Origin of the sequence: Shewanella algicola (genome assembly GCF_014648035.1) — a bacterium.
GTDB lineage: Bacteria > Pseudomonadota > Gammaproteobacteria > Enterobacterales > Shewanellaceae > Shewanella > Shewanella algicola.
In genome coordinates, this window is record NZ_BMQI01000027.1 from 1 (window position 1) to 57,671 (window position 57,671).

The following is a 57,671-nucleotide window of genomic DNA, read 5'->3' on the forward strand; positions in this document are numbered from 1 at the left end:
CGAAGACAGAATTGTGAAGTATATTAACTAAATTGCAGTTACACAGAATCTGTTACACCCTCCAGGAATAGCAATTAGCCCTGCCCAATCTAAGCAAAACTCAACCCACTCTTTTCTAGCTTTTTTATCTAGTTCTATTAACTCTTCATCTGCGTCAGGCTCAGTCAAATTTCGATCAATCGAGGTATCACAATAACCATGGTGCCCAGCTACAGCTTTCATCGCCTCGTTATGACCATAAGACCTGATGAAATGAAGATAACCATATGAACCATGATCATATTTTTCAGATTCAACTTCAAACTCATCCCCTTGTAGTTGAACTCTGATTGCTTTTACAAAGTTTTGAAACCTAGCGTCAAATTTACCTAAGTCATGTAATAACACATAAAACAAAACAATAGCTTTTGCCTCTGACTCTGAACAATTAATCTGCAACGCTATTTGCTTTAGTAGGGTGCGAGATTCAGTAAGCCAAACGTCGACCACAGCCGCTACATCTAAACAGTGATAAGGTAATAGATGATAATCGACGCTAGTTTGTTCAAGCGTTTTTTTCGCCTTACCCCAATATTTAAAATATTCTGCAATGTCCATGCTCACCTCTTTGTGCCAAGTCCTTGCACTGTATACCGTTTAATATTTGCTCATCTATACTGTTGTTTTACACAGGTAAAGTGAGTTTACACTTAGCGTTGTGACTGCTGTGATTTTGCTGCGTCTGTTGGCCTTGGCATTAAAATAACCACTGTTTAATGTCATCTTGGTTTACAAGCACCCATTGTTGCGCCTCGGGTGTACCGTCTAACATTTTGATATTGATTTGCATTTCGCGCAGTACATAGTTAGCTAGCGCTGCCCTGGTGTTAATAATCAATTTGCCATCTGTAAGGCAAAAGTCATTACCAAGTACCCATTTTTGCTCGTCTGTTAAACGATAATCTGGCTGTAATATGATTGGAATAATAGTTTGCCATGCATCGTCTTGAGTCACTGGGTACGTTGAGCTGTCTAGTAACTCTGGCTCACCTTTAAAACGACTAATCACTAGGTCTCTGTAGGCTTGTGACTTTTCACAATAACCTCTTACATGCCAACGTAAGCCTGTATTGACAAAAGTGTGGGGATGAAAGATACGACCATCGTTTTCAGGGTGAGATAGCGACACATATTGAACATCAATGCGTTTTTGTTGCTCCATAGCGGCAACGAGTAAACGTATTATTTGTACAGATACGATGCGATCAGGTATCGATAGGTGTGCCACTTGAGGCGATTGATAGCTGTTATCGAGAATTGTGTGGGTTTCATACCAGTGTAAATACTGGCCGAGCTCACCAGAAATGTAGTGAGGGGTAAACGTTTGTGCAGGGCAATACCCTTGGTCTGTTTTTAGCAGATTAAGCGGGTGTTGAAGTAAGTATTGTTTAAAGTCGTTGTATGCCTGTTGGCGACTTATACCAAACTGCTGCATAAGTTGTTTGTTGCTTATACAGCCTTGCCACCAGGCTAGCATTTCTATAAATAGAAAGCGTTTGTAAGACAAATCCTTTGCCATTCACGTCACTGTGTTTGTTGTTTCCTTAATCATGTTATAAATCGCTTTCAAGATTCGGTCAATACTATTTATCAGCAAATGCAAGTAGATGCATTTGCTGATTCAATACAAAAGTTAAGTATCTAAGGTAAAGCCCACCTTTATAGTGACTTGCCAATGAGCAACCAACCCCTCTTCTAAGTGACCACGGGTTTCTACTACTTCAAACCAACGTAAGTGCTTTAGCGATTTATTGGCCTGGGCAATGGCGTTTTTTACTGCATCGTCGCTGCTGATTGGCGATGAACCGACAAGTTCAATAACCTTATATGTATGACTCATGCTTAACTCCTTATTTTCAGATCATTAAAGCGCTATTAATAAATAATTAATTCTTTATCAGTATAGCCTTAAGCTTATCAGTTCGCTTTTTTCTATCGTTCGAGGCGTTATGGTTTCAATCATATTACGTAGTCAGCAACGACGTTTCTCACTCGTATGGTGTGTTGGTTAATCGTTTAACTTGCTCTGTAATTCTCAGTTATCGAATATTGTATACAGAAACACCGCTTTATTAACTAAAATTAATAGTTAAATATGTAAAATAACTAATACAGGCGTCTGGACGTCTAGAAGTTTATTGTGTTAATCTGCAGTCAAGCAATCGAATTGATTTCATCAGCTAGTTGAGCAAGTTTCATGTGGAGAGAAAATGATAGAGCTTAGACACCTTCGCACCTTGATGGCGTTAAAAGAAAGTGGCAGTTTGGCAGGTGCAGCTAAAAAGCGGTTTGTAACCCAGTCGGCGCTTTCTCATCAAATAAAAGAGTTAGAGACTCGTATTAACTCAGCGATTTTTGTTCGAAAAAGTAAACCGTTAACTTTCACTCATGAAGGTGCGCGACTGCTGAATTTAGCAGAAGAAATCTTACCTAAGGTGATTGCAACAGAGTCAGATCTTAAACGTGGTCTTGAGGGTGAAAGTCAGCAACTTAAATTAGGCATTGAATGCCATAGCTGTTTTCGTTGGTTGATGCCAGTCAATGAGCAATTTAAACAACATGCGCCTGATGCGCAGGTTGATATTTCAAGCCGCCATTTGTTTGATTCACTCAATGCACTGCAAACCGGTGGGTTAGACATTGTACTGACCTCAGATCCTGTGCCTGGACACAGTGTTGCGTATCAGCACTTGTTTGATTTTGAGGTTAAATTAGTGACCTCGAGCGAACATCCATTGGCGAAAAAAGCGTATGTGACCCCTACTGATTTAACGAAAGAAACCTTAATTAGTTACCCAGTACCGTTAGCACGCTTGGACATTTACAAACACTTTTTAGAGCCTGCTGGGGTTGAACCTGGTGAGCAAAAGCAATGCGATTTAACCTCAATGCTATTGCAACGAGTGGCATGTAATGATGGCGTCGCGACGCTACCTACATGGTCAATTCGCGAGAGCCAAGGCTTGAGTTTAGCTGCGGTAAAACTAGGGGCAGAAGGACTAAAACGCCCGTTGTTTGGCGCTTATCGCCGTGACGCCACTAATGCAAATTTGATTCAAAAGTGGCTTGAGCTTGTTGCAAGTGAAGGCTTGAAATTACAACGGGTTAATCAATAGTTTCCGTTTAGATAACACGCGCCGAAGCACAAGTCCTGCTGAGTCAGGGTTTTGTGTTTGGCGTAAGTTATGTGCTATTAAAAATTCATCGCGTAAGTCGTCATCCAACCCTAATGATTCAAATGCCTCTAGAGACAGTTTTTGTTGTTGCTGATCTATCAATGATTTAAGCACCTTTAACGACACAGGCCTTGGTAATTCTGCATTCAAATACGCAAATGCAGTTAGCGCAATCACTTGGCCAAACACACTGAACAAGGCTAAAGTTTGCACTTCATCAGCATCGACTTTTATTGCCGAACCCGCTTCGCTTTCTACACGTAATAATTCGATACAATCATGAGCTATGGCTTCATTTAATGCCCAGTAACCTTGTACTAATTTTTTGTACGGTTCGGCAAGCTCATCAAGCCGCTCTTTTAAGTAAAACGAAAACGCATAACGGTAAATATTCACCTGCCCTAAACGGATTAAGGCATCTTTCACACTGCGGCTTTTTGTTGACACTACACCGGCATTTTGTGCGGTATTACTACGTTGTAATAAATGGGCTGCGAGCGCGGGATCGGCTGAAACGGTATCGATAATAACCCGAATATCGGCTTCGTTAATTAAGGCCTTTTTTAAAGGGATCAAAATACCACGGCGACCAATGACCTGTTCTTCGTTGCCAATAATAGCTTGAACTTGAGTCAGTACTTGTTGTTCAAGATTTGTCATATGCATCAGTTACCTTTGGTGAATAAATCTGGGTATAAATTAATTTAACGATATATTAAAACGAAAGCCAGTAATAGTTACTGGCTTTGGTATTCATATCGCTTAGTTTTACCCTTTAAAAGCGGTAACCAGCAGTAATTCTAAATGAACGGCCCGTACCTGAGTAATAACCATTACCATAAGACGAATAATAGCCTGTGCCTACATAGTCTTCATCTAATAAGTTATCGATACGCACACTGGCTGTCCATGCATTACGGCGATAATTTAATGCAAGGTTAGTCAGCACATAACTGTCGAGTTTGTCGTCGGCATTGCTGTTATCACCTTCCATGTAACGCTCGCCTGTGTATATGCCTTCAACAAACGTTTGCCAATTATCTGCAAAATCGTAGCTCATAAACACTTTACCAGAATGCTCAGCCACCCAGGATAGCGCTTTGCCATCGTTATCACCTTGGGTAAATTCGGCATCGATATAGTCATACGATGCGCCCATTAGCCAATCTTTAGATAACTGCACCTCGTAGCTTGAACTCACACCAAAACGGCGCGACTCATCAGCGTTAACGTTAGCGCCACCGCCATAAGGTCCATCGGTACGGCTGCCGTCGTAAACGATTTCATCTTCTAACTCGAGTTGATACGCATTGATTTTTAACGTTTGGGTAGCCGTAATGTAATCCCAACCCGCTTCGTATGAGCGCCCTGTTTGTGGGTCTAACCCTTGCACATCTAATGGCGTGTAAGCTTGCTCATCGACTTTAGCAAAACGGAAGTTATCATTGGCGCGAACATAAAAACGATGCTCGGCACTTGGGCGGTAATTAAGCCCTAGCTCAAATGCGTGTGCATCATTGTCGAGCTCAACACCTTCAGGATAAAGTAGTTGATCAGACAAATCATCGGTCACTTCAGAATAGCGACCACCGACAACATATGACAATGTTGAGCTTAGCGGCACAGTGGCTTGCACATAGGCGCTTTGCATCGTTTGCTCGTTATTACGTTGAATATACAAAGTATCAAAGTCAGCTTCGCCGCGGCTCACATCAACCCCTGTCACTAATATTAATTCACCGTGTTCTAGTTGATAGTGCGCTGTAGCTTTTGGAGAAAAACTCAATAAATCACGTTCAATTCGCCCTGCACTGCCATATAACAAGCTGGTTGTGAGAGAGTCAGAATAGGTTAAATCTGCACCGAGTGCCCACACGTCAGTCAATTGATATTGATAACCAGTGCGCAGTGCGGTGGTCATTTCATGTGAATATTCACCCTCAGAAAATGACGCAACCTGGCGAGGGTTATCTTGGTATTGTGCAAGGGTTAATGCACCTGGGGCCTGGCGATCATTATCGAAGTAATTCACTTCTACATAAAAATCTTCAACATCAGTTTGGTACTGAATACGACCTAGAATAGAGCCGGTTTCATTGTCGTTATTGTCACGATAGTTATCGCTTTGGTTATAACTGCCCGCTAAAAAGTAACGCCAGGTGTCATTAATTGCACCAGAGATATCGCCTTTAACTTCATAGGTGTCAAAGCTGCCGCCACTAACTTGCAGGCCACCAGCGGTTTGGGTTGGGGCTTTGGTAATAATGTTAATCACGCCACCCACAGCCTGATCGCCATAAAGCACACCCGCACTGCCAGATAAAATCTCAACGCGCTCGATTAAATTAAGCGGAATGGATTCAACGCTTGGGGCAGAAATATCAATGTTATTTAACCGACGACCGTCGACTAAAATAAGCGTATTGTTAACGGCTTGCGAAGCAGAAAAACCGCGCATCGAAAATACCGCACCAGAGTTGTTATCTGATACCTGTATGCCTGATTGGCCGCGCAGTAAGTCAGTAAGGTTGGTGGCACCACTCATTTCAATATCGGCAGCATCAATAACATCGACATTGGCAGCAATATTTAACGGATTAGCTTGATTACGACCAATGACCACAATCGTCTCATCCATTGTCACATCTGACTCGGTTGACACACTTGGTATTGATTCTGTAGAGGTTGGTGCTGCAACAGCATTAACACTGGTTGCGCAAAGCATTGCACTGATTAATAGTGCGAGTGTAGTTGGTTTAGTACCCATTTACCTTTAACTCCTGAAAGGAAAAATGGGGCAAAAGCGCCGCAACATTGACCACCACTTTTTGGCTTACTCATCTGAGTAAACCAAAAACGGCATAACATCACATCTCGAGATCTGCCCACCGAAATCATCGAAATCATCTTTATGGCCGGTCTCCGGACTGAGGTTACGGTACTCAAATTGTACGCACGAGCTGAGATACCATGGCATCAAAGGCTCTCACCAATCACCGTTGCGGGGGCAGTACCAGACTTTCACTGGTTTCCCGATTCTCCAATGGGTCGAAATGACTCAACATTGGCACCGTAAAGATTGACTAAATTATTAAACATTTTGCTTACCTGCCTAAGCTTTTGCCTAGATTTATGCAGTGTAAACAGCAGCAGGATTATAGCGGAAGCTCAGCTTAGCGGATAGTAACAAAGCAAAAAACAACTCGCGGATTATTCACGTTAATATTTGAGTAAGTTACTCAGCCATAAAGTCGCGATAATTTTGTTGATTGATAGGTGCTGATTCGGCGGTAAACACTGCGGTACGAATAGACTTATGCACGAGGTAGATATCATCGTCATCGCTGATAACAGTAAAGTACCCCATCTCACCACGAGGACTGGTAATGTAAGATGCTGAAACGGTAATCGAGGCATTATGAATATTGGGCATGCTAGTGCAGCCTAATAAGCCGTGTACAGCCTCAAGCCCTTCAACTTTTAAACTGCCTAATTGCTGATAAACCACTTCGCCCTGGCAGTGTTCCTTGTAAGTGTCAGCCATTGAGTCTAAAAATTCAGCAGGATCGACATCTTCAGCTAGGCCTTCAAAACCTTGCATACAGACTAAGTTAGACCAATCGTTGAGGGTTTCGTTGGCAGGTATAAATTCAGCCATGGTCATGTCGCCGCGCTTTTCATTAAAGGCAAGTTTCCACGCTAAAGGAGGTAAAAAACCAAAGGTTTTGGAGACAGTGATAAGCTTTTGTACGTCGCTCGACATGACAAGCACGCCGGATGAGTCACTTTGGGAGTCCAATGTAACCAATGCTGGTAAAGTAGCATACGCGGCATGAGGCAATAGACAGGCTATTCCAGCGCACCCCGCGTAGCAGATAAATGCAGCGAACTTGTTCATCCCAAAGACATCCTTGCAAGGAATTAGTTAGTTTAAAAATCATTCTAATTAAGTATATCCTATCCTGAACATACCGAAATTAAAACTTATCTATAACATTTACCTATTTTGAGCAGTACTTAGTTGAAGTCATCTTCGTCTAAGATTTCGTCTTCATCAATGGCAGATTCAGCCGCGATAGCCGCCGCTAAACTTTTTGCTTTTAGGTGTTTTTCAGTTTTACGCTTGTTACGATCAGCTTGCTTAGACAGGAAGCCCTGTAATGACTGTTCGCCCCATGCAATGGCTTCTGCTTCTGTGGCAAAACCATCTTGGCTTTTTGATACTACGGTTTTAGTCGCTGTCATACGACGAGTGATTTCGGTTTTCCACGTGTTTTCAACTTGTGTAACACGTAAACCATACTTTTTGCTATCGCTCATAATCTTTTCTATCCTACTTAGGGCATCGCAATGCAAAACCCATGAAATTTCAGCCGCGCAGTGTACTCGATACTCACGAGTTTGGGCAGCTATTATTGGTTATTTTTAACGCTTTTTTGTGATCGCGTTATTGCTGCTTCACTAACTGGTTTGAGCCCACGATCATCATTTCACATTTATGGCAGTCAAACACCAGCTTTAACTTGTCTTTACCGACGTCTAAAAACATCGGGTCGGCTTTGATGCCCTCAACTTCTTTAGGGCATAAATTAAAGCTGTAGCGTAAACAATGTTTGGTGACCATTAATGGGGCATCATGCAACACGGTGTTTTTTTCGTAGGTGTCTTCAATTTGAATCACCCCATGTTGTTCATAAAACGATTTGGCTTTTTCGTTGGCAACGTTAGACAAAAAGCTTAATGCCTTTTGTGGGAAACGCGCTTCTTTATTATGCACCCAACGCTCAGGGCGCTGATACGCAGCAACTCGTGCCGCCATTAACTCGCTCACAGCATCACGGCGCAGCTCATTGACCATCGACGCTGGTAAAAACCACATTTGCGCAGTTTGTAAGTTGACTTTGTTTAACACAAAATCGCTACTGCCTAATTTACCCAACTGCTTTTTAAGGTTATCAGCGGTTTTTGCTTGATCGTTTGCCGGTGTTTTGTCGCATGTTAGCGTGGCTGTAGCACTAATATTATGCGCATCGGTAATGGTTAAGCCGACACCGTCATCGGTATCAAAAAACTGCATATCAACGCTAATTTTACGGGTTGCCGAATCTTTGTTTAATGTTAATTCAAACTTATGGTCAAAGTTACGGAACATCATCACGCCGGTTTTTAAGTCTTTTGGCACCTCGGTTAAATACAAGGTATTGCCGTCGGCGCGGTTAACTCGTACACCCGATAACTTGTCATCAGACAGACGCTGAGTTTCGTAATGCTCTACGAAATAACACAGGCCATCACCATTGTTAAACTGAATATCTTTACCACTTTCGCTGGTATCAATTTTGATAAAGTCTTTTCCGACTTGAGTAATACGGCCAATTTTTTCACCAATAAACTTTGGCGAACTAAAATGCTCAATGGCTTCGGTACGCTCATTAACAAAGTAATCGGTTTTACCACGATTAAAGCTTTTATCAGGGTCAGGGGTAAAGTTAAACTCGCAGCGACCATGGGATATAGATTCAAGATCGTTACGCTTTGCAATAATGGCATCTAATTGCTGACGATAATGAGCGGTCACGTTTTTAAGATAAGTAATGTCTTTTAAGCGGCCTTCAATTTTAAACGAGCTAATGCCAGCATCAATCAAGGCTTCTAAATTATCGGTTTGGTTATTGTCTTTAAGTGACAATAAGTGCTGATTTTCAGCTAATACATCACCGTCACGTGTGGTTAAGTTACACGGTAAGCGACACATTTGAGAGCATTCGCCACGGTTAGCGCTGCGGTTTGAGTACGCATGGCTTAAGTTGCACAAGCCACTGTAACTGACACATAATGCCCCATGAATGAAAAACTCTAGCTTCATTTTGGTGTTGGCGGCAATATCACGAATTTGCGGAATATTTAGCTCGCGCGCCAATACTACCTGTGAAAAACCCACCTGCTCTAAAAACACGGTTTTTTCTGGGCTGCGGTTATCGGTTTGAGTACTGGCGTGTAAGGCTATTGGCGGTAAATCCAGTTGTAAAACGCCCATGTCTTGAATGATTAAGGCATCAACACCAGCTTCGTAGAGTTCCCATATCAGTTTTTGAGCTTTGTCTATCTCGTTATCCATTAAAATGGTATTCAAGGCAACAAACACCTGGGCATGATAACGATGAGCAAACTCCGCTAAACGAGCAATATCTTCAACGCTGTTACCAGCATTATGACGCGCACCAAATGCAGGACCACCAATGTAAACCGCGTCGGCACCATGACGAATAGCTTCAATGCCGTAATCTGCATTTTTAGCCGGTGCTAGCAGTTCAAGTTGGCGCTTTACCGGAGCCTCGGGGGTAAACAATTCTACAGAAACCATAATGTTAACTAAATTTCGCTCAATTCTGATAAAAAAGTGCGCCAACATACTGATATCGTCTTGGTGACATAAGTATGTTGACGCACTCGCATAGTCTTGTATTTTAGCAAACTTTAAACAAAGTTCTAAGTAAAATTGCGACTAACTTGGTTGTTTATAAAAACAGCTCTTGGATGTTTTTAAAATCAGATTTGCCTTCAGCAATTTCTTTTGGATCCAGACCCGAAACTTCGTGCGGGAACACCAACCAATCTTCAGATGAATGAATAAAGTAATCAGGCTTTAGGTCAACTTTGGTATTTTTTGGCTTGTAGTAAGGACACGCAATGCGAATATCGCTTGGTACATTAAGGCGCATAAACTTTTTAAGCTTACCAATTAAGGCGTCAATACTGCGGCCTGAGTCAAATACGTCATCAACAATTAATAACCCGTCACTGGCATTGGCGTTTTCAATAATATAATGCAAGCCATGAACTTTAATGTTTTTGTCTTGCTTGTCGGTGCCGATGCCATAATACGATGACGTGCGTACTGCAATGTGGTCAGTTTCCACTTTTTTGAAGTCATAGTATTCTTGTACTGCAATACCAATCGGTGCACCGCCACGCCAAATACCGACAATAAACTGCGGTCTAAAACCACTGTCATATACCTGCGCAGCCAGTCTAAATGAATCTTCAAGAAGTTGTTGCGCGCTAATATAGTGTTTATCAGTCATTGTTAAGGCCTCTGGTTATTTTAGTGCGGCGAATTTTATACCAAATAAATCTATCTTGCCTGTAAGAATCAGAAATAATTGATCAAAGTCAGCATAAAATTATTCAGTTAAGTCGTAACTTATCATCTAGTGGTTCAAATGGATAAATTAATCTTTGCTTGACGGATGATACCTGTGCCCAAATAGACTGAACAGGTATCATTGCCGATAAAATCTACTTGTCATTCACGATGACTATGGCATAGTGTTTTTGACCAATTCGTTGATATACCCAACTCATTGATATCGCCAATTCAGGATGAATACACCGTTATGCTGCTAGACAAAAATACCCAAAATAATTCAGCAAATGCTCTGTCTCACTCCACTGATGCACGCGTTATGGAAGGAGCTAAAGGTGACAATCCGCTTATTTGGCCATTGCTAACTTTACTCAAATCTTCACGTCAAAGCTGGAAAGTGCATCACTTAGCCAGCGAACTGCAAACCAAAGGCTTAATGCACAACCTCGATCCAATGCCTGAAAAAGATCTCTTCAAACGTAATTTTTTGCTAATGAATGCCTTGTATGAACTGCAAGATATGCTGATGCCAAGGCAATGGTTGCAAGTCAAAGCTATGGAAATTCAAATATTTAGAGTTATCCCAGCCAATGCAGATATTGCACATATTCGAGACGGTGCACTACGTGAATACTATCTTGATTGGAGTAACTACGACGCTAGCGTTAATGTGGTACGTGAAATGCTCGAGTCATTCTGGTCAAGCTACCAACAATTTATTGGCGTTAATGCTCAATTAATGCATAAAGGGCATGCTTTAAAAGTATTCGAGCTAGATGAAACCGCAACCGACAAAGAAATCCGCAAACAATGGCGCAAGCTGGCACTTAAATGGCACCCCGATCGTGACGACGGTGATGCTGAGAGGTTCCGTGAAGTATGCGAAGCCTGGCAAACCCTGCGAGACAGAGCGTTAGGCGGCGCTTATCAGACTAACGCGTAAACAAAATTGCGTAAATCACAGCTTGATCACACACATTTTGCCACTGTGCATGGCTATTTATGCCATCATTAGCGGCATTATTGTCTTTAAATTTATCTCCATTTTGAGGTGTTCATGTTTAAATATTTAGCTTTAGCCGTGACCTTAGCGGTTGCTCCTATTACCAGTTTTGCTGCGCAATTTGTTGAAGGCACCCATTATACCCAAATCTCTAACAACATGGTCCCTAGCGAACCTAAAGTGACTGAGTTCTTTTCATTTTATTGTCATAACTGCTTTAACATGGAAAGCCAGTACCTGCCTGAAATCAAAAAAGGCCTAGACAAAAGGGTGGCATTCGACAGCAAGCACGTCGACTTTATGAATAGCGACTTAGGCACTGAAGTGATGCGTTCACTCGCGGTTATCCACGAGTTAGATAACAAAGAAGCGTTAAAAATTGCCATGTTTGGTGCGATTCAAGGTAAAGACAATACCGCGGGTCATGACCATAGCGCGGCAGGTCATGAACATAAGTCATTGATTAACAGCCGTGACGATATCAAAAAGGTGTTTGCCGAATTAGGCGTTGATGCTAAGCAATACGATGTTCTTGCAGACAGCGAAGTTGCCGATAAAAAACTCAGCTTATGGCGTCAACAACAAGTAATGTACGCAGTACAAAGTGTGCCCGCTTTTATTGTTAACGATAAATACGCGATTAATTTAAATGAAATGCGTACCCTCGATGACATCATCGGTTTGATTAACTACTTAGCGTTACAAAAGTAGTGTGAATTGCTTTAAACAGAAAATGGCTATCCAGTGGATAGCCATTTTTTTGCCTACTTTGTGCTAAGCCTTAAGTCTTAAGCTTTATGCCCTAATCCTTACATTTTATGGTTGATTAGTATAAATGGCGTAGCTTAATCTTGGTAAGGTGACGCTAAAGCCCGTGTCTGTCGCCTCGCCTTTAACCACAGCTTGTTGTTGGCCCCATGAGTGCAATAACCGATAAGGTTGTGCAGTGTTTGCCAGCTCAATGCTGTGTGCTTGCTCGCCACTGTTAAACACCATCAACATTTCAGCGCCGGTTGTCGCATCAACGCGCGCAAAGGCAAATATGGGCTTATCCGCCTGATAAAGGCGGTCTTGGTACTCACCACGGCGCAGCAATATATGCTGCTTACGCAACTCACTTAATTGAGCAATGGCCTGATACAGTGGGTGATTGCTGTCAAAGTTATCGTTTGCGGTAGTAGCCTGGGTGCCTAACAAGGTATTGTCATTATAACTGGCCACTTGTGAGGCAAACATGTCTTCGCGAGCGTGAATATCGTTTCCATCACCGGTAAAGCCTTGTTCATCACCGTAGTAAATCACCGGAATGCCGCGAGATAAAAACATAAACGCATGCGATAAAATGCTGCGCAGCAGTTTATCTTCAGCAGGCATATCTGGATTGGCCTGCTGAATAAAATGACCGGTACGACCCATGTCGTGATTGCCTAAAAAGGTCATGAGCAAATCAGCTTGGCTGTCGCTGTCTTGATAAAGATTATCTTGGGCAAATAATTGCTGCGCTAATTCAGGGCTTTTTTTACGGTAGAAAATATCTGCCGCAACTTGCTGAAATGCAAAGTCGAGTACCGAGGGCAGTTTTCCCTCTGTAGTATAAAGACTGAGTACTTTAGGGTCTGGCGCATAGACTTCGCCAAATACATGAAACTGCGGGATCCCTTGCGCTTTAGCAAAGTTAACAATTTCGGGGCTAAAGGTTTGCCAAAATGATAAATCGACATGTTTAACGGTATCGATCCTAAAACCATCAGGCTTAAACTCTTCAATCAAGTTTTGGTAAATTTCAATCATACCGGTTAACACTGCTGGATCGGCGGTATTAAGGTCATCTAACCCGGTAAAGTCACCATTAAGCGAGCTTTCGCCTTTAAAGGTACTGTCGCCTTGATTGTGATAGTAACGCGGATCGTTCAGCCAACTCGGCACTTTGACCTCAGCCTGGCCCTCGGGAATAAATGGCGTGTAACTGTCACCTTTTGCGATTTGATCTAATGACTTATATTCACAGTGCGTATTAGGAGCAATAAACTCGCCCGACGCTTGGTGACACTCCTGATACTTAATCACGTCAGCCGTATGGTTAGTAATAATGTCGAAAAATACTTTAATACCACGTTGATGTGCTGCGTTAATGAGCTGCTTTAAATCGGCATTACTGCCAAAATGTGGGTCGATTTCAGTAAAGTCGACAATCCAATAGCCGTGATGAGCAATACCGTCAGGTTGAATGGCTTTATTACGCAATAACGGTGTCATCCAAATGGCTGTAATGCCAAGGTTTTGCAAGTAATCGAGTTTTTGCTCAATGCCGTTAATGTCACCACCATGAAAACCACGAGGATGAGTTAAGTCCATACCGCCAGCCGAAACTTCATGGGTTAATGAACCATTATCATTTTTGCTGTTGCCGTTATAAAAACGGTCGGGTAACACAAAGTAAAAAATGTCATCGCGAACATCGCGATGTAAGTAATCTTGATAAATGTCTGACGCACCTTGCGCCTTAACAAGTGTATCGGCAGACTGCACATCGGCCGTTTGCGGGGCTATAACCTGGCTTTTTTCCTTGTCGACCTCTGCTGGCTGACAAGCCGATAACAATATTGCCGCAGTAAGTATTGTGCCTATTTTTGTGTCCATATGGCCTCTTAAATGACTATCTTTATTATTTACATTGATTAGCGCTTAGGTAACTCTCCCATCGATACTGCAATAATTAACCTGAGTTCGGGTTAACTAAGGTAATTCTTGTCCCTTTGCGCTTACATACAGAGCATACCAATGCTCGCGGCTCAGTGATACTTGAGTCGCCTGACTACAGGCATTAATTCGCTGTAAATTTGTGGTACCGATAACCGGCTGAATTTGACTCGGGTGTTGCATTAACCAACTGAGCAAAATAGCTTCGGCCGTGGTGTGATATTGCTCAGCTAAAGCCTGTACTAACTGGCTGGTTTGTTGCACCGCTATAGGTTGGTCGCTGACATCCATGCCACTGTATAATCCCTGACATAAACTGCCCCATGCTTGAATTTGCATACGCTGTTGTTGGCAATATTGCATCATACCTGGGGTAAAGTTGATGTCTTTACCGGCTTGATTACCTGCATAAACGGTTTCATCTAGCCAGTCATGTTTTTGTAAACTCATTTCAACTTGGTTTAGTACCAGCGGTGCATCCAGCTCTTGCTGCAATGCCTGTACCTGGTGTTGCTGCATGTTCGACACCCCTAAAAAGCGCACTTTACCGGCGGTTTTTAACTGGCTAAACACCTGCGCGATTTCAGTTGGCTGCATTAAAGGATCTGGGCGGTGAAGCACCAATACATCAAGGTAATCGGTATGTAACTGCGCTAAGCTTTTATCGACTGAGGATTGGATCCACTGCGCAGATAAGTCATAGCGTTTGGGGCCTAAATCATCGGCAAATCGAATACCGCATTTACTTTGCAGATACATCTCTTGTCGCAGTGCTGGGCGCTCGGCTAATACTTTGCCAAACACTTGCTCAGCTTTGCCAAAGGTATAAATATCGGCTTGATCAAAATAATTAATCTTGTTATCTATCGCGGCATCTATCACCTGATGGGCTTGCTTAATATCGGCATCATTAATTGAATTAGCATTCCAACCACCGCCCAGCCCCATGCAGCCATATACCAGCGAGCTAACGTTTGGTAAAAATTCACGTAAAGGTAAGTGGGTCATTTTAGTGCTCTTCGCATTGCGTTCATTAAGCCTAGTTTATGAAAAACGCGATAAATAAGAAGCGTTAAAAAACAAAATCATTATTTGATATATCTACCAATAACAGATTACAGTTCTTTATAGATGACGATTATAGGTAAGTGTAATGAGCCGAGAACATAAAAAGTTTGAGCGATTATTTTTATTCAGTGAGGTGGCCAAGCAGTTGAGCTTTACCGGTGCGGCAGCCGAATTAGGTATTTCACGCGGTTACTTATCTGAGCAAATTAGACAACTTGAACAAGAACTCGGTAGACCGTTACTCATTCGTACCACTCGCAGCGTTAAGTTGACGATTCAAGGCCAGATGATATTAGCCAGTATGGGGCAAGTGAAAGCCGACCTACTGGACCTTGACCGACAAATTCGTCACGACAATGATGATATTGCAGGCAGAATCCGCATCACCGCCCCGAGCCAATTTACTCAACGATATTTATTAGACATTTGCCATGAGTTTAGCGTGCTACATCCACAAGTGAATTTCAGCGTTGATTGCAGTTATACCTTATTTGATTTGACAAAAAACGATTTTGATTTGGCCATTAGGGCAACCCAAAATCCGCCACAAAATATGGTTGCTAAAAAACTATTTGATTATCAACAAGTGTGCTGCGCCGCGCCTGAGTATCTTAACAAAGCGGGTATACCTAAGAGTATTGATGATTTGCATCTACACCGATGCTTAACATCGGCAGAACAAAGTGATTGGTCATTTGGCAATAAAACCATCGCCATTAACAGCTTTATGAGCATCAACGATAATCACATGCTCAAAACACAAGCCTTACTTGCAAGAGGGATTATTTTAGGTCCGCAATATCTTGTCGATAGAGAGTTACAGCAAGGTCAACTACAAGCCATTTTAACCGATGAAACCATGAACCAATCGGCCACTTATATTGTGCACCCGCAAATGATTAACCAGTCAGCAAGGCTGAGTAGTTTTATTCAATTTACCCTTGAGTGGTTTAAACATAATAAACAGGACTAACCTACACTTTTATCCCGAGCTCAGGTTAGCTAAAAAACTCTCTAATGTGTAACAGCCCTAATATGCAGTGCAAAACAACAAAGCCGATAAAACCATGAACACATACAATATGATAATGACGCCAGGTTAATGCATTAGCAGGTTCAGCCACAAACCATGCAACACCGGTCAACGCTACCAGCAGCAGTAAAATGACTCCAAGCCCTTCAATAACGCTGATTAACCCCTTACCACCAGAATGAGGGAGTTGGCCGCGTAGTAATCCACGCACATCAGTCAGTAGCGGTTTGATATCAAGAACCAACCAGGGGAAAAACAATCGCCATTGTCCGCCCTTGCACACTTTAAGTAAAAATAGCACTGCCACCATTGCGGTCAACAAACCACCATAAACATGAAATAAATCCCAAAAGCCAGCGCGCTCGGTTAACTGCCTACCAATGAGTATCCAGGGACTTGTAAAGATCAACAGCAATGACATGGCTAACACCAATGCATGTAATACTGCCTCAAGACCTTGCCAAACACGCTTTATGCTCATCAATTAGCCTCAATCATTTGCTGAGCAAATTGATCGACTTTACTCCAGTCCGTAAATTCTACTTTGGTGTTGGGGTCCGTTGGGCCTTTGGTTATCCACATAATAAAGCGAATAATGTTACGGTCCATAGTGCCATAACCTTGATAATCTAAATTGCCACCAAATACTTGTAATAGCTTAGGTTGCCATGAACTTTGGCTTAAAAACTGCTGCATATACATGTTTGTCTCTGGGGTGTTTTTAAGCGGTTTACGCGCCACTAAACTCACCGAAAAAAAGCCGCTAGGTTTTGCTTCGAGCTGTTGTTGATGAGATTCGATAAATTGATACAGCGCCGGACGATGCTTACCGTGACGAATACTGGCACCAATAAACACTTTGTCAAACTCGGCCAGATCGGGCACTTCAGACAACGAGGCTATGGTGACTTGTTGCTGCTGAGCTTCTAACTTGCCTTTAAGGTATTCACAAATTTTTTGTGTGTAACCATGGACACTCGAATGGATCAGTAAAATATGGCTCATGCTGACCTCAAATTGAAATCATATAAAGTAATACAGCATCTTAGCTCAGTAGCATAAAAATTTACATGAAACAGATCACGACATGAGTATCGTTATACTCAATCAACCTGAAGATGCATATTAACGAAAAATCCCTTAGCCATGCTCGACTAAGGGATTAAACATATTAATAACGAGTTCAGTTTGCTTATAGCGACATTAAAAATGCCACCAGTTGCGAACGTTCATCTTGGCTTAACGCCATAAAGTCATCGGTTGATTGTTGAGCCTCTCCACCATGCCACAAAATCGCTTCTTCTAAGGTGGCCGCTCGGCCGTCATGTAAAAAACCCGCTTGCGGATTAACCGTTTGAGTCAGCCCTATTCCCCATAAAGGTCGAGTACGCCATTCATTACCGTCGGCTAAAAAGTCAGGTCGACCATCAGCAAGCCCCTCACCCATATCGTGCAGTAACATGTCAGTAAATGGGTAAATAGTTTGGCCTTTCAAGCTGTCACTCATGGCTATTCCGCCAATATCGCCCGATGTTTTGGTGACAAATGATGGTGTATGACAACCACTACAATTGAGTTGTTCAAATAATCGCGCACCTTCACGCACATCGCTATCGTCGACATTGCGTCTCGCGGGTACCGCTAATGTTTCAGCATAAAAAACCACTGCATCACTAAACTCTGCACTGGCTTCAGGTGCACCGTCAACACCTTCACCAGTATCAACAAACCCTGTGCGGGTTAAATATGAGTCATGCAAACTGGTACCAAGGACACTTTCATCGGGAAATAACGGATTAGTAATACCAATATCACCACGTAATGCACCTAATGATTGCACTCGAACACTTGGTGTATTGGCTTTCCAACCAAAGCGCCCTAATGATACTGGTGTTACATCTCCATTTTGTGCCTTTATGGCATCGAATACCCAATTTGCACGACCAGAAATATTGTCATTATTACTGTCATCGGCATCCACATTAGCCAAAATGCTTGCCTCTGGTATGGCTTCTAATAAACCTAAGCCAAACACTGGCATACCATTACGCCAACCCATTAATACATCATCTTGGAGTAAATTAGAGGTTACATTCGCACTTTGCTTGGTTTCGCCTGGCGCATCATAAGGATTTTCGACTTCAAAAACAGGCTTTTTTAAGCTCACTGTTTGACCGTCAGAATAAACGACATCATGCCGCTCGTAAGATAAATACACATCAGCTTGGCCTACAAATGAATTATCTTGCCAATCGGCACGTGCTTTTAATACCCCACGGTGAAATAATTGATCACCAAAATCAGGTACTTTAATTGGCGCACAGTAATTATTGTCAACCGTACCTGCTATGCAAGGTTCTGCAGCGGCTTTGCTTATGCGCAAAAATATACCATCGGCAGAGCCTAATTTAACACGCGTTTCAGTAGCCGCCACAATGGGGGTTGAATTTCGACCATCTCGTTGATGGCAAGAATTACAATCTGCATTATTGAATACCGGACCTAAGCCGTCCAATTCAGGATGTTGGTCATTGGGTGCGGTAGTAAATGACGCCTCAAAATTGGCATCACCTTCTAAATGCAATTCAAGTTCATCTTCAGTTAAATTGACCGATGGCGTTGAAAAGCCATGACCGGAACTATTGGCATCAAACGTGGTAGTGTCACCACCTAATGCAATAACAGAGGTGTAGCTAGGATAAGTCACAACGGGTTGAACAGGTTCTGAAGTACCGTCATCACCGCTGCCACCACAAGCACTTAAACTCAAACCGATTAATGCCGCAAACCAGTAAGGTTGTCGTAATAATTTATTCATCGTTTTCTCACACATTTTTAATCTAAATCAGATGATTAGCCATAGCACACCCTTTATTCTTAGGATTATATTGTAAAGGGTCGCACTTCCCCTCCCAACCAAGCCTCTCCATGAGCTTATTGGGAGAGAAATTAGCTAAATTATGAGTTCCAATCTGATAACAAAGGCAGTACGTCTGACTCCAATGAAGTTTGCAGTGTTGTTAGTGCATCAATTGCACTTTGCACTAACACGCGACCATCTTCGTCCAAAATAGCTTGACGAAATGGCATATCTGTACTGCCTGAAATAGCTTGAATTTTTAAGATTGAATCGTCAATTTCACTGGTAATACGAGCGGCTAACGTCGCATCTGCTGCGGCAACAAAGTCTACTAATCCGGTATTATCTGACGCACCAGTAAACTCACCTTGATATACGTTACGTACACCAATGATGTTATTAGCAAAATCAGTCAATGAGTTCCATGAATATTGTGACTCCACCTTAGACGTATCAGCAGTGCTAATTGAATCACCAAATGGATCGGCTATTTTACCGTTACCCACTTCATCGACAATACCGATCATGCCATTGATTAATTCTTCAATCACCGCCAGTTGTGATGAGTAAATCGTGTTGGTTGCATCACCAGGCGTTTTAAGTAAATCGGCATAAGGTATAGCTGTTGCATTTTCAGCGTTATAGTTCACTTGCCACGCATCATCTAACACTGTGGTGTAATCTCTAAACACTTCTGCTAACGCAATTAAATACTCTCGCTCACTGGTAGTAAGATCTGCAATTAGCTTGGTATTGCTGTCAACGCCATTACCAAATAACAAGTATTCCATGGTGTGAAAGCCTTGAACATCATCGTTCCAAGATTTAATTGTTTCGGCATCAAAGCCACTATTATTATCTAGCTGAGTCTGTAAATCGGTGGTGTTTAAAGGCCAGCTGTCTAAATGTGGATCGATACTTAAAGAATCTACAGGGCCAAAAATATGCGACTCTCCTTGCTCCCAAGGCTCACGTGCAGATTTCCACGCATTCTGTGCAGCCACGAGATCGGCTTGCGTAGCCGACGCACTTAGTAATGCTTGTGTCGCTAATAATAATGCATCACCTTCGGCAGCTAAATTGGCATAACCAGCCACAATGACATCATCGGTTAAATTAGTGATCATTTCTGTAGCGGCAAAACTAAAGCCTGTTGTTGGCTCCGCTGGTGTTTCGGTACTTGTACTATCCGAACCTGAACCGCCACATGCTGATAAAGTCGTAATTAAAGCCAATGTTATTGCTGTCTGTTTAAAGCGCATAATAAAACTCCATGTAAAAAAAATTAAATCAAATAAATAAATTTATAGCGAGAATTGATATCCCACACCTAAAGCAAAAAAGTGAGTATCTGGAATACTGGCAACAGCCACTTGGTGAACACCACCTTCGGCTTTAATCACAATCTCAGGGATAGGGGAATAGTTAATACCTACACTGCTCCAAGTGTTTTCATAACGTTTAGTTGCGGTGCCCGTTTCAACAGCCATGAGTGGATTTGAATAATCAACATTGGCAAAAACAGTCATCGGAAGATCAAACCATTCGTCAAGCTTTACACCAGCCTCTACAAAAAATGATTGTGACTCTGAACCCAATTGGGCAAAGTTACCCGGTTGTAAGCCTGGCGTGGTTTTATTAGCTAGCGTGATCGCATCGGCGTTGTCTAACGTGCCATATAAATATTGACCGCGAAGTATCCAAGGCCCTTCAACAAATGCCCCCGCAACAGAAACAATGCTTAACGCACCATCAACGTCTAATTTATTACTTTTATGACGATTACCACTGGTATTGCCATAGTAATAAGCCACACCAACCGCACTGCCGGTTTTAAAGTTGCCGTAATCAAGACGTCCAGCAAAGGCTAAGTCATCTGTATTGACTTCCTCAAAGCGTTTTTGATGACCAGATGCCACCCAATCATAGGTGCGGAAATACTCCGAATTTAAGCCACTCACTATTTGGGCTTGATAATGAAAATCTGAAATCTCACCATAAATACCAATACCATTTTCGTTCCAAACGGTTGGCATCATTGCAGCCTCACTCTTATGGCGTTGCACAGTTAAATATTGATTTGGCTTGTGCAAAATGCTTGTTAAACCTATCGGCAAATGAATATTACCGAATTTCACTCCAAACGCTTTGCTTGGACGATAGCGAATTTCGGCTTTTTCAACGACCACTTCACCACCAGCTTCCATTTCGGATTCGAACTCACCAAATTCATCAAAACCGTCATATTCTAATGCTGAACCCGTGCCGCCATGTTCATATTCAATTTCAACTTCCATGCTCCAATCATCAGAGAACTGGTAACCAAATTCGGTCACAATGCGCTCTAAATCCGTGCGATTACGTCGCTCTGCCGATGTGTCTTGTACGTTATCGAAATATTCATCACTGGTGTACACAGCAGTACCATATGATTTAAAGCTAAACTGACTAAAACGGGCATCCGCTTTATCAATATTGTTTGATACATGATCAACTTGTTTGGCGACGGCTATACTTTTTTGCTGTTGTTTTTGTTGTTCTGCCGCAAGTGATGCCAATTGCTGTTTTAACAAAACAATTTCAGCTTCTTGTTTTGCAATGGCTTTGGCTAACGACTCAGGATCAGTTGCTGCCTGCGCTTGAGTCATTAGACTGAGTACACTAGCGACAGAGACCGACAATAAGGTTAACTTTGGGTTCATTTATCTCTCCAACAAAACGCACGGTGCGTTAACAATTTTCAAAAATCTGAATGCAACATACACGTATTGATAACAATTCGCATTACAATTTACATTTGCATTTACTTTGTAAAGATTGTTGTGGGCTCAGTATTGCTGCTTATTATTTCGTTTGATGACCTGTTGCATATGAAAATTGAGTGCCAAAACTGAGGGTGGATGAGTGTGGATTTTTGGGATTGAATAGCCGAGCTTTTGTTTGGTAAATCGATAAATGTAAGGCATAGTTAAACTTAGCTTCAGGCTATAAATCACCGTGATATGTCAGCGATGAAATTCAATCTAAAATACAGCTTTATTTGAATCATCCATTCACATAAATGGGAATTTATTAACGCTAATGCCTGCTAAGATTTTAAATAGTTTGCTTTAAATCAAATTGCTATATTTTTTAGGATAACTATGGCCGATATCGATGTAATGGAAATGCCCGATGACAATGCTCAGGTGTCTGCGCGTAAAAAAGCGTTAATGCTCGGGCGAGTTATCGGGTTAGCGAGTGAAGATGACTATCGCCCTTCTACTGCTTCAATTGCTGAACGCGCCGAACACCGCGAGCGTAAACAGCTCAGTCAACATCAGGCTAATCTTGAAAGTATCTTCGCCCTCGCCCTTAACTACACTCCGTCTGATGTGACCGGAGTAGAACTTGATCCTGACTGGCGTTATCAGTTTTTCCAAATGGCGGAGCAAATCCATAACCGTAAAATGCAAGATTTATGGGCGCGGATTTTAGCCAGCGAAATCGTTAATCCGGGTCATTTTAGTTTGCGAACATTAGCCGTATTAAAGCAACTGACTTTGCGTGAAGCGCAGATATTTGAAAAAGCCCTCGGGATGTCAGTCAAAATCAATACTGAACCCAGATTTAAGCTGTTAAGTGGTTATCGAGTTAATGGTGGGATCACCCAGTATTTCCGTAAACACAACCAAACCAATTTTGGTTTGTCGCAGTTTGGTTTGCCTTATTCGAATATTTTAACGCTGGTTGATGCGGGGATTTTACATAAAAGTGAGTTTGAAACCGGTTTATTAAACCGTAATGAAGAGATTCAATTGACTCTATTCCATGCCAATATGAGCTTAACCCCTAAAGGGCAACATTTATTGTTTACCTATTATCGCTTTACTACGGTGGGAGATGAGCTGTGCCAGCTTATTCAGGCCAAAAATGACCACGATTTTATTGGTGCGATAAAAGTGATGTTAGCCAAAGACTTTAGCGTTAACGGTTAATGTCTTCGTAAAGGTGCGAAAATTTAGCTTTGTGTTGGTTGAACAAAAACTGCCTTAACATCTGCCTGTTTTCGCCCTCGGCACTGATTTTGGCCGCCATCACGCCATTTTCAGTTCGAACAGGTTCAAACTCCATATCAACCTGGGTGCCGTTAGGTAATATAAGTCGTGTGTGCCTTGGTGATTGAGTGTCGAGCTCTTGCGGTACTCTTATGGTGATGCCTGAGCTTGATAATGACAACACCTCAACTAGTTTTGATGTTTCACTGTCAATCACTCGTAAATCTTTTACATTATCCATACGCCAACTTCGCTCACCACCACGCATATCAAGCACTTCTGGTGTACCAAGCTCTGGCGTAAACTGGCCAAATTCATCTTGTTTAAGTTGCAGTGGAAACCATAACCGGTAGTAGCTTATTTCTGCCAGCAGGGTGAGTTTAGCGTTACCCAATATATGTGATAACACTTGTGGAATTTCAGTCGCTACGCTAAGTGAATGTTTTGATAATGTATTATCTTCAGAATCACCAGAGCGCTCTGGCGAAAAAACATCGCTAAAGTAGGCTAATTCTTCTTTAGATAAAGTTGACATACATCACCTTAAACCAAAATATGACTAAACTGTCACAATACTAACACCTAAGTATTAGATAGAACAAATTTTAGCCAACGAATTTACCTGCTTTTACCATGTAAATGAATTGTTTAAATATTGAACAGTAAAAAGGTGAACCCTGTTCACCTTTATTTTTAGCGGTTGTGGCATGCAACTATCGGTTAATTATCTGCTTCAATTTGTAATGCTTTTTTAAAGGCATCATGGGTGAGCAATTGTTGATAATATTTAGCAATGTTTGAGTATTTTTCAAACTCACCGTTTTGGCCGACAAGCTCAGCAATAAACGACATCATAATATCGGCGCCGCTTAAGCTGTCTCCCACTAAATAGCGTTTTCCTGCTAATCGGTCATTCACGTAGCTGACAACTTTTGCGGTTTCTGTATCAGCATATTGACCAATAAAACGCGTTTCAGCGCCTTCCATTTTGACAAATATTTTCAACAATAATGGTAATGCAGCCGAGCTTTCTGCAAAGTGCATCCACTGTAGATAATCGACATAGTCTGCGCTGCCTTGGGTTGGCATCAACTTATCCGCGCCATAGGTTTGAATAAGGTATTCGGTAATCGCACCTGATTCAGCAATGGTATAGCCGTCAGCTTCAAGCACTGGTGATTTACCTAATGGGTGGATTTTTTTAAGCGACTCAGGCGCTAAAAATGTTGTCGCATCGCGCTGGTAAGCAACTAGCTCATAATCCACGCCGAGTTCTTCGAGTAACCAAATAATGCGTTTTGAACGTGATTTATTTAAATGGTGTAATTTAATCATTTGCTATCCTTCCTTTGAGCAATAAAATCAGCCCAATGACAGATCACTGGGCTGATTGATGTAAAAGTTAACCTGCCACTCAAGCAAGTTGGGATTAGCTAAGCAGCGCTAACATTTTTTCAGCGACTAACTCTGAAGACGCTGGGTTTTGCCCAGTAACCAATTTGCCATCAACAACGGCATATGGGTGCCAATCGTCAGCTTTGCTGTACGTAGCGCCATTTTCTTGCAGCATGTCTTCAACTAAAAACGGTACAACGTTTGTTAACTGCACAGCGTCTTCTTCACCATTGGTAAAGCCTGTCACGTTTTTACCTGCAACTAACGGTGAACCATCTGCTTTTTTAGGGTACTTAAGTACACCAGGTGCATGACACACTAAACCTAATAGCTTGTCGGTGTTGTAACACGCCTCAATCAGTGCAATTGAATCTTTGTCGTTAGTTAAATCCCATAATGGGCCATGGCCGCCTGGATAGAACACAGCATCATATTCAGCAAGGTTAATTGACGCGAGCTTGTGAGTATTGGCTAACAACGCCTGAGCTTGCTCATCGGCAGTAAAACGGCGGGTAGAATCTGTTTGAAAATCTTCTTTGTCACTTGTTGGATCTAATGGTGGCAAACCACCTTTTGGTGAAGCTAAGACAATGTCGACGCCTTTATCAATAAACGCGTAATATGGTGCTGCAAGTTCTTCTAACCAAAAACCGGTTTTATGCCCTGTGTCACCAAGTTCATCGTGCGAAGTTAAAACCATTAATACTTTCATTTTGTGTCCTTCATTTTAGTCAATATTGGGCTAGCAACTACTGCTATTATTAACTGTCATTGCTCAATGAGGTTATTGATTGAAATGAGTGCAAAACAGTCGAAAAGTCGCTATAACCGTGCATCTTTCTTGCAATAAATCGACTCAATAACGATGACAAAGCCCGTTTCAAGTTGTATATAAAAACAGCATGGCCTTTAGTGGTATATACAAGTAAACTATAAGTATCAAACACCGAAAGCCATGTTGTACGAAAACGTTACTTAGGTTGATCACATTACATTAATCGCTGAGCGCTAAATTATGAATGAACACCCACCTATTCGCCTTAATAATCAGTTTTGCTTTGCGGTTTACTCAACCTCGCTAGCAATTATTCAACTCTATAAGCCTTTGCTTGAATCTATCGGGCTTACTTACACCCAATATTTAGTCATGCTCATTTTATGGGAGCAAGACGGCTTAAGCTTAAAAAGTGTCGCTACGCAATTAGGTCAACAATCGGGAGCGCTCACCCCAGTGATTAAGCGCTTAGAGTCTGACGGCTTATTAAAGCGTGTCCGCACACCTAATGACGAGCGCATGCTATGTTTGCAATTAACTGACTTGGGCCGAGATAAACAACCACAAGCACAATCGATACATAACAGTATTGTTGATCAATGCGGTGTCAGTGTTGATGAGATGGATCAACTCAAATTGTTACTCGATAAATTTAAGGCAAAACTCGTTGATCACATTGATCTCTAATCTGCAGCACTTACTGTGTTAGGCCTCTGTATTTATAGTAACAACAATAATTAGTTGCGCACAACTTAAATTAATAAATTTTAAGCTTACGGCATGACAAACTAGTGAGTGTTATGCAACATGTACGCTGTTTCTGCCGATATTTTTTGATGAGTACAGCGCTTTGTCTGCTCGGGAAAGCATTTGTGCAAAGGATTTATCTTTTACAGATAAAGTTGATACTCCAATACTAATGGTCACTTCGGGTAAGTCATTGGCTTCATGTTGGCCAGGAAAGCGATACGTTTGCTGAGATATTCTTAAACGCTCTGCTAATTTATAAGCAGACTCAGTGTCTGTTCTGGGTAATAAAATCGCAAACTCTTCGCCGCCAATACGGGCCAAGACATCGGACTCTCGGATGTGTTGGTTGCATACCAAGGCGACTCGCCTTATCACTTCATCGCCGACTAAATGACCATAGGTATCGTTGACATTTTTAAATAAATCGATATCAATAATCATTAACGACAAAGGTTCAAAATAGCGCATAGCCCTTACATATTCGTGCTCACTAAATGCATTAAATGAGCGACGATTATACAAACCTGTCAGAGGATCGGTATTAGCAAGCAGTTCAAGCTCCGAGCGTAAATTGTACTCGTCGGTAATCTCGGTAGATACGCCAATTAAACCTGTTAACTTACCTTTTTCATCAAACAAAGGCTGTTTTATTTCATGGAAAACATGGCTGATACCGTCTTCATTGCCGTCAACCATAATATCGTCAGCTATTTTAAGCTGAAGCGCTAATACTTTACGGTCATTCTTAAGCAACAATTCAACAGCGGCTTCTGGGAAGTAGTTAACATCAGTAGTGCCTTTAAGTTGTTCTTGGGTGACACCAAAAAAGTCTAAGGTCAGTTGATTGGCATACACATAGCGGCAATGAATATCTTTAACGTAGATATATGCGCCAACTTGATCGAGGATCTGTTCGTAGGAGTTTAACTGCTGTTTTTTTGCTTTTACCTGCCGATGCTCTTTTAAATTAAGCATCAGCAATACAGTAACAAAGCACAATAACACCATCACTAATAGTGCGATATTATTAATCGGCATAAGCAATCCTTAGCTAAAATCCACATCCTGTGTCTCCACTGTGCAGTCTGTAATGTACATCTTAATCCTGCAAAGACTTTATAGTGTTCGATACCGTATAAACAGTGTTTGCAATTATGAAAAAGTTAGTGGTAAAAATCAAACAAATAATAGTGCTAGAGGTCAATATTCAATAATTATTTTGATGTTTAGATCAATACTGCGATACAAAACGTAAAACTCACGCAATAAGCTTATTAATCCACCACCTTTACTGTCGACAAAATATCATCAGCGTTTGTAGATAACTCCAGCTTTCATCACAAAAGGCACATTTAATAGTGCATCAATGTGCTTAAGTGGGCTCGTTGGCAGCGCGATAATATCGGCCTGCTTACCAACCGCCAACGAGCCTAAGGAATCCGACATATCAATTAACCTAGCGGCGTTAATGGTTGCGCTTTTTAAAATGTCACTATTAGTCATTCCTGCCTGGCTCATTAACACCGCTTCTTTGGCGTTGTCACCATGGTGCGATACACCGCTGTCGGTGCCATAAGCTATGTTAACTCCAGCTTTATAGGCGGCAGTGAAATTTTTCATCATATCGCCCCCCACTTTAATGGCTTTTGCTTTTATCGCAGGCGACATAAAGTCAGCACCTGCGGCATTAGCCATTGCGACTACTGTGTCACCGGCTAATAATGTCGGCACTAAATAAGCCCCACTTTGCTTCATCAGTTTAATACTTTCTTTATCGGCGTAACTGCCATGTTCAATACTGTCGACTCCAGCACGCAATGCAGCATTAATACCTTGTGCAGCATGAGCATGGCTAGCCACTTTTCGCCCTAGCGCATGGGCGGTTTGAATCACTTCACGTAATTCATCATCATCCATTTGCTGGCCTGTACCTGTGTTAGTGTCTGATAACACCCCACCGGTAGAGGTAATCTTAATCACATCGGCACCAAACTTAATTGCTCTACGAGTAGCTCGGCGACAATCATACGGGCCATCGCAGATCGTTTTTGAGGTGTATTTATCGAGTAAATCAGGGCTCATGCCGTCAACATCACCATGGCCACCGGTCACTGACACGCCACCCGATGCAATAATGCGCGGCCCATCAACCCAGCCTTTATTAATGCCATCACGTAGTGCATAAATTTGTTCTGACTTAGCGCCTAAATCACGCACAGTGGTAAACCCTGCAAGCAAGGTCTTTTTGGCAAAATACACACTTTGCATAGCCACATCAGCATCCGACATTCGTAATGCTTCACTATCATTTTTAGGGCCGAGTTCGCCTTGCAAATGCACATGCATGTCCATTAAACCGGGCATCACAAAGCTGTTTTTTAAATCCACAATTTCAATTGTGTCTTGCGATGTCGCGAATGGTCCTGCGCCATAGCCTTTCTCAATCGTGGTAATAATACCATCTGTAATCACCAGCGTATGCTCCGTGAGTGGAGACTCACCGGCAAGGGTTAATAATGTGCCAGCATGGATCACTTTAATGTCTGCGGCTGTCACCGAAGCGCTCAATGTAAAGCAACTCAGTGCTAGCGCAGTAATGTAATGATTTTTCATTTTATTTTTACCTTATTCTAAAGTTCTACACTGACAAAAAGACTGATATGTTACAACTGATAACAAAAACAATATGCTCATCAATAATAAAGCAACGAGGTGACTTAATGAGAATTGCCATTTTTGGTGCAGGTTCAACCGGGTGTTATCTTGCCGGACAACTGTGCCTTTCGGGTTTAGATGTGAGCCTAATTTGCCGCCCTTCAATAAAACAAACCCTAGTAGAAAACAACGGCATTACTTTAAGTGATTACCAAGGTTTTTTACAAACGGTTATGCCGCAAACACTGATCACCGACATTGAACAAGCGCCAACAGCTTATGCCGCTTTTGATGTGGTGTTTGTCACCTTAAAGTGTCATCAAGTCAGTAGTATTGCCAATACATTAATAACCATCACGCATAGCAACAGCAGCATTATTTTTATGCAAAATGGCTTAGGCAGTTTCGATACCATCACAGATGTACTGAGTCACTGCAATTTACTGCAAGGCATTACGCCTTTTAATGTGTTGCAACAACCCAATGGTCGCTTTCATAAAGGCACCGAGGGCGCGTTCACTTTGCAAAAAAATGACCACACCAAGGTGATTCAAATTGCCATGCTTGCACAAGAGTTTGGCTGTAGCTTACATCAAGACATGGCACCAATCATTTACGGTAAGCTATTGTTAAATCTTAACAATGCATTAAACGCCATAACGGGTTTACCCATCAAACAACAACTGAGCCAACGAGATTGCCGTCGTCAATTAGCTGCGGCAATGACCGAATGGCTCAACGTGTGCCAAGCTGCAAACATAGAATTACATCAATACACTAAAGTGACACCCAAGTGGTTGCCGGTCATTCTATCGTTACCCAATATGTTATTTACCTTGCTGGCGAAACAGATGCTCGACATTGACCCGCAAGCCCGTTCATCAATGTGGGAAGATATTCAAGCAAAACGCAAAACAGAAATTGAGTACATCAACGGTGCGGTAGTGCGATTAGGTGAAAAGTACGGCGTAAAAACCCCAGTGAATAGCGCTATCGTGGCGCAAATTCATCAACTAGAACAGTCACTTTAATCCTTGGGCCTGTTGATACATGCGAACATGGTAGCCAATATCGCATGTGACAACTTATTGAGTTAATGTGAGAACTAAATTAATGTTCATTGATGCGCTACATTGATGCGCTATTGTGATTGGCTAGATTTTGTTTACTAGTATAGCTGGCATACGCAATAAGCAGCCCAGCCCCTAAATACATGGTTAAACTGTACACGCCAGCAACCACAGCATAGCTGGGCATTTGCAATAAACTGATGCAAATGAGCATCGCCATGGTTGAGTTTTGCAAACCAATTTCAATCGCCAGAGTTAAGCCATCTTTATGGGTCAGTTTTAATAGCTTGGCACTCACCACGCCAATGAACATGGCACCAAAATTTAACAATAAGCAGGCAATAAATACCTCGTTAAAGGCTTCAACAATAATGGCATGCTCTTGAATGACGACCCCAGTTATCATCAATAACAAAAACACTAATGCAAACCGCCTAAAGTACACTTCAACCTTAATGGCCCACTCTCGGTAATAACCGCGTACAACCATGCCAAACACAATGGGCAGCAGCGTTATCACTAACAAGCCTAAAGAAATGCTGGTTAACGACACATCAATGGGAGCACCATTGGCAAAATAGCCAACCGCAAATTGAATCACAAAAGGAGCGGTAAACACACATACGATACTGCTGATGGCGGTCAGACTCACCGACAAGGCTAAATTGGCTTTAGCTAAATGACTCACAACATTAGAGGTTGTCCCCCCAGGGCATGCCGCCAAAATCATCAAACCTATCGCCATGGGTGTCGATAACTCCATGGCTAAACAAATACCCAACGCGAGAAAAGGCAGTGCAATAATTTGCCCCACAAATCCAGTAACAATGGGTGCTGGTGTTTGCCAAAGGCGTAAAAAATCAAAGCGCGTTAAGCTTAACCCCATACCAAACATGATAAAGGCGAGCGCAAGTGGCAGCAGTATTTCGGTAATAATCGAACCTGTCATAGATGCATCCTTGCTCGCTAAGCCAAACGGCTTAGCGAGAGTGGTATTAAGCTAGAGATTAATCTAACCTGAACTCGGGATAATTAACGCCTTTCAAACAGTCCTTTGCCCTGCTAACGGCGTTGAATCGACTTACAATAGGCTACCTATTGACGCGTAAATTCGTCTTGTTAGCGGAACAAATGGCAAGCTTGAAAGTGAGGATAGGTAACATGTTGATTTTAAATAACATAAACTCACCCCCTACCCCTGACTCAGGTTAATCTAAGAAGCTGTTGTCTTGTGCTAGAACCACTTGATACATAGGTTGGAAGTTGCCCCAGGTCACGAGATCTGAGCCATTCATTTGGCGGGTTTTGGTGGCAATGTCATGGCCAATGAGTTTAAGTTCGCCAGCCGCTTGAGCCAATAACTGACTGTGGCAGCAACTGTCTAGCATGACAAAATTTGCCGTCGCGGCATCAACAGATTTACCCACGGTTAATAAACCATGATTTTGTAGAATAACCGCAGCATGACCTTGCAAAGCCTCGGCAATCATATCGCCTTCAGACAAGTCAGCCACCACGCCGGTAAAGGTGTCAAATACGCTGTGGTTTTCATAAAACATACAGGCATCTTGCGATATGGGTTTTAGTAACTCGCCAAGCGAAGAAAAAGCTCGGCCGTAAGTTGTATGGGCATGAGCAACAGCATTCACATCCGGGCGAGCGTGATGAATACGAGAATGAATCGCAAACGCGGCATTATTAATGGGGTGTTTGCCCTCCATAATGTTGCCTTTATGGTCCACACGAACCAAATCTGATGCTCTGATTTTTGAGAAATGTACCGCCAATGGGTTAACCCAAAAGGTTTCTGGGTCAATACAATCTCGTAGGGTAATGTGGCCTGCTAAGCCTTCATCAAATCGATAATGGGCAAACACTCTAAACGCAGCCGCTAAACGCTGTTTTTCATACTGCTGTTGCTGTTGAGGAGTGTCGAATTTAGGCGGTAATGGCATTGGGTATTTGTCGGTACCGATAGTCATTTTTTTAATTTGTAATGCTTCTTGTGATGTAGTCATCTTGAGTCTGCTTTTATTGGTTTAGTTTGACTTTAATTTAACCAAGCCTAAAATTAATTCAAATGATACTAACTCATAGATAACTATTAATATGTTGCATAGTAAGATAGACCTTAACTTATTTCTTATCATGACTACGGTTTATCAACAAGGGAGCATTACCGGTGCTGCGGCTAAGTTGCACCTAACACAACCTGCGGTAAGCCATGCTATCGCTCGGCTGCGCACTAAATTTAATGACCCATTATTTGTTCGCCATGGTCGCAAAATGGTGCCTACGCCCTTGTGTCAAAAAATCATTCCCGATGTGTTACAAGCAATGGATTTACTCGAGCACACCATATCAACGCCCGCCAATTTTGATATTCAGCAACACAAACGAGAAATAAAACTCGGATTACGTGATATTTTAGAGTCGATGTTTTTTCCCGTTTTGGTACCCGATTTACTCAATAACACGCCAAATCTGACCTTAAACAGCCGTCAAATTAAACGCACAGAACTTGAGCCATCATTGGCCCAGCAAACCTTAGACATTGTGATTGATGTGCTTATGCCCACCCACAAAGACATTTGCAGTAGCTTAATTTGCCATGAGTCATTTTCACTGGTGTGCCGACAAGATCACCCCATATTGCAGCACCTCACCCTAGATAACTACGCCAACGCATCACATGCGTTAGTCAGCCTAAAAGACTTTACTATCGACACAGTCGACATGGCGCTCGCGACTCAAGGCATTACCCGCAACATAGCTCTGCGCTGCGAGCACTACTTTGCCGCGATTAATGTAGTGAGCCAATCTGACATGATCATGACCATGCCAAGCAGTTATGCCATGCTGTTGCAACAATCGATGCCTATTGTGGTATCGCCCTTACCCTTTGAGGTGCCCGATTTAGCTGTGCACATGTATTGGCATAAGCAAGCTGAGGACGACCCGGTAAACCAATGGATAAGGCAAAAGCTGCTTGATATTTCAGCGCAGATTTTCCATACACCCACAGCAAATAAAAAATAAAACCCTTTTTAGGTTTTGCACCGTTTACACTCAGACCCACTTTACCAGTGTAAAAACAGTATTGAGTTAATCACTAGCGGAGTTATTAATGAATAAACTATTACTTAACAGCCTCATTTCAAGCACATTATTTGCCTTAACCGCCACCAGCAGTTTAGCGACAGTTCAAGCGGCAGAGTTAAATTTCGCCCACATTGAAACCGTAGGCACCAGTACTATTGAAGCAAAAGCCGACATGGCGATTATTAGCGTTGCAGTGTCAATTGAAGCGGCCAATGCAAAGTCAGCCAAAGATGAAGCCGACGAAGCAGTGAGTCAGTTTAGACAGCGTTTACTTGAAGCTGGTATTGATAAAAAGCACATCCAAACCGCCAATCTTCAGCTCAATCCACAATATCGATATGTACAAAATGAGCCAAAAACATTGACCGGTTACAGTGCTAATCGACAAATCACTGTGACAGTAATGGACCTTAATATGCTCAACGAACTGCTAGACAGCGCGTTAATTGATGGACTTAATCAGGTCAATAATATTGAGCTTAAATCGAGTAAAGAAGCCGACATGATGGCTCAAGCTCGCCAAGCCGCCATTAAAGATGCCAAACAAAAAGCAGAGTCATTAGCCAAGGGGTTTGGTGAGCAAGTGGCAGGTGTATGGCAGGTGAGATATTTTCCAACTCAATCTCATCAGCCTGAAATCTACCGCGCCAGCATGAAAATGAATGCCGACGTGGCGCAAACTTATCAACAAGGCCAAGTGGCTGTTAGCGACAGAGTCGAAGCAATATTCAGGCTTAAGTAACCCGAGTTCAGGTTAAGTAAACCAAAGTAACTTAAACAGACAGAACTAACGGGGCGAGCCCGTTAGTTCTGTCTTTGCGTGTTTAAACAACATAAATCGGCCATTTTGCTGTCCATAATCATAAACAATGGCGAAAAAAAGCATTTCAACAGGTCTTACCTCCTCCATTTTTATGTTCGTAACGCAATGTTTACTATGCAATAAATTTAAACATGCTTTTTAATTACTACAAAAATGATCTAAATCACGTCTGAACATCTCCTAGCCAATTAAACTGAACTTATCAACAGTGGGTGCAGAAACAACACCAAGGTTATCAAACGCAATCTGCAGAGCAGCATAATCCACGCTAAACAAACTCCGCTTTTTGCAGTGATCCCCGCATGTCGTCCAGCTTGTACGCCCCATTTAATGCAGACTTAAAAGGCCTTGTAATGATTGACATCACCATAGACGGCGTCCCCCTATCACTGCCCCAGGCAGATAGCTTACTCAAAGCCGCAACAGATGCCGGTATCAACATCCCTAGCTTGTGTGACTTTTCCCACAATCAAGCCAAACAGCAATGTAACTTGTGCCAGGTACAAATCAAAAACCATGATGGTAGTTTACGCTGTGCTCGTGCATGTGAAACCGCTCTAGAAACAGGCTTAGATGTGATTACCCAGTCGAGCTATTTAAGTAAAGTGCGCCAGCAAGCACTGAACGACATCTTAAGCGACCACTTTGCCGACTGTGAAGCACCATGCCAAACAGCCTGTCCAGCAGGTGTAGATGTGCAATCTTATCTTTACCACATTGGTAAAGGTGACCATCACGAAGCCGTTAAAGTTATCAAACAAACCTTGCCTTTACCCTTATCGATTGGCCGTGTATGTCCTGCATTTTGTGAAGCAGAGTGTCGCCGAGGACTGGTTGATGAACCTGTCGCCATTAGGCAGCTAAAGCGTCACGCTGCTGATTTAGACTTAAATGATCTCGAGTCTTACGTACCACCAAAAGCCCCCGCGACTAACAAACGCGTCGCCATTATTGGCAGCGGTCCTGCAGGCTTAACCGCTGGGTATTACCTGTCAAATAATGGCCACGATGTCACTATCATGGAGTCTGCCCCAAAAGCCGGTGGTTGGTTACGTTATGGTATTCCCGAGTACCGTTTACCTAAAGCAATTTTAGATAAAGAAATTGAACTGCTGACCCGTAATGGCCTTAAGATTAAAACGGGTTATGCATTGGGCCGCGATACTAACTTAACCGAGTTAGTGGCTAATTATGATGCGGTTTGTCTCGCCATTGGCGCGCAAAAAGCGGTGCCAATGAACTACCCAGGCAGCGACTTACAAGGCTGCTATTTAGGTGTCGATTACTTACGCGATTATTGCACCGACAAAAAGTTAATCACGGGTAAAAAAGTGGCTGTCATCGGGGGCGGTAATACCGCTATCGATTGTGCCCGTACCGCACTAAGAGATGGCGCCGATGTCACCTTAATCTATCGCCGCGGCCGCGAAGACATGCCCGCCGAACCCTACGAAATCCATGAAGCTGAAGTTGAAGGGGTTAAGTTTCATTTTCTCACCAACCCAATTGAAAACCATAGCGACAACCAAGGCCGTGTCAGCTCTGTCACCTTTGCCAAAATGGCATTGGGCGAGCCAGACTCCTCTGGTCGACGTTCGCCTAAAGCCACTGGCGAAACCTTTGAAGAAGCCTTCGACACCGTGATCCCTGCGGTATCTCAACAAGTCGATTTAGACTTTTTAGAACAACCCGGAAATCAAATAGACACTGGCCACATAGCTCTCAGCCGCTGGCACACGTTCTTAGGCTGTGAGCAAACCATGTCTGCTGGGGTTGAAAAACTGTTTGTTATTGGTGATTCACGCACAGGTCCGGGCACCGCTGTAGCCGCTGTTGCAGACGGTCGCAAAGCCGCTGAAGCCATTGAAGGTTTATTAACAGAAGGTTTAACCTGTCATTTAGAACCACAACAATTTAACTCACGCAAAGCCAAAAAAACCGCCTCGTTAGCGGCAAATACTTACCCCGAATTATACCCAGACACTGCCAGACGTCCGCGATTAAAAATGCCCGAGCTCAACCACCTCACACGCACGGTTAACTTTGCAGAAGTTGAACTCGGCTTTAAACCAGACAAAGCAATGCAAGAAGCAATGCGCTGCCTAGAATGTGCCTGCCAGGCCAACACCGACTGTAAATTACGCGACTATGCCACCGAATATAAAGTCGATAGCAATAGTATTGAACAGCCCCAAGCCCGTAAATTTAAAGTCGATAATAGCGCCCCGTTTATCACCTTTGATGCCAATCGTTGCATCAGTTGCGGCGCCTGTGTTGAAGCTTGCCACCAGCAAAGTGGTCATAATGTGATTAGTTTTGCGCCCAATAGTTACCAAGCACTCCCCGATGCTGCAGGCACAACAGACAGTCGCCGAAATGCACCGCGTGTCGGCTTTAGCGCATCAATGAACGACAGTGATTGTGTGCAGTGTGGTAACTGTGTGCAAGTGTGCCCAACGGGTGCATTAGTCGACGCCAGAGATAAAACCCAAGGCACACACCGAGCACTAACCAAAACCTCAACGGTGTGCACTTATTGTGGTGTCGGTTGCCGGGTTGAGTTACATGTTGATCAAACCCAAAACCGCGTTATGCGCGTCACTGGCGACAGCGATTCACTGGTTAATGAAGGGATGCTATGCGTAAAAGGTCGCTCTGGTTTTGACTTTTTAAACAGTCCTAAGCGTCTTACTACGCCGTTAATCCGTAAAAATGGCCAGTTACAACCGGCAAGCTGGAGCGAAGCAATTAACTACATTGCCGAGCAACTTAAGCCCATTAAAGAGGCTGCAGGGCCAAGTAAATTTGCCGCGTTATCGTCTGCTAAATGCACCAACGAAGAAAACTATTTAATGCAAAAGTTTACCCGCAGCATTATGGGTACTAACAGCATCGATCACTGCGCAAGATTGTGTCATTCGTCATCGGTTGCAGGCTTATTCGATACCATTGGCGGCGGCGCAATGACCAATGATATTCCTAGCATAAAAGAGTCTGATGTTATTTTTATTATCGGCTCAGATACCACCAGCGCTCACCCAATTATAGCTTCTCACATTAAACGTGCAGTCAGCCAACATGGTGCGCGCTTAATTGTCGCTGACCCTAAAAAAACTACCATAGCAGACAGCGCTACGCTCTATGTCTCCCATAAACCCGGCACAGACGTGATGCTGCTCAACGCTATCATGCAGCAAATTATTCTCAATAATTGGCAAGACCAAGATTACATTGATAATCGGGTTGAATATTACGAATTGCTTAAGCAAGAAGTACTCAAACCTGCTTACAATCTAAAAAATGCGGCGTTACTTACCGGTGTCAGTGCTGAAGACATTGCCTCGATGGCAAAAATGATTGGTACCGCAACCAAAACAGCCATGTACTATGCAATGGGGATAACTCAACATACTACCGGCTATGACAACGTGGTTTCGACCTCTAATTTACAATTACTCTGTGGCAACATCGGCGTGGTCGGCGGCGGATTAAACCCACTGCGTGGCCAAAGTAACGTGCAAGGCGCTTGTGATATGGGCGCGTTACCCGATTTTTATCCGGGTTATCAAAAAATCAATAACCCAGACAATAACGCCAAATTTGCCCATGCATGGGGTAACAGCTCATTGCCTGCGACTCCCGGCTATGCCGCTACTGAAATTATGCATGCCATCGTCAAAAATAAAATCGATGCCTTGTATATATTGGGTGAAAACCCAGTGCTGAGCGACCCAGATCAGGCCCATGTGATTGCCGCACTTAAAAAAATTAACTTTATGGTCGTGCAAGATATTTTCTTAACCGAAACCGCCCAGATGGCGCATGTGGTACTGCCTGCCAGCGCCTTTGCAGAAAAACAAGGGCACTTCACTAACACCGAACGCCGAGTACAGCAGCTTCGGGTGGCATTAACCCCACCCGGTGATGCAATGCTCGACTGGAAAGTCATCCAAATGATCGCCAATAAACTGGATGCAAATTGGCAATATCAAAGTGCCAACGATATTTGGCAAGAAATCAACCAGGTCACCCCACAGTATCAAGGCTTAACCTGGGAGCGTCTTGAGCATAAAGTAGATGGTTTACAGTGGCCATGTTTTGATGAAAACCATCCCGGCACACCGGTTTTACATAGCGAAACCTTTTTACGCGGTAAAGGCCGGATGATACCTATCAGTTATCTATTCCCGGCTGAAATGCCCGATAGCGATTACCCATTAATCTTGTCTACAGGGCGTTTATTGGAGCAGTTTCATACCGGTACCATGACCCGAAAAACCCCTGAACTTGATATTAAAGGGGCGCCAAGAGTGATGATTTCGGTATATGACGCCGAGCAACTTGGGGTGAAAAACGGTGATATGTTAACCCTCAGTACGCGCCGAGGTACCATTGAAATCGCGGCTTTTGTCACTAAACGAGCGCAAGTCGGGGTATTATTTTTACCCTTCCACTTTGCCGAATCAGCCGCTAACAAACTGACGATTAATGCATTAGATCCCATTGCAAAAATCCCTGAATTTAAGGTGTGTTCAGTTAAAGCGGAAAAATCACAACAAACGCTTACAGTGGCATAGTGTTAATTATGAACGAAAAATGCCTCGTCCTGTAGGCGAGGCATTTTGTATCACGTTACCGTTAATCATTATGTAAACGATTAGCGCTTATCCATTAACCACTGTTGGCGTGAGCTCGATATCTTTTTTAAGCACAAGCACAAGCACAACAAGGTAAACCAACCCTAAAATAGGCACTATCGATAACCCTGCACCAATCACACCGGCTAAAATCGGCGATTGTGTTTTACGACGACCTAAGTAATAACAAATACAGCCCATCACTAATGCAAAAACAATAATCAACTGGCCGACCAAGGTTGCATTAAAATCCATTTACCCTCTCCTAATTAATAGTTCGATATAACGCCATAACGTTCATCATTTAAACGCATTTAACAAAAAAGTTACATCCATATATTGCTCATAGTAAAGTGGAGTATTATTTTTCGCTAAATAAGCGATAGTATCGGCACGGTTAACTCTTACCCGTTACGCACTAAACTTGCCATTTTGCTGAATTATCGGTAGTTTTAACCGCATTGAAAGACGCAAAAATAACAACAAAGGATTACGAATGGGAAACATACTTTGGGTGGCCTCTTACCCTAAATCGGGTAACACTTGGGTACGCGCTTTTTTAGAGAATTACATTCAAAATCAAGATCAGCCTATCGACATTAATACCATGCATACCATATCGACTGCCGAATCTGCAGCGCATCGTTATCAAGCTTATTTACCTAAAGATAAAGCCGCAACCACAGAGCTTACCTTAGAAGAAGTCAGTGCGATTCGCCCTCAAGTGCAAGCCGACATAGCCCATCAGGCTCAAGGCACCACCTTTGTTAAAACCCATAATTATTTAGGCGAGTACAACGGCCAACCATTACATAACTCTTCAGTTACCTCTGGAGCGATTTATGTGGTTCGTAACCCGCTTGATGTGGTTATTTCAATGGCCAATTACTTTGATTACACCATCGATCAAGCCATCGCCTACATGGCAGAAGAAATGACAGGTACCCCAAACGAGGCGCCGCATGTTCCACAAATTATTACCTCGTGGTCGATGCATGTATCGAGCTGGACAAGCGATGATACCTCAAAGCTCATTTTACGTTATGAAGACATGTTAGATGACCCTAAAAAAGTCTTCCGCAAAGTTGAGTCATTTTTAGGCTTAAAGAAAGATCCTACAAGGCTCAAAAATGCCATTAAGCATTCATCATTTGCACAATTAAAAGCTCAGGAAGCCAAACGTGGATTTGTTGAAAAACATGAAAACGCTAATGCTTTCTTTAGGAAAGGCGGTAAGCATCAATGGCAATCAAAGCTCACACCAGAACAGGTAAAAAGCATTGTCGATACCCATTATGAGCAAATGAAGCGCTTTAAGTATTTACCTGCTGGGATGTAACACTCCCACCTTAAAACAGCCACACTTGCCCATAAAAAAACGTCCTATTGCTACTGCACTAGGACGTTTTTATTGGCTGTAGTGACAGCGCTATTGATTAACGGTAAATAATGGTTAGCTCTGTTTACGATAAGCCATCACTAACAACACCACACCTGTCAGTAAAAATGGCAAACTTAACCATTGGCCAGCACTTAACATCGACTCATGGTAAGCCGCCTGGCTGACTTTAACGCTTTCTATCGCAATACGCGCACTAAACACAGACACTAAAAACACCCCAAAAATGGCACCGTGTTTTTGCTTCATATTGGTGTATTTGTAAATGGCGTAAAGGCCAATAAAAATCAATAAATACGCAATCGACTCGTACAGCTGGGCCGGGTGACGTGGCAGCATATCAATTCGTTTAAAAATAATGCCCCAAGGTTGAGTAGTTGGCTCACCTAAAATTTCAGAGTTAGCAAAGTTGGCCATGCGCACAAAAAAGCCAAATATTGCTGTTGCAATGGCTAGACGATCAAGCAAAAACAAAAACGGCAACTTCACTTTACGTTGGTAGTAATACAAGGCCAATATGGCACCTAAACCACCGCCATGACTGGCTAAACCACCTTCCCAAATGGCCAGAATTTTAAGCGGATTCGCAAAATAATATCCAGGGTCATAAAAAACACAGTGGGCTAAACGAGCACCAACAATAATGCCCACAACGCAATACACCAAAAGATTATCTAACGACTCAACATCAAGCCCCTCTTTTGTATAAATCCGTTTCATCACCTGAAAACCAGTGGCAATCGCTAACGCAAAAAGTGCACCATACCAATGTACAGTTAAGCCCATAAACGAAACTAATATAGGGTCAAAATCCCAGACGATGTGTTCCAAATTGCCTACTCCGATTGCAATGTTGTTTTATCGCATTATGCTAAAACAACTTTACGACAGATGATACGTAACTGTAGAGAAAGTTTCATCAATCTGAGTGAGGTAAATTAACAATGAAGCAGTAAATAAGGTAACATTTAGTGTAATTGATGCTAAATATCCTGATTGTAAGAGTTAACCCAATTAATGACCGATAAAACCGAATACCATATTGATGTGCTTGAGCACAGTACTGATGCAATTAATCTGCTGGCACAAGCAAGTGGTTTAGGTAAGCAAGTATTAAAAGATGCCATGCAAAAAGGCGCGGTTTGGCATACTCACGGCAAACAAACCAATCGAATTAGGCGGGCTAAAAAGCCCTTGCAACCTAGCGATAAGCTGCACCTTTATTACAATCAGCATATTCTCAATGAACTGGTAGCACCGGCAGAGTTGTTGTTTGACGAGACTGACTACAGTGTGTGGTACAAGCCTTACGGTATGCGCTGCCAAGGATCAAAGTGGAGCGACCACACCACCATGAATCGCTTTGCTGAGCTAAACATGCAGCCTCAACGCAATGCCTCTATTATTCATCGCCTCGACCGTGCAGCCACTGGATTATTAATTCTCGGACACAGTAAAAAAGCCACCGCGGCTATCGCTAAATTATTTGAAACGCGCGCATTAGAAAAACACTACGAAGTGATTGTTCACGGCAAGTTTTCCAGTGAAACAGTACAAATTGACCCCCCTGTTGATAACAAGCCTGCGCTGTCTCATGCAACATTAATCACCTATCATTCAGGGCTTAATCAATCTAAAGTGCAAGTCAAAATCGACACGGGGCGTAAGCATCAAATTCGCATTCATATGGCCAGTTTAGGCCATCCGGTGGTGGGCGACCGATTACACGGTGATGCCGATAACACTGCGCCCGATCTTAAATTAACCTCGTGCTATTTCAACTTTGTTTGCCCATTAAGCGGCAAACAAAAAACCTTTGAATTACCTGAACAATACCGCCCCAAATTTTCAGACGAGCAGCCGTTATAGCGCTGCTGAACACTGCATCTGCTAATTATTATCATAGGAAACGTTTATGCGTTTAATCATTTGTACTGCACTGTGCTTAGCCACATACATGTTTTGTCACAGCAGTGTGGCTGCCAGCTTACTGCTACCTAACAATGCCAATACAGTATTAGTCAATGGTGTCGCGACCGAGCAGCAACAGGTCAAGCTAGACATCAATACCCCACAGGGATTACAGCAAATCGCCTTTCGCTATCATGCCCGCTTTAGAGATCAAGGCAGTCAGCATAGCTTTAGCTCAGATGTGATTATTTTGCGTTTTAGCGCCAGCGATCAAGACTATCAATTAACACTGCCCAGCATCCGCAGCAAAAGCAGTGCTGCACAGTTTAATGACTCACCCACACTGACATTAACCGACCAGGCAGATAATGCGGTTGAATTCACTCAAGACAGGTTAATGAAAAAAGGCTTGCAGCTCGGTCGTGATTTTGAACAAGAAATCGCTAAATACAACGCCGCCGCCAACCCAGCTTCATGGAGTGCAGCTAAAGTCACTGCGCCAGCAGTTGCGCCCAAAATGTTAAACGAACCGGCCAATTCAGTGGTCACTACAGCGCCAGTCGCGTTAGCCATAACCGATGCTCAACCTGAAGGTGTCGCTCCAGTTGTGAACAACAGCGCTGAACAGCCAAGCCAGGCTGAAGTGTCTAACATGCTCGATTACTGGTACCAAAAAGCAACCCCACAAACTCAAGCAGAGTTTAAGGCCAGAATAAATCAGTAATGCGCTTTTTATTGAAGGTGTAAAAGAATCAAGCGATATATCCACTGGGTATATCGCTTTTTTATTAGGCGCAAATATCGGCAAATGTCGCATTGAGTAGGCGCTGTAAATCCTCGGGGTTAAGTGAAATATCTACCCCTCTTTTACCGGCGCTGACGTACATGCTTTCAAACTGCTGCGCAGATGCATCGATGACGGTGGGCAAGCGTCTTTTTTGCCCTAGCGGACTTACGCCCCCCAGCACATAACCACTTGAACGCTCAACCGCTGCCGCCTCAGCCATATGGGCTTTTTTCGCGCCCGCCGCCTTGGCCATTAACTTCATGCTCAACATCGAAGACACTGGCACAACTGCCACAGCCAATGTTTGATTATCTAGGCTCACCACCAGGGTTTTAAATACTTGTTCGGCTGGCAACGCTAATTTCTGTGCAGCCTCTAAGCCATAGGATTCATTACTGGCATCATGTTGATACTCGTGCACCTTAAAATCAATCTTGTGCTTTTTGGCCATATCAATTGCTGGAGTCATAAACGCTCACTTATGCTGAAACTAATAGGCTGATAAAAATGTAAATAACGCACACAAACATAACTGACAACCGCAGTCGCAACAACTAATTCAAACTCAGCTAAACCTCGCACCTGGGCAATATATTCAGCGCCAACATCCATGCTTTGCATCCAAGCCGCTACTTTAAATAATGCTGTGGCCCCAATCACCATAGGGAAGGTAAATGCAGCATAACCTGGGCTAAATGGTAAACGCATCAGTTTGAAAAATGATAAATAAATAATGCTGGTCATCAACACGCCAATGCCAAATAACAAACCAATAATCACTGGCGACGGCTGCGAGCTAATGGTTAAGTACCCTGCTAACGATAAACTTGCTGGTGCGGCTAAAACGGCTAATGTCGGCTTAGCGGCATCGGGGATTTGCTCAGTAAAAATAAGTCGATAAATCATCATCGGTAACATTACGGCATAACTCAGCATGCCAAAAATCAACGCGCTATCGGCTATCCATAATAAATGCGCATTACCAGAAAAAGACACGTCTGCGACCACAATCCCAATTGGCGGAATAAACCAACTTGGCACCATTTGAGGTAAGCTAAAGTGCTGGCTGCGATGATAAATAAACCCGACTAAAAAGCTGATGTGCAGTATGACCGCAAAGCACCACAATAAATCACCGGCCATGGCTGAGGCATAACCCAGCGAGTTAGATACTACCATTAATGCCATCGCAAAAGTCGGCACCACACTGCCCACCACCGGATGAGCAACATCCTGGCGCAATAGATCATGATGTAAGACAAACTTACTGGCTAATATCAGTAACAGTACACTGGCAATCGCGGCACTAATCCACTGGCCATAGTGCTGTAAATCAACGGCATTTTCCCAGCTCCAGCCTAAACTGGCGATGCCTAACGCTAGCCCGGCCATGGGTGTAGGTACGCCCACTATTTTTCGTTTTACTCTGTTTACCATAACAACCTCAACGGCTCTGTACGAGACATACCGCTATATTACGCTTGCACTTTGTTTATATATATCCAATTATACAAAACATATGTTCAGAAAAACTAAACAATTAATCCACTATCATTTACCCAAATCACTATTATGAATATCTCACTCAAACAACTTAATGTGTTTAGCAGCATTACCCAGCACAACACCTTAACGGCCGCAGCCGAAGCCTTGTATTTGTCTAAGGCGGCAGTGAGCATGGCGCTCGCTGAATTAGAAAAGCAGCTAGGCCATCCGCTATTTGACCGGGTCAATAACCGATTAATTCTCAATCAAGAAGGTCACAAGCTATTACCACTTGCAGATGAGCTGCTTAGTAGAGCAAATAACATCAGCCAATTGTTTGATGCAGACCACGCTTTTTCAGGTCAATTGAAAATAGGTGCCAGTGATACTGTTGGCAATCATGTGGTTCCGGGGTTGCTGAGTCAATTTAGGCAACAATCACAGCATTATTCGCAAAGCGTGGTGATTTCGAATTCACGGTTAATTTGCCAAAAGCTGCTCGACTACGAGTTAGACATTGGCCTTATTGAAGGTAAAAGCCATCACCCTGAATTAGTTGCCCATCAGTTTAGCCACGACCAAATGTGCATTATTGCCGCGCCTCATATAGCCATAAGCCAACAAACACCCTGTACATTTACCAATTTAGAACACACTGAATGGGTATTACGTGAGGCAGGCTCAGGCTCGAGAGAGTTTTTTTTACGCACTATTGCACCGCAAATTAAGGCATGGCATGAGGTATTTGAGCTCAATACCACTGAAGCGTTAATCAACAGCGTTGCGGCAGGACTCGGTTTAGGGTGTTTATCGACGTTAGCAGCACAGTACGCCATTAACGATGGCCGAGTCACTCAACTGCAATTACCTCACAATAATAATACGCTCAATATGCAACGCCCCTTTTGGCTAGTGGTGCACAAAGACAAGTACCACAGCCCTTTGCTGAAAAGCTTTATCGCGTTTTGCCATCAATGGGATAATACATAAAGCGGTTGTTGGCTGAGTACTTGTTCTATTATTTATGGCCTGCTGCCACTAACGTCGTGGCGCTGCGCCCACACCAGACTAACATCGCAAGGTTGGCCAAATAGCTTGGATATCCTTAGAATAGATCTTATGAGTCTCGTAATTCTCGACGTAAGATTTTGCCAACATTTGATTTTGGCAATTCATCTCTAAATTCGATTATTCTTGGATTTTTATAACCAGTAAGATATTTTCTACAATGTTTTTTTATTTCATCAACAGTCACATCACCTTTGCGTACAATAAATAATTTAACTTTTTCTCCTGTGACGTCATCAGGAATACCAATCGCCGCAGCTTCTATGATGTGAGGGTGAAGTGTTGCAACGGCTTCAATTTCAGTAGGGAAAACATTAAATCCCGACACTAGAATCATATCTTTTTTACGGTCTTCAATATAAAAAATACCATCGTCATCCATTCTTCCTATATCGCCAGAGCTTAACCAACCACCAGCATGCATTACAGTATTGGTTTCGGCTTCTTGTTGCCAATAGCCTTTCATCACTTGTGGTCCCCTAATTTGAATTTCACCTATTTGATTGGGATCTAGAGGTTCATTTTTATCATTAACAATACGCAGTTCAGTGCTGGGTAAAGGGACACCAATTGAAGAAATGAATGATTGTTGTTGATGAGTACCAGCAGCGACTACTGGGGAGCATTCAGTTAAGCCATAACCTTCTATGACAGGCATTCCAGTGAGCTCTTGCCAACGATCTGCAATATGTTTCTGAGTCGGCATTCCACCAGCAATAGTAAAACGTGCGTGACTAAAATCTAATGCTTGAAAACCAGCATGATTGTTTAAACCATTAAAAAGTGTATTTAAACCAAAAACCATTGTGAATGGATATTTACTTAAATCGGCTACAAAACCATCTATATCTCTTGGGTTAGTAATGAGTAAATTCGTTGCTCCGAGAAAAAGCATAAACATCATACTCACTGAGTTGGCAAAAATATGATAAAGCGGAAGTGGGGTTACAGCATATTCCTTATCATATAAAGTTCTTGGGCCAAAATGAGCATGAACCTGCAGAACGTTAGCAATAATATTGTTATGAGTAAGCATTGCCCCTTTCGCAAGACCCGTCGTTCCGCCTGTATATTGGAGGTAAGCTAAATCATCTCCTGTTATTTGGGGGGCAGTAAAGGGAAGTTTCTTGCCTTCAGTTAACACTCTACGCAACGAAATAGCACCGGGAATATGATATTTAGGCACTATTTTTTTAACATGTTTAATAATAAAGTTAACCAAAGTACGCTTATGAATTGCTAACTCATCGCCAATTTTGGTTAACATAACATGCTTAATGTTAGTCTCACCCAGTATTTGCTGAAGGTTATTACCAAAATTTGTTACGGCAACAATAGCACTGGCCCCTGAGTCTCGTAATTGATGTTTTAACTCTCGCGGGGTATACAGCGGATTAACATTGACAATAATGAGTCCTGCTTTTAATGCTCCTAAAATAGTGATGGGATATTGCAATAAGTTAGGCATCATCAAGGCGATTCGTTCGCCTTTTTTCATTTTTAGTTCAGATTGTAGATAAGCAGCAAAAGCGTTACTTTTACTTTCAAGATCTTGGTAGGACAAACTATGTCCCATATTAATATATGCAGCTTTTTTAGCATGTGCACTAAAAGACTCTTTAAACAAATCATTGATATTGTTATACATGCTTGAATCTATTGTTGTAGGCACATCCTCAGGGTATTGCGCTAACCACGGTTTATCATTTGTCATTATAATCATCATTAATGTTGTTGTTTAAACATCACTATTGTAAATTAATTTACTTGATTAGTATAAAAGTAATAGATTGAATTCAATGGATTAACGACTGTACTAGGGAGTTAGCCGTAGCTAATTTTTTAGAATGTGACTCGTCTCTGCTTTTATCATTTTTTCACTTCACGCTTTGTTTCTTCAACAATGAAAAAACTAAAACCATGCAGCCCATTATTTGAACACTCTAGGGCTGGGTGATCATGTCCTACTTATCCTGGCTGGGCATGTAATTTTTGTGTTTCTTTTTGCCTAGAAATTAACTTTAAATAAATTAGTGGAATAAGCCAAAATAATAAGCTGGTAAAGAGAGACCTAAAAATAAAATACCTAACCCAACTCCATTCCCTTTTGCTAGTCGAGCATTTTCTTCATCACCTTCTTGATATAAAACATCAGTATGATGGCCTACAGGTATAATTTTAGAGTGAAATGATGTCTTAGACTTAACGTCATAAGTGGTACCATTTACTGTTAACTCGAAATGAGGACGATACACCTTTCTTTTAATATTATTACTATCTTTGGAAATGTACTCTTCATAACCCAGTACCCTACCTTTTATTTTAAGAGCTTTCTTATTAAAACGTCGATAGTCGTAGCATATGTATATACCTAATGCGCTGAAAAAAATCCCTCCCAACAATGGAATAACATTCATTTTCCCTTCCTTGACATGATTAAAAAGCAAACCGATTCAGTAATAGAACATAACGAGCCTAGAATGACTCATTTTAAAATTTATTTTAATTAATGAATAAACAATATCTGAGTTTATTTTTTGATTCAATTATTTAGTGGTTTTTAGATTATTATTTAAAGAAAAAAACTAAAACCATGCCACCCATTATTTGAACATTCTAGGGCTGGGTGGGCTGGTTAGCCATGTTAATCCGCTCTACAAACAACCTGCATCTCGGCACTCAGCTCGATGACAACACGCTTATTGATTTCACTGTTGGTGATGTAGCCGCATGAACCATCTAGCCTGGTTTCATCACTCAAGATAATGTCAAACTCATACTCGCCATCAGCTTGCTCAAGTTCGTAGTAAATCCTGTTGCTACCACCTGCTTGGATCGATCCCAAATCAAGTGAGCTATTTGGAAGAACAACTCTTGCTGATTCAACCATCGCATCTGAATTATTCTGGATCGTGACGCTTGGCATGATGAAAAATGCCAAATGGTACAAACCAAACAGAGTGACCGATAGCGCAACTAGAACCTTAATTACGAACTTCATAGACACCTACGCATATCACGCCCTGCTAATAAGTGAACCATGTACTGGCAGGCGATTTACTCAGCAAATGGCATGACAGCCTTGGTGAATCTGAATTCAGCTGCTTGTTATGAGAGTTTTCAAACTGGGCGAGCATTGATCACAGTACACATAGATAGTGCCAAAATCGCCCAATATTACAAAACCTTCTTCAAATTTATTCACTTCTTCTAACTCACCCAAAGTCGTCACATCAGTTTCAGAGTTCCAAACCAATCCAACCCTTAATTCAGAAAAGTCGATCTTAATGGCTGAACCGTCCGAGTTGTAAAATCGAACATTAATTGAGTCAAAATCGCAAGAAGAAACACGAACAACGAATTTCAAATATTGCCTATCTTGTGGAGCTTCGATGTTGATTACATCACCGCCAATGACTCTGTCCATATTAGCTCTCATAACGAGCCTGTAGAAATACTCGTTTTAAAATTTATTTTGATTGATTAACAAACAATATCTGAGTTTCTATTTTGATTCAATTATTTAGTGGTACTTGGGTTATTGTTTAACATGCAGATGTATTGTTGTTTTTAGAGAGAGTATAAAGCGGGTTTGGTGAGTTTTTGAGATAAAAAGGGCTTTGTAAAACCATGCTGTAAAACCATGCTGTAAAACCATGCTGCTGTAAAACCATGCCACCCATTATTATCCTTTAGGTAAACCAAGAATTTTCGTAAATAGGTTTCAATGTAAAAGCCAAAATTCAACTCTTAACTTGAGGCCGTTGAAGACTTTTTACAAAAGAATACGTGAGCTAGCCATGGTCTTTCACGCACATCCGACCCATATGGATATGGGAAATGTCATTATGATGTCGGGAACATCATTGACCATGTGCTTCAAGGCATTCAGGCATCCTGCCTATAAGAGCTAGCTTTAGAGGGGAAGGGTCGTTCCTTGGCATCTGACCCATATGGATATGGGAAATGTCATTATGATGTCGGGAACATCATTGACCATGCCACCACGACATTTGTGAATCCATTCACATCAGACTCCCACCTGAAGCGTTAGCATTTTCACTCCTTACCATAAAGAGGTGGCCGAAGAACATCTACATGCGGTTAAAAGCTGGATTTAACCACGTCGCGAAATTATCGCATCTATTTTTTATCATATGGGAAAATTTTGATGTGGCGGCTGGGCCAATTCTTTTATGAAGAGTAAAGAGGGAACAGCTGTTGGTTTCCTCTTAATCTGGTGTGGGCGAAGCGCCACGACGTTAGTGGCCGCAGGCCATAAGTACAAAACAACAAAAGCTAACACCAGGATCCCGGCTAAAAAGCATTGCCGGGACGACGATTACACAGCTAAATAGATCTACGATGTGTGCGCTTAAACGCTTTTTGTGGATTAAAGTTTAAACAACTAAATGCATGTTAAGTAATACATTTGCAAAACCTGAGCGATAAAAACGGGATTGGCTTTTACAAACCAATCCCGTTGTCGCATATGCGTATTCAGCGCTTATGTAGAGTAATTAGCTTTAGTATTTATTTAGCCAGCGCTGGCGTGCGTGGAGGAATAACGCGCTTGTTGCCTGTCGATTCAAATGCACTCGCAAAACTTAAAAGCTTGTTGTCATCATAAGCTCGGCCTGCAAACGTTAACCCAACTGGCATGCCAATATCTGCCATCACGCCCATCGGTACGGTCACTGTCGGCACACCTAAGTGACGAATCGCCAGGTTGCCGTTAGCAACCCAAACACCGTTACTCCAGGCAATATCTGCCGACGCTGGGTTTACATGTGCATCAGCAGGGCCAACATCAGCAACCGTTGGGAACAACACGGCATCGAGTTTTAGCTCATCCATCCAGTCTTCTAAATCCAACTTGCGGGTTTTTTCTAGGCCGCGCAAACCATCGGGTACACTGTCGATTTGGTTATACGACTTAAGCCCTCTTTTGGCCATGTTGACGTATTCATCCATGCCTGCAGCTAAATCCCCTTCACGATTTGGCAAAGTGCCTAAGTCATGGGGGAAAATCAAATGGCCGTTCACGTCAGATAGTTTATTTAATTTAGGGTCATTATTGGCGCGCAAGAATTCATCTAAAGCCCAGCCAGAAAGCTCCCACAGCTCATCTTCCAAAAACTCAGGCGTCACTATGCCGCGGTTGTACACGGTTGGCGCACCTGGGCGGTCACCTTCACAATTTGATACCAGCGGGAAATCAACTTCAACAACTTCAGCACCAGCGGCTACCAATGCTTTACGAGCCGCTTCACAAAGGTCGATTACCGATGCACGGGTATTGATGCGCTGACCCGTTGGGCCGCCAATACCTGGGTTTTCGCTGGTACCAGCCAATTCATCTTTATTGATAAACATGCGTGGCAATCCGAAACGTTTACCTTGAAGCGTGCCAGCTTGAGCGGCAAGATCCAGATAAGATTGTGGACGCACTGTAGAGGCTTTGGGGATTTCAACCCAGGGTTGCAGGCGCCATAAGTCACCGCGAGTTATTGGGTCGTCGGCAACAATCACGTCAAGCACTTCTAGCATGTCTGCCATGGTGCGAGTGTAAGGCACAACGACATCCATAGTCGGGGTCAGTGGCCAGTTACCGCGCACAGAAATCACCCCGCGCGAGGGCGTGTAGGCACACAAACCGTTATTTGATGCAGGGCCGCGGCCGCTTGACCATGTCTCTTCGGCTAAGCCAAAAGCAGAATAACTTGCGGCGGTACCAGTACCTGCACCATTGGAAGAGCCAGAAGCGAAAGGTGCGGTAAGGTAATTAGCATTGTATGGACTTTCGGCACGGCCATAGTGACCACGCTGCATGCCTCCATTTGCCATAGGTGGCATGTTAGTTTTACCGAGGCATATTGCCCCTGCTGCACGCAGACGTTCAACGGCAAAAGCATCGTATTGGGCCACTAAATCTTTAAATGCAGGGCTGCCAGACGCGGCCGTTAACCCCTTAACCAAATAGCTGTCTTTTACAGTATAAGGAATGCCGTCTAGTGGGCTTAGTGTTTCACCTCGAGCCCTTCGCGCATCCGAAGCCTCGGCTTCTTTTAGCGCATCTTGATTGCGCACGACTAAAGCATTTAGCTTAGTCTCTGTGGCTGGGCCGTCGTAAGCATCCACTCGCGCTAAATATGACTTAACCAGTTCAACTGATGTAGTGCGGCCCGAACCGAGCGCGGCACGTAACTCCGAAATAGAAATCTCAGTAACTTCGAACATATTAAAACCTCTTCTTGAAAGGCAATTGTGTAAAAGGTTAATTGCTCTTAAAGATAAATATAATGAAAGACAGTGACTTAATGTCAACTGTCATCCTTTGGTTTTTGGTCTAGGTTTTTATTTATTGTCCAAAAGGAATTTGCTGGGTAATACAATGAATATTACCGCCGCCTAATAAAATCTCACGCGCTGGTACACCCACAATCTCATACTCTGGGAAAATATCTTGTAATTTTTGCGCAGCAATATCATCTGTTGCAGGGTCAAGCAGTGGGAACACAATGCGCTGATTGGTAATTAAAAAGTTCACGTAAGAACCCGCTAAGCGCTCACCCGCCGTGCGTGGTACACCCGTGCCCTCTTCTACGCCTTGGGCTTCTTCTTCGGTGCAATACAAGGGACCTGGTTGTGGCATTAAATGAATTTTTAATTTACGCCCTTGTGCATCTACCGCATTTTGTAACACATCTAAAGCCGCTTTTGAGCGAGGATACTGTGGATCGTTTTGATCATCAGTCCAATGTAAAATCACTTCGCCTGGTCGAGCAAAACAACATATATTATCGATATGTCCGTCGGTCTCATCCATGTACACGCCATCTTCCAACCAGATAAACTGCTGCACATTTAAATACTCAGACAAATAAGCTTCTATCTGCTCACGAGTCAAATCGGGGTTGCGGTTGCTGTTAAGTAAACACTCAGCACTGGTCATACAGGTGCCTTCACCGTCGACATGAATCGAGCCACCTTCAAGAATAAGCGGTGCACGATAAGCAGCAAACCCATGTTGTACACTCATTTGCTGTGCAACTTGCTCGTCTTTGTCCCATGGAGAGTACAAACCACCGTTATGACCACCCCAGGCATTAAAGCCCCAGTCAATACCACGGCGATCGCCCTTGGCATTTACCACAACTGTCGGGCCAGTATCACGTGCCCAGCAATCGTCGCTATCGATTTCAACCAAGGTCACATGAGCAGGCATAACCGTTTTGGCCTGTGCTAAAAATGCCTTGGGAACGCCCATGTATACAGGCGTTACAGCACCTATGGCATCGGCAACGTTTGCAAATGTTGCTTGAGCATAAGCCCCTGCTGCGCGCCAGTTGTCTGGGCGATATGGCCAAAGCATCCACACAGCTTGCTGAGCCGCCCATTCGGCTGGCATGTGAAAACCATCTTGTGATGGCTTTGTAGATAATTGTGCGGCATCCACATTCGCATTGGTCATGAAATTTGTCTCCAGTAATGCAGAAAAACGATAAAGTTGTGCGCCCTAATATAGGACGAAATTTTGGGTGAGTTTGAGCTTAGTCAAAATATGACAGATATCATATCATTTAAGCCTATTTGCACTAAATACTTGTATGCAGGCCATTGATAACTATTTTCAAATATATTGAGCGCAAAATAACCCAGCACATATCGGGCGTGACTCTGCGCAAAAAAAGCCCCCTTTGTTGAAGGAGGCTTTCGCTAACACGATTAAATCAAACTAATGATTCGTTAGTTTTTGCTTCTGCGGGTCAATAGCCCAAGTCCAAAGACACCTAGTAGCAATTCAAGTAACCCTAAGCTACCACCACTGCTACTGCCAGATGTGGTAGTTGCTGTTGAACTCAGTACTCCCACTGTGACGGGGTCGACAATAGTACCATTGGCTTCACCATCTTCATCAAGGGCTCCGCCATCAGTGATACTCACTTGTATCAAGTTATCGCCAATAAGCTGCCAATCAGCTTCATCAACCTCAACCGTAGTGCCATCAGTCTTAACTTTAAGCAACACAATATCTTTGGGTAATGCACTGCCAAAATTAATGGTTACGGCTATCGTACTACCCTCAACAAGGCCTGTAACGTTGTAGCTAAATTGTGGCATAGGATAAGTATACTCATCTCCGGTTGCAGTGGTTTTAGACACTACAAGGCCGGTTACACTTCCCTGGTCTACGGTAATAGGCTGGGTATAGTTGTAAATGTAGGTGCCATCATCAAGTAACGTCATAGGCGCGCCTGCATCTTCAAGATCAGCTTCAGCACGATACCTCACCACGGTATCTTCATACCCTGCTGCATCAGTTGAGGTTTCCATCCATACCGCATACAAATTGTCACCGTTAGGTTTCATTGTAAGTTGTGATTCAAAGTCCGGTTCGCCTTCTGGATCTAATGGCACGGTAATATTGGCAGATAACAATTTAAGAGGTTCGTAAGTACGGCCGCCATCTCTGGTTTTGGTGACAAACACATCAAGCTCTGTACCCATACCAATATGCGCTAAGGTATTTTTGATAGACCCCCAAGCAACGATAAAGGTATTAGGATCTTGGCAATTTTCACCATCAGGAGCATTAACAGGGTCGCAAGCAGAGGTACTACTAGGTGCACCCACAATCCGTGGCTCTTTAATGTCAACTTCAAACTCTGGTAAATAGTTAGTCAAGTTTTGGGTGCCTGTCCAAGTATGGCCACCGTCATAACTACGACGAGTAAAGAAGTTATAGTTATCTTCGGTTGTGTACTTAGCTAGTGCCCAATCTGATGTATAACTGTAACCAAACAAGATAGTATCACCGCGGATAGCACCACGATGTGCACGTGCATCTTCGAGATTATTATTCTCGGTGGTGATAGTTAAGGCTTCAATAGTCTTGGTTGTATCGTCACTTGTTACTTCAGCTAAAGAATTAGTACTTAGGTTCATTGCGCCTGGATTGTTAATTCGATCTGAGAGTTTGATGGGCGGAACGTGGTTTCGATCATCATCAGTCAAATAGTAATTACAACCACCTGCTTCCTCATAAGTAACATCTAGTACAGCATCACCTTCGGCAACGTCAACCACATTACCAACACCATCAACATAGCCTCCAGCGCCATCAGGATAAACGACGGTGCCGGTTGAGGTGAGTACATAACGGGTAAATGTTGTAAAACTGGTATCTACTGCAGGTATTAAATCAACTGGGGTTAAACCTGTATTTACAGCCTCTGTACCAACTTTACCTATACGACCGACAATATCTGAAGGGCCACCTTTGTCGTATGCACCTTCTTTCCAAAAGATCATCCACTTGGTCCCGTTCTGATTAATACTTTCATCCATACCAGCAACCTGATTCCCGAAGAAACGTACACGTCGAGCATTTTCTGCAGGATTACTAATCACACAACCAATACGTGCTGGGTCTTCCCAATCAGGTGACTGGTAAACGTCACTAACAGCACCTTCGGTGTCAGGATATTCACTTTGTGGATCAGGGCCAGTATCTTGCTTTTCATTAGCAGTAAAATTGCCCTTAGAACCGGGCTGGTTCTGGTTTTTAGAATTACCCGTTGAGCTGCCACCTTTTTGCAAACCGGAGCTAAAAGCGACATTAATATAACTTGCGGGTGGCTGGTCAAACGTGAAGCGGTGATAACGCACTACCTTACCAAAATCGACACCTTCACCGCCGCCCTTGGTTTCTTCATAGGCAATAATAGTAACCGGTTTCTGTCCAGGCACTTGCATCATCCCTAAATTGGGACGTGATGCGCCTTCTTTACCTGTTTCTACCAATAATGGTTGAGCATCTACACAATCAGGGTTGGCTGCACAAATCGGATCCAGCTTACCTGTTAGCTCTGTAACAACATCATCGCCCTCACGTTTTTTGAACTTCTTAAAATTATTGGTGACACGAGAAACATTGGCGGCAAAATTAATATCAGCAAGAGCCGGTGCCTTCATATCTTCAATGTAGGTATACCAAATATCGGTACCTTTATTAACATTAGCACCACTGGCACCATCTCCGGGGCCATCTGCTGAGCCGGTTTTTAACCCTGCCGGGTCTTCTTGCCAGACTACATTCCACGCGACTTTTGTGCTGTTACTGTAACCAGTTGCACGCGGTACATTTTGTTTGGCATCACGTTCACCAAAGCTTAATTGCTCCCGCTTCCAAGTACCGCCTGTAGGCTCACCATCAGCATCTACTGCGCTAGGATTTTTAGTATAGGCAATGTAAGTACAACTAAAAGGCAGCTGTCTTCCTTCACGGTCAAGATAAGTAGCAGCCCCCTGGTGGTAATTATAATCAGGGATATCATCATCAAGACTAGTCTCATCGACACCGACTGCGGGACAGTATTTATCTGCCCAAGTCACAGCTACATGACCACCAGCAGCAAAGATGTTTGGCTTTCCGGAATCACCATAAAAATCAGCGAGAGAAATATCTCCATTTATATCCGCTTCCCAATAACTTTGTTTTGATGTTTTACGTGCCGTGTCAGAAATATTAACAGGCTCACTCCAAGTTGCCCCCTCATCCTTTGATACGCGAATAAAGATATCCTGCGCTGGGCGCTCCCTTTGCGCTTTCAGGTCATAAACCGTTTTACTCTGACTATCGCCATAAGCATAGGCACTAATTAAATCACCATTAGGCAATCTTTTTATTTTACCTTTTGCAGCTAAATCTTCAGTGAGTACTCCACCTTCATCATGGGGCGACAACGCGAGAACATCACTAGCTAAAGCAACTGAAAATCCAGTTGTGGACAGGTAAGCAGCGGCCATACAATAGAGTAGCTTTTTAAATTTCATAATAAAATTTCCTTATTGTCATTATTAAATGAAAAATATTATTGTTAGTTTTCTATCACTTAACCCCAAAATTAATTGGATAATTTATATACAGCAATGACCGCGCCATAATGATACCCGCACAAAAAATTTTCGATAAACACTGATAAATATCAAGTTTATGTGTTTGATTGGTATACATAGTTTTTGTTTTTGTTAACATAATTGTCATAAGTGACAATTTTGTTGACAAAAATGGAGTCAGTTATGCGTATTAGCCAAAAACAAGGCAATAAAGATTTTGCCATTATGCTAAATGCTTATGATTGCCCAGCAATGTTGGTCACCCCGCAATACCAAATATTGGCAACGAATAAACACTATCTTGAAAGTTACGGGGCAATCGATCAGAGCCAAAAGGCTTATTGCTACAAGGTGTCTCATGCTAATGATGTCCCTTGTGATCAGGCTGGAGAAACATGTCCATTATCGCTCGCATCTGCTTCTGGCAAAAAAGAGCGAGTACTGCATATTCATCATTCGCCACATGGTAAAGAGCATATCGACATTGAAATTTTGCCCATTTTAAACGACAAGGGTAAGGTCAAATTCTTTATTGAGTTGTTAAAGTCGGTCACCCAAGCCAACCCCAAAATTGGCAAGAATGAAATGGTTGGCGCCAGCCCTGCATTTAATCAACTAGTCGAAAATATTACCCGCGTTGCACCGACTGAAGCATCGGTGTTATTAGTGGGCGAAACCGGAAGCGGTAAAGAAATCGCGGCGGCGGCAGTGCATCTCGCCAGTAATCGAAAAGAACACCCTATGGTGATTTTAGAATGCTCTGGTTTGACCGAAACCTTGTTTGAAAGTGAGTTATTTGGCCATATAAAAGGCGCGTTTACTGGCGCGCTGTACAATAAACAAGGTCTGGTTGAAGTGGCCCACGGCGGGACATTGTTTTTAGATGAAATTGGCGACGTGCCTTATGAATTACAAATCAAACTGTTACGACTTATTGAAACCGGCACTTATCGTCCCGTTGGTGGAAAAGAAACCAGGCGTTCAGATTTCAGACTGATTTGCGCAACACACCAAGATATTTTAGCCATGGTAGAACGGGGCGAATTTAGGCGAGACTTATACTATCGTATCAATGTTTTTCCGATTCATATCCCCTCTTTAAATGAACGCAAACAAGATATCCCATTGTTAACAAAAACCATTCTTCAACGAATTGACCAAAGTGGTCAATATAGCGTGACAGATTGCGCCATCAGCTTGCTCAAAAAACATGATTTTATGGGCAATATTAGAGAGCTACGTAATATTTTGTCTCGCGCATTAGTTTTATCAAACACGCCGATAATTGATCGTCATGTGATTAAAACCTGTCTTGAGATCGATCGTAAAATTAGTGGGGATTCAGGTACAACAACAGATTTGAAAAAGAATGAGCTTAACTACCTAAAGCACCTCATTGACAGTGTCGATGGCGATAAAGATAAAGCCGCTGCATTAGCCGGTATTAGCACTCGCTCATTATACCGCAAGATACAATAGCGAAAGCGCTATCTAGAAAATCATATAAAAAAACAAAACAGGCTACTTGAGCCTGTTCTGTCAAATCACGTCAATCTCACTCACGCCCCCTAGTAAGCAACACTAATACGCTGGTTAATATGCTTAGCATTTTCGGCTTCATCAACCATGGCTTTAGCATAATCGACTACTGATACACGGCTTTGACCTTGTGCATCGGTAAAGAACTCATCGCCGCCTAGACGGTATGGCGCTTCAGACTCACCCGGAAAAATAATCGCTGCAGGGCTCACATAAGTCCACTTTACAGCAGAATCTGTACTGCGAAATACAGCGAGTGCTTCACCTTGCGCAATGGCTTCGGCTTTGTACTCTTCAGGAAACTCAGGGG

The 57,671-nt window shown here is 42.7% G+C and carries 50 protein-coding genes and 1 riboswitch (1 of these 51 running past the window's edge); of the genes, 15 read left to right on the top strand and 35 right to left on the bottom strand.

What is annotated here, in order from left to right; all coding sequences use genetic code 11:
- Positions 1-27: 27 nt before the first annotated feature.
- From IEY42_RS12565 to IEY42_RS12575, 3 genes are all read right to left on the bottom strand, one after another.
- Entirely contained in the window at positions 28-597 is a 570-nt protein-coding gene (locus tag IEY42_RS12565; protein ID WP_188925553.1) for a CRISPR-associated endonuclease Cas3'', read from the bottom strand.
- 139 nt (positions 598-736) lie between these two features.
- On the bottom strand, positions 737-1,558 hold the full coding sequence (locus tag IEY42_RS12570; RefSeq protein ID WP_229780047.1) for a WYL domain-containing protein: 822 nt from the start codon (positions 1,556-1,558) through the stop codon (positions 737-739).
- Between the two features lie 114 nt (positions 1,559-1,672).
- Positions 1,673-1,879 carry a dodecin gene (locus IEY42_RS12575; RefSeq protein ID WP_188919939.1) on the bottom strand — a complete coding sequence of 69 codons (207 nt, stop codon included), beginning with the start codon at positions 1,877-1,879 and terminating at the stop codon, positions 1,673-1,675.
- Between the two features lie 370 nt (positions 1,880-2,249).
- Between IEY42_RS12575 and IEY42_RS12580 the strand changes: the two genes are divergently transcribed.
- Positions 2,250-3,155, top strand: coding sequence for a LysR family transcriptional regulator (locus tag IEY42_RS12580; protein ID WP_188925554.1), 906 nt, complete (start codon positions 2,250-2,252; stop codon positions 3,153-3,155).
- On the opposite strand, the gene IEY42_RS12585 is transcribed toward IEY42_RS12580, so the two are convergent.
- The 6 genes from IEY42_RS12585 to IEY42_RS12610 form a co-directional block, all read right to left on the bottom strand.
- Complete coding sequence (locus IEY42_RS12585; protein ID WP_188925555.1) at positions 3,135-3,875, bottom strand: HDOD domain-containing protein; 741 nt, start codon at positions 3,873-3,875, stop codon at positions 3,135-3,137. The two genes, IEY42_RS12580 and IEY42_RS12585, sit on opposite strands and share 21 nt — an antisense overlap.
- Before the next feature lie 115 nt (positions 3,876-3,990).
- On the bottom strand, positions 3,991-5,982 hold the full coding sequence (locus IEY42_RS12590; RefSeq protein WP_188925556.1) for a TonB-dependent receptor: 1,992 nt from the start codon (positions 5,980-5,982) through the stop codon (positions 3,991-3,993).
- Positions 5,983-6,111: 129 nt separating this feature from the next.
- A riboswitch (cobalamin riboswitch) is annotated at positions 6,112-6,305 on the bottom strand.
- A 145-nt stretch (positions 6,306-6,450) separates the two neighbouring features.
- Positions 6,451-7,113, bottom strand: coding sequence for a hypothetical protein (locus IEY42_RS12595; RefSeq protein WP_188925557.1), 663 nt, complete (start codon positions 7,111-7,113; stop codon positions 6,451-6,453).
- Positions 7,114-7,232: 119 nt separating this feature from the next.
- Positions 7,233-7,535 (bottom strand): DUF3622 domain-containing protein, encoded by a 303-nt coding sequence (locus IEY42_RS12600; RefSeq protein WP_188925558.1) that lies wholly within the window; start codon positions 7,533-7,535, stop codon positions 7,233-7,235.
- Positions 7,536-7,662: 127 nt separating this feature from the next.
- Positions 7,663-9,579 carry a peptidase U32 family protein gene (locus IEY42_RS12605; protein WP_188925604.1) on the bottom strand — a complete coding sequence of 639 codons (1,917 nt, stop codon included), beginning with the start codon at positions 9,577-9,579 and terminating at the stop codon, positions 7,663-7,665.
- A gap of 154 nt (positions 9,580-9,733) precedes the next feature.
- Positions 9,734-10,300: a phosphoribosyltransferase gene (locus IEY42_RS12610; protein WP_188919956.1), complete on the bottom strand. Its 567-nt coding sequence runs from the start codon at positions 10,298-10,300 to the stop codon at positions 9,734-9,736.
- A 312-nt stretch (positions 10,301-10,612) separates the two neighbouring features.
- Here IEY42_RS12610 and IEY42_RS12615 point away from each other — a divergent pair, with 312 nt between their 5' ends.
- Complete coding sequence (locus tag IEY42_RS12615) at positions 10,613-11,305, top strand: DNA-J related domain-containing protein (RefSeq protein ID WP_188925559.1); 693 nt, start codon at positions 10,613-10,615, stop codon at positions 11,303-11,305.
- A gap of 114 nt (positions 11,306-11,419) precedes the next feature.
- Positions 11,420-12,076 (top strand): thiol:disulfide interchange protein DsbA/DsbL, encoded by a 657-nt coding sequence (locus tag IEY42_RS12620; RefSeq protein WP_188925560.1) that lies wholly within the window; start codon positions 11,420-11,422, stop codon positions 12,074-12,076.
- 105 nt (positions 12,077-12,181) lie between these two features.
- Here the strand turns inward: IEY42_RS12620 and IEY42_RS12625 are convergent, their stop codons facing one another.
- Positions 12,182-14,005 carry an alpha-amylase family glycosyl hydrolase gene (locus tag IEY42_RS12625; RefSeq protein WP_188925561.1) on the bottom strand — a complete coding sequence of 608 codons (1,824 nt, stop codon included), beginning with the start codon at positions 14,003-14,005 and terminating at the stop codon, positions 12,182-12,184.
- A 96-nt stretch (positions 14,006-14,101) separates the two neighbouring features.
- The gene (locus tag IEY42_RS12630; RefSeq protein WP_188925562.1) at positions 14,102-15,073 is read right to left on the bottom strand and encodes an aldo/keto reductase; all 972 of its coding nucleotides are present in this window, start codon (positions 15,071-15,073) and stop codon (positions 14,102-14,104) included.
- Between the two features lie 145 nt (positions 15,074-15,218).
- Between IEY42_RS12630 and IEY42_RS12635 the strand changes: the two genes are divergently transcribed.
- Complete coding sequence (locus IEY42_RS12635; RefSeq protein WP_188925563.1) at positions 15,219-16,106, top strand: LysR family transcriptional regulator; 888 nt, start codon at positions 15,219-15,221, stop codon at positions 16,104-16,106.
- Positions 16,107-16,131: 25 nt separating this feature from the next.
- On the opposite strand, the gene IEY42_RS12640 is transcribed toward IEY42_RS12635, so the two are convergent.
- The 5 genes from IEY42_RS12640 to IEY42_RS12660 form a co-directional block, all read right to left on the bottom strand.
- Positions 16,132-16,647 (bottom strand): cytochrome b/b6 domain-containing protein, encoded by a 516-nt coding sequence (locus tag IEY42_RS12640; RefSeq protein WP_188925564.1) that lies wholly within the window; start codon positions 16,645-16,647, stop codon positions 16,132-16,134.
- Positions 16,647-17,171 (bottom strand): menaquinone-dependent protoporphyrinogen IX dehydrogenase, encoded by a 525-nt coding sequence (hemG, locus tag IEY42_RS12645; RefSeq protein ID WP_188925565.1) that lies wholly within the window; start codon positions 17,169-17,171, stop codon positions 16,647-16,649. Before hemG ends, IEY42_RS12640 begins: the two co-directional genes overlap by 1 nt.
- Positions 17,172-17,358: 187 nt before the next feature.
- Positions 17,359-18,984, bottom strand: coding sequence for a di-heme oxidoredictase family protein (locus IEY42_RS12650; RefSeq protein ID WP_188925566.1), 1,626 nt, complete (start codon positions 18,982-18,984; stop codon positions 17,359-17,361).
- Between the two features lie 140 nt (positions 18,985-19,124).
- Positions 19,125-20,288, bottom strand: coding sequence for an imelysin family protein (locus IEY42_RS12655; RefSeq protein WP_188925567.1), 1,164 nt, complete (start codon positions 20,286-20,288; stop codon positions 19,125-19,127).
- Positions 20,289-20,330: 42 nt separating this feature from the next.
- The gene (locus IEY42_RS12660) at positions 20,331-21,728 is read right to left on the bottom strand and encodes a hypothetical protein (protein ID WP_188925568.1); all 1,398 of its coding nucleotides are present in this window, start codon (positions 21,726-21,728) and stop codon (positions 20,331-20,333) included.
- Positions 21,729-22,169: 441 nt separating this feature from the next.
- Here IEY42_RS12660 and IEY42_RS12665 point away from each other — a divergent pair, with 441 nt between their 5' ends.
- Positions 22,170-23,003, top strand: a complete 834-nt coding sequence (locus IEY42_RS12665) for a TIGR03899 family protein (RefSeq protein ID WP_188919981.1) — start codon at positions 22,170-22,172, stop codon at positions 23,001-23,003.
- On the opposite strand, the gene IEY42_RS12670 is transcribed toward IEY42_RS12665, so the two are convergent.
- The 3 genes from IEY42_RS12670 to IEY42_RS12680 all read right to left on the bottom strand — a co-directional run bounded on the left by IEY42_RS12670 (position 22,993) and on the right by IEY42_RS12680 (position 25,170).
- On the bottom strand, positions 22,993-23,598 hold the full coding sequence (locus tag IEY42_RS12670; protein ID WP_188925569.1) for a hypothetical protein: 606 nt from the start codon (positions 23,596-23,598) through the stop codon (positions 22,993-22,995). The genes IEY42_RS12665 and IEY42_RS12670 overlap by 11 nt on opposite strands.
- A 185-nt stretch (positions 23,599-23,783) precedes the next feature.
- Positions 23,784-24,398: a glutathione S-transferase family protein gene (locus IEY42_RS12675; RefSeq protein WP_188925570.1), complete on the bottom strand. Its 615-nt coding sequence runs from the start codon at positions 24,396-24,398 to the stop codon at positions 23,784-23,786.
- A gap of 94 nt (positions 24,399-24,492) precedes the next feature.
- On the bottom strand, positions 24,493-25,170 hold the full coding sequence (locus IEY42_RS12680) for a type 1 glutamine amidotransferase domain-containing protein (RefSeq protein ID WP_188925571.1): 678 nt from the start codon (positions 25,168-25,170) through the stop codon (positions 24,493-24,495).
- A 303-nt stretch (positions 25,171-25,473) separates the two neighbouring features.
- Between IEY42_RS12680 and IEY42_RS12685 the strand changes: the two genes are divergently transcribed.
- Positions 25,474-25,920, top strand: coding sequence for a MarR family winged helix-turn-helix transcriptional regulator (locus IEY42_RS12685; protein ID WP_188925572.1), 447 nt, complete (start codon positions 25,474-25,476; stop codon positions 25,918-25,920).
- A gap of 111 nt (positions 25,921-26,031) precedes the next feature.
- Here the strand turns inward: IEY42_RS12685 and IEY42_RS12690 are convergent, their stop codons facing one another.
- Together IEY42_RS12690 and IEY42_RS12695 are read right to left on the bottom strand one after the other, a co-directional pair.
- On the bottom strand, positions 26,032-27,021 hold the full coding sequence (locus IEY42_RS12690; protein ID WP_188925573.1) for a sensor domain-containing diguanylate cyclase: 990 nt from the start codon (positions 27,019-27,021) through the stop codon (positions 26,032-26,034).
- 270 nt (positions 27,022-27,291) lie between these two features.
- Positions 27,292-28,596: a metal-dependent hydrolase family protein gene (locus IEY42_RS12695; RefSeq protein WP_188925574.1), complete on the bottom strand. Its 1,305-nt coding sequence runs from the start codon at positions 28,594-28,596 to the stop codon at positions 27,292-27,294.
- Between the two features lie 107 nt (positions 28,597-28,703).
- Between IEY42_RS12695 and IEY42_RS12700 the strand changes: the two genes are divergently transcribed.
- Positions 28,704-29,669, top strand: coding sequence for a 2-dehydropantoate 2-reductase (locus IEY42_RS12700; protein ID WP_188925575.1), 966 nt, complete (start codon positions 28,704-28,706; stop codon positions 29,667-29,669).
- Between the two features lie 97 nt (positions 29,670-29,766).
- On the opposite strand, the gene IEY42_RS12705 is transcribed toward IEY42_RS12700, so the two are convergent.
- Both IEY42_RS12705 and IEY42_RS12710 read right to left on the bottom strand, forming a co-directional pair.
- A complete protein-coding gene (locus IEY42_RS12705; protein ID WP_188925576.1) occupies positions 29,767-30,657 on the bottom strand; it encodes a bile acid:sodium symporter family protein in 891 nt (296 codons plus the stop codon).
- 259 nt (positions 30,658-30,916) lie between these two features.
- A complete protein-coding gene (locus IEY42_RS12710; RefSeq protein ID WP_188925577.1) occupies positions 30,917-31,726 on the bottom strand; it encodes a class II aldolase/adducin family protein in 810 nt (269 codons plus the stop codon).
- A 91-nt stretch (positions 31,727-31,817) separates the two neighbouring features.
- Here IEY42_RS12710 and IEY42_RS12715 point away from each other — a divergent pair, with 91 nt between their 5' ends.
- The 3 genes from IEY42_RS12715 to fdhF all read left to right on the top strand — a co-directional run bounded on the left by IEY42_RS12715 (position 31,818) and on the right by fdhF (position 38,210).
- Entirely contained in the window at positions 31,818-32,747 is a 930-nt protein-coding gene (locus tag IEY42_RS12715) for a LysR family transcriptional regulator (RefSeq protein WP_188925578.1), read from the top strand.
- Between the two features lie 88 nt (positions 32,748-32,835).
- The gene (locus IEY42_RS12720) at positions 32,836-33,552 is read left to right on the top strand and encodes an oxidative stress defense protein (protein WP_188925579.1); all 717 of its coding nucleotides are present in this window, start codon (positions 32,836-32,838) and stop codon (positions 33,550-33,552) included.
- Positions 33,553-33,986: 434 nt separating this feature from the next.
- On the top strand, positions 33,987-38,210 hold the full coding sequence (gene fdhF, locus IEY42_RS12725; protein WP_188925580.1) for a formate dehydrogenase subunit alpha: 4,224 nt from the start codon (positions 33,987-33,989) through the stop codon (positions 38,208-38,210).
- 87 nt (positions 38,211-38,297) lie between these two features.
- On the opposite strand, the gene IEY42_RS12730 is transcribed toward fdhF, so the two are convergent.
- Entirely contained in the window at positions 38,298-38,525 is a 228-nt protein-coding gene (locus IEY42_RS12730; protein WP_188925581.1) for a hypothetical protein, read from the bottom strand.
- Positions 38,526-38,766: 241 nt separating this feature from the next.
- Between IEY42_RS12730 and IEY42_RS12735 the strand changes: the two genes are divergently transcribed.
- Positions 38,767-39,609: a sulfotransferase domain-containing protein gene (locus IEY42_RS12735; protein WP_188925582.1), complete on the top strand. Its 843-nt coding sequence runs from the start codon at positions 38,767-38,769 to the stop codon at positions 39,607-39,609.
- Positions 39,610-39,723: 114 nt separating this feature from the next.
- Here the strand turns inward: IEY42_RS12735 and lgt are convergent, their stop codons facing one another.
- On the bottom strand, positions 39,724-40,500 hold the full coding sequence (gene lgt / locus IEY42_RS12740) for a prolipoprotein diacylglyceryl transferase (protein WP_188925583.1): 777 nt from the start codon (positions 40,498-40,500) through the stop codon (positions 39,724-39,726).
- 186 nt (positions 40,501-40,686) lie between these two features.
- On the opposite strand from lgt, the gene IEY42_RS12745 reads away from it, so the two are divergent.
- Positions 40,687-41,538, top strand: coding sequence for a pseudouridine synthase family protein (locus IEY42_RS12745; protein WP_188925584.1), 852 nt, complete (start codon positions 40,687-40,689; stop codon positions 41,536-41,538).
- Positions 41,539-41,584: 46 nt separating this feature from the next.
- Positions 41,585-42,304 carry a YccT family protein gene (locus IEY42_RS12750; protein ID WP_188925585.1) on the top strand — a complete coding sequence of 240 codons (720 nt, stop codon included), beginning with the start codon at positions 41,585-41,587 and terminating at the stop codon, positions 42,302-42,304.
- Between the two features lie 64 nt (positions 42,305-42,368).
- Here IEY42_RS12750 and ybaK read toward each other — a convergent pair whose 3' ends face one another.
- Entirely contained in the window at positions 42,369-42,836 is a 468-nt protein-coding gene (ybaK, locus tag IEY42_RS12755) for a Cys-tRNA(Pro) deacylase (protein ID WP_188925586.1), read from the bottom strand.
- A complete protein-coding gene (locus tag IEY42_RS12760; protein ID WP_188925587.1) occupies positions 42,833-43,804 on the bottom strand; it encodes a TDT family transporter in 972 nt (323 codons plus the stop codon). The genes ybaK and IEY42_RS12760 overlap by 4 nt, the downstream gene beginning before the upstream one ends.
- Before the next feature lie 135 nt (positions 43,805-43,939).
- On the opposite strand from IEY42_RS12760, the gene IEY42_RS12765 reads away from it, so the two are divergent.
- A complete protein-coding gene (locus tag IEY42_RS12765) occupies positions 43,940-44,842 on the top strand; it encodes a LysR substrate-binding domain-containing protein (RefSeq protein WP_188925588.1) in 903 nt (300 codons plus the stop codon).
- Between the two features lie 127 nt (positions 44,843-44,969).
- Here IEY42_RS12765 and IEY42_RS12770 read toward each other — a convergent pair whose 3' ends face one another.
- From IEY42_RS12770 to IEY42_RS12800, 7 genes are all read right to left on the bottom strand, one after another.
- Positions 44,970-46,646 carry an AMP-binding protein gene (locus IEY42_RS12770; protein ID WP_188925589.1) on the bottom strand — a complete coding sequence of 559 codons (1,677 nt, stop codon included), beginning with the start codon at positions 46,644-46,646 and terminating at the stop codon, positions 44,970-44,972.
- Positions 46,647-46,950: 304 nt separating this feature from the next.
- Positions 46,951-47,337 (bottom strand): hypothetical protein, encoded by a 387-nt coding sequence (locus IEY42_RS12775; protein ID WP_188925590.1) that lies wholly within the window; start codon positions 47,335-47,337, stop codon positions 46,951-46,953.
- Positions 47,338-47,564: 227 nt separating this feature from the next.
- Positions 47,565-47,921, bottom strand: a complete 357-nt coding sequence (locus IEY42_RS12780) for a hypothetical protein (RefSeq protein ID WP_188925591.1) — start codon at positions 47,919-47,921, stop codon at positions 47,565-47,567.
- A 96-nt stretch (positions 47,922-48,017) separates the two neighbouring features.
- A complete protein-coding gene (locus tag IEY42_RS12785; RefSeq protein WP_229780048.1) occupies positions 48,018-48,347 on the bottom strand; it encodes a hypothetical protein in 330 nt (109 codons plus the stop codon).
- A 1,106-nt stretch (positions 48,348-49,453) separates the two neighbouring features.
- On the bottom strand, positions 49,454-51,160 hold the full coding sequence (locus IEY42_RS12790) for an amidase (protein WP_188925593.1): 1,707 nt from the start codon (positions 51,158-51,160) through the stop codon (positions 49,454-49,456).
- Between the two features lie 121 nt (positions 51,161-51,281).
- The gene (gene aguA, locus IEY42_RS12795; protein WP_188925594.1) at positions 51,282-52,394 is read right to left on the bottom strand and encodes an agmatine deiminase; all 1,113 of its coding nucleotides are present in this window, start codon (positions 52,392-52,394) and stop codon (positions 51,282-51,284) included.
- 275 nt (positions 52,395-52,669) lie between these two features.
- Positions 52,670-55,759, bottom strand: coding sequence for a choice-of-anchor O protein (locus IEY42_RS12800; RefSeq protein ID WP_188925595.1), 3,090 nt, complete (start codon positions 55,757-55,759; stop codon positions 52,670-52,672).
- Positions 55,760-56,005: 246 nt separating this feature from the next.
- On the opposite strand from IEY42_RS12800, the gene IEY42_RS12805 reads away from it, so the two are divergent.
- Positions 56,006-57,301, top strand: a complete 1,296-nt coding sequence (locus IEY42_RS12805; protein ID WP_188925596.1) for a sigma-54 interaction domain-containing protein — start codon at positions 56,006-56,008, stop codon at positions 57,299-57,301.
- An 89-nt stretch (positions 57,302-57,390) separates the two neighbouring features.
- On the opposite strand, the gene IEY42_RS12810 is transcribed toward IEY42_RS12805, so the two are convergent.
- Positions 57,391-57,671 carry the 3' portion of an NAD(P)-dependent oxidoreductase gene (locus tag IEY42_RS12810; protein WP_188925597.1) on the bottom strand. Its footprint extends 358 nt past the window's final position, so the window shows 281 of its 639 coding nt (coding positions 359-639); the start codon falls outside the window, past its right edge; the stop codon is at positions 57,391-57,393.

Coding starts and splice junctions, on each gene's coding strand:
- IEY42_RS12565 (WP_188925553.1), bottom strand. CDS start 597: ATGGACATTGCAGAATATTTTAAATATTGGGGTAAGGCGAAAAAAACG.
- IEY42_RS12570 (WP_229780047.1), bottom strand. CDS start 1,558: ATGGCAAAGGATTTGTCTTACAAACGCTTTCTATTTATAGAAATGCTA.
- IEY42_RS12575 (WP_188919939.1), bottom strand. CDS start 1,879: ATGAGTCATACATATAAGGTTATTGAACTTGTCGGTTCATCGCCAATC.
- IEY42_RS12580 (WP_188925554.1), top strand. CDS start 2,250: ATGATAGAGCTTAGACACCTTCGCACCTTGATGGCGTTAAAAGAAAGT.
- IEY42_RS12585 (WP_188925555.1), bottom strand. CDS start 3,875: ATGACAAATCTTGAACAACAAGTACTGACTCAAGTTCAAGCTATTATT.
- IEY42_RS12590 (WP_188925556.1), bottom strand. CDS start 5,982: ATGGGTACTAAACCAACTACACTCGCACTATTAATCAGTGCAATGCTT.
- IEY42_RS12595 (WP_188925557.1), bottom strand. CDS start 7,113: ATGAACAAGTTCGCTGCATTTATCTGCTACGCGGGGTGCGCTGGAATA.
- IEY42_RS12600 (WP_188925558.1), bottom strand. CDS start 7,535: ATGAGCGATAGCAAAAAGTATGGTTTACGTGTTACACAAGTTGAAAAC.
- IEY42_RS12605 (WP_188925604.1), bottom strand. CDS start 9,579: ATGGTTTCTGTAGAATTGTTTACCCCCGAGGCTCCGGTAAAGCGCCAA.
- IEY42_RS12610 (WP_188919956.1), bottom strand. CDS start 10,300: ATGACTGATAAACACTATATTAGCGCGCAACAACTTCTTGAAGATTCA.
- IEY42_RS12615 (WP_188925559.1), top strand. CDS start 10,613: ATGCTGCTAGACAAAAATACCCAAAATAATTCAGCAAATGCTCTGTCT.
- IEY42_RS12620 (WP_188925560.1), top strand. CDS start 11,420: ATGTTTAAATATTTAGCTTTAGCCGTGACCTTAGCGGTTGCTCCTATT.
- IEY42_RS12625 (WP_188925561.1), bottom strand. CDS start 14,005: ATGGACACAAAAATAGGCACAATACTTACTGCGGCAATATTGTTATCG.
- IEY42_RS12630 (WP_188925562.1), bottom strand. CDS start 15,073: ATGACCCACTTACCTTTACGTGAATTTTTACCAAACGTTAGCTCGCTG.
- IEY42_RS12635 (WP_188925563.1), top strand. CDS start 15,219: ATGAGCCGAGAACATAAAAAGTTTGAGCGATTATTTTTATTCAGTGAG.
- IEY42_RS12640 (WP_188925564.1), bottom strand. CDS start 16,647: ATGAGCATAAAGCGTGTTTGGCAAGGTCTTGAGGCAGTATTACATGCA.
- hemG (WP_188925565.1), bottom strand. CDS start 17,171: ATGAGCCATATTTTACTGATCCATTCGAGTGTCCATGGTTACACACAA.
- IEY42_RS12650 (WP_188925566.1), bottom strand. CDS start 18,984: ATGAATAAATTATTACGACAACCTTACTGGTTTGCGGCATTAATCGGT.
- IEY42_RS12655 (WP_188925567.1), bottom strand. CDS start 20,288: ATGCGCTTTAAACAGACAGCAATAACATTGGCTTTAATTACGACTTTA.
- IEY42_RS12660 (WP_188925568.1), bottom strand. CDS start 21,728: ATGAACCCAAAGTTAACCTTATTGTCGGTCTCTGTCGCTAGTGTACTC.
- IEY42_RS12665 (WP_188919981.1), top strand. CDS start 22,170: ATGGCCGATATCGATGTAATGGAAATGCCCGATGACAATGCTCAGGTG.
- IEY42_RS12670 (WP_188925569.1), bottom strand. CDS start 23,598: ATGTCAACTTTATCTAAAGAAGAATTAGCCTACTTTAGCGATGTTTTT.
- IEY42_RS12675 (WP_188925570.1), bottom strand. CDS start 24,398: ATGATTAAATTACACCATTTAAATAAATCACGTTCAAAACGCATTATT.
- IEY42_RS12680 (WP_188925571.1), bottom strand. CDS start 25,170: ATGAAAGTATTAATGGTTTTAACTTCGCACGATGAACTTGGTGACACA.
- IEY42_RS12685 (WP_188925572.1), top strand. CDS start 25,474: ATGAATGAACACCCACCTATTCGCCTTAATAATCAGTTTTGCTTTGCG.
- IEY42_RS12690 (WP_188925573.1), bottom strand. CDS start 27,021: ATGCCGATTAATAATATCGCACTATTAGTGATGGTGTTATTGTGCTTT.
- IEY42_RS12695 (WP_188925574.1), bottom strand. CDS start 28,596: ATGAAAAATCATTACATTACTGCGCTAGCACTGAGTTGCTTTACATTG.
- IEY42_RS12700 (WP_188925575.1), top strand. CDS start 28,704: ATGAGAATTGCCATTTTTGGTGCAGGTTCAACCGGGTGTTATCTTGCC.
- IEY42_RS12705 (WP_188925576.1), bottom strand. CDS start 30,657: ATGACAGGTTCGATTATTACCGAAATACTGCTGCCACTTGCGCTCGCC.
- IEY42_RS12710 (WP_188925577.1), bottom strand. CDS start 31,726: ATGACTACATCACAAGAAGCATTACAAATTAAAAAAATGACTATCGGT.
- IEY42_RS12715 (WP_188925578.1), top strand. CDS start 31,818: ATGTTGCATAGTAAGATAGACCTTAACTTATTTCTTATCATGACTACG.
- IEY42_RS12720 (WP_188925579.1), top strand. CDS start 32,836: ATGAATAAACTATTACTTAACAGCCTCATTTCAAGCACATTATTTGCC.
- fdhF (WP_188925580.1), top strand. CDS start 33,987: ATGATTGACATCACCATAGACGGCGTCCCCCTATCACTGCCCCAGGCA.
- IEY42_RS12730 (WP_188925581.1), bottom strand. CDS start 38,525: ATGGATTTTAATGCAACCTTGGTCGGCCAGTTGATTATTGTTTTTGCA.
- IEY42_RS12735 (WP_188925582.1), top strand. CDS start 38,767: ATGGGAAACATACTTTGGGTGGCCTCTTACCCTAAATCGGGTAACACT.
- IEY42_RS12745 (WP_188925584.1), top strand. CDS start 40,687: ATGACCGATAAAACCGAATACCATATTGATGTGCTTGAGCACAGTACT.
- IEY42_RS12750 (WP_188925585.1), top strand. CDS start 41,585: ATGCGTTTAATCATTTGTACTGCACTGTGCTTAGCCACATACATGTTT.
- ybaK (WP_188925586.1), bottom strand. CDS start 42,836: ATGACTCCAGCAATTGATATGGCCAAAAAGCACAAGATTGATTTTAAG.
- IEY42_RS12760 (WP_188925587.1), bottom strand. CDS start 43,804: ATGGTAAACAGAGTAAAACGAAAAATAGTGGGCGTACCTACACCCATG.
- IEY42_RS12765 (WP_188925588.1), top strand. CDS start 43,940: ATGAATATCTCACTCAAACAACTTAATGTGTTTAGCAGCATTACCCAG.
- IEY42_RS12770 (WP_188925589.1), bottom strand. CDS start 46,646: ATGATGATTATAATGACAAATGATAAACCGTGGTTAGCGCAATACCCT.
- IEY42_RS12775 (WP_188925590.1), bottom strand. CDS start 47,337: ATGAATGTTATTCCATTGTTGGGAGGGATTTTTTTCAGCGCATTAGGT.
- IEY42_RS12780 (WP_188925591.1), bottom strand. CDS start 47,921: ATGAAGTTCGTAATTAAGGTTCTAGTTGCGCTATCGGTCACTCTGTTT.
- IEY42_RS12785 (WP_229780048.1), bottom strand. CDS start 48,347: ATGGACAGAGTCATTGGCGGTGATGTAATCAACATCGAAGCTCCACAA.
- IEY42_RS12790 (WP_188925593.1), bottom strand. CDS start 51,160: ATGTTCGAAGTTACTGAGATTTCTATTTCGGAGTTACGTGCCGCGCTC.
- aguA (WP_188925594.1), bottom strand. CDS start 52,394: ATGACCAATGCGAATGTGGATGCCGCACAATTATCTACAAAGCCATCA.
- IEY42_RS12800 (WP_188925595.1), bottom strand. CDS start 55,759: ATGAAATTTAAAAAGCTACTCTATTGTATGGCCGCTGCTTACCTGTCC.
- IEY42_RS12805 (WP_188925596.1), top strand. CDS start 56,006: ATGCGTATTAGCCAAAAACAAGGCAATAAAGATTTTGCCATTATGCTA.